Genomic DNA, 57282 nt, shown 5'->3' with positions numbered 1-57282 from the left:
CATCACCTTTGGCGACGACCATTTCGTCCCGTGGTGGGTCACGCTGGCGCGCCATAATCTTGAAAAAGAAGCGCCGAACGGCGTGGCAACTGAGATGCAGGACGAAGGCCTGGCGCGCCGCGATCTTACCGCGCTGGAGTTTGTCACCATCGACAGCGCCAGCACAGAAGATATGGACGATGCGCTCTACGCTGAAGAGAGCGCCGATGGCAAACTGCATTTGACCGTCGCCATTGCCGATCCAACCGCCTGGATTGTGGAAGGCAGCAAGCTGGACGAAACGGCGAAAATCCGCGCGTTCACCAACTACCTGCCGGGCTTTAACATCCCGATGCTGCCGCGCGAACTGTCTGACGATCTCTGCTCGCTGCGCCCAAATGAGGTGCGCCCGGTTCTCGCCTGCCGCATGACCATTGCCGCAGATGGCACGATTGAAGACGATATCGAATTCTTTGCCGCCACCATCGAATCCAAAGCCAAGCTGGCCTATGACAATGTCTCCGACTGGCTGGAAAACACCGGCAGCTGGAAACCTGAATCCGATGCTATCGCAGCACAGATTCGTCTGCTGCACCGCATCTGCCTGAACCGCGGCGAGTGGCGCAAGACTCACGCCCTGGTCTTCAAGGATCGCCCGGATTATCGTTTTGTTCTCGGTGAAAAAGGCGAAGTGCTGGATATCGTGGCCGAGCCGCGACGCATTGCTAACCGCATCGTCGAAGAAGCGATGATTTCCGCCAACATCTGTGCCGCGCGCGTGCTGCGCGACAGGCTGGGCTTCGGTATTTACAACGTTCACACCGGATTCGATCCGGCCAATACCGAAGCGCTCGCGGCCCTGCTGAAGAATCACGATGTGCATGTTGATCCGGAAGAAGTGCTGACACTGCCGGGCTTCTGCAAGCTTCGCCGCGAGCTGGACGCTCAGCCGTCCGGTTTCCTGGATAGCCGTATTCGCCGCTTCCAGTCCTTCGCGGAAATCAGCACCGAGCCAGGCCCGCACTTTGGCCTCGGTCTGGAAGCCTACGCCACCTGGACCTCCCCGATCCGTAAGTATGGCGATATGGTTAACCACCGCCTGCTGAAAGCGATTATTAAGGGCGAAACCATTGCCCGTCCTCAGGACGACACGACCCTACAGATGGCCGAGCGACGCCGTCTGAACCGCATGGCGGAACGTGACGTCGGAGACTGGCTATACGCGCGCTTCCTGCAGGATAAAGCCGGTACCGATACCCGCTTCGCGGCAGAAATTATTGATATCAGCCGCGGGGGAATGCGCGTACGTCTGGTGGATAACGGTGCGGTCGCCTTTATCCCTGCCCCGTTCCTGCACGCCGTTCGTGACGAACTGGTCTGCAGTCAGGAAAGCGGCACCGTGCAAATTAAAGGCGAGACGGTTTACAAAGTCACTGACGTGATTGATGTAACTATCGCTGAAGTTCGCATGGAAACCCGCAGTATTATTGCGCGCCCTGTCGCCTGATAACCTGCTCAATTGTCGGTCATTTCCGTTCAGAAAGGCCGACAATTTTCTCCCTGTCTTTCCCCTCGCAAAAGCATCATTTTTCTTACTTTTTCCGCCCCAGCCCGCCCAAAACAGCCATAATTATCTACAGTTAAAGAGTGCTGCCCTGTTCGGCCACGTGGATTTCATACGCTCAGCATTTTTATATGCCTAATGCGTTTTATTATAAAAAAGCTCAGAAAAACAATACTTTCACTGCGGCTTTGCCGCTATTTTCAACGGAAAAGTCGACGACTAATGAATAATTTGTTCGCTAATGCGTCGCGGCGGGAGAAATCATGATCGACGAACTTGAGCAAAATTTGCTGTTTCGTTACATGGGTACTCACAGCCCGTGGTGGCGATTGTCGGCTGACAGCAACGCTCTGCACCTTGCCGCCAGCGAAAATGCTGACGTGACTCAGGAGATCGTACTGGATGATGAACAGGCCGCACAGATCCGTCAGCTAACGGTAATGACCACCAGCATTTCCCTGAACCTCTCTCTTTACGGCGAGCAAGTTCCCGTCCATCTTGTCGGACGCAAAATCACCCGAAACGAGTGGGCCGGAACGGCTTCCGCCTGGAACGATACGCCCTCCGTGGCACGCGATCTGGCTCAGGGACTCTCCTTTGCGGAACAGGTAGTTTCTGAAGCGAATTCCGTCATTGTCATTCTCGATCAAAACGGCAATATCCAGCGCTTTAACCGCCTGAGCGAAGAGTATACCGGTCTGAAAGAACATGAAGTCATTGGTCAAAACGTGTTTGAACTGTTCATGAGCCGCAGCGAAGCGGCAGCCTCGAAGCGCAACATTGCGGGTTTCTTTCGCAACGGCAGCTCCTACGAAGTCGAACGCTGGATTAAAACGCGAAAAGGGCAACGCTTGTTTCTGTTCAGAAATAAATTCGTTCACAGCGGCAGCGGTAAAAATGAAATTTTCCTTATCTGCTCCGGGACCGACATTACCGAAGAACGGCGGGCACAGGAGCGCCTGCGCGTGCTGGCCAATACCGATACCATCACCGGCCTGCCCAACCGCAATGCGATCCATGAGCTGATTTCAGACGCCATCAATAGCCGCGGCGACACGCAGGTTGGCGTGGTGTACCTCGACCTCGATAACTTCAAAAAGGTTAACGATGCCTACGGGCATATGTTCGGCGATCAGCTCCTGCAGGCGGTTGCACTTGCCCTTCTGAGTTGTCTGGATGAGGGGCAGGTTTTAGCGCGGCTCGGCGGCGATGAGTTTATCGTTATGGCCACCAATACCTCTCAGGGCTCGCTGGAAGCGATGGCGTCGCGTATTCTGACCCGCCTGCGCCAGCCGTTCAGAATCGGTCTCATTGAGGTTTACACCGGTTGCTCCCTGGGGATCGCCCTCGCGCCGCAGCACGGGAACGATCGGGAAAGCGTGATTCGCAATGCCGACATCGCCATGTACACCGCCAAGGAGAATGGCCGTGGCAAATTCTGCGTCTTCTCCCCCGAGATGAACCAGCGCGTGTTTGAGTACCTGTGGCTGGACACCAACCTGCGTAAAGCGCTGGATAACGATCAGCTCCTTATCCACTACCAGCCGAAAATGACCTGGCGCGGCGAAGTCCGAAGCCTTGAAGCGCTGGTCCGCTGGCAGTCGCCCGAGCGCGGGCTGATCCCCCCTCTGGAATTTATCTCTTATGCCGAGGAGTCCGGTTTGATTGTGCCGCTGGGTCGCTGGGTGATGCTTGATGTGGTTCGCCAGGTGGCAAAATGGCGTGACAAGGGAATTAACCTGCGCGTGGCCGTGAACGTCTCTGCACGTCAGTTGGCCGACCAGACGATTTTCAGCGAGCTAAAGCAGGCGCTTAAGGATCTGCATTTTGAGTACTGCCCTATCGACGTTGAGTTAACCGAAAGCTGTCTTATCGAAAACGAAGAGCTGGCGCTCTCGGTGATCCAGCAATTCAGTCGGCTCGGGGCACAAATTCATCTGGACGATTTCGGTACCGGCTACTCTTCCCTTTCCCAGCTGGCGCGTTTTCCTATTGATGCCATTAAACTCGATCAGGCTTTTGTCAGAGATATTCACAAGCACTCTGTCTCCCAGTCTCTGGTACGCGCCATTGTCGCAGTGGCGCAGGCGTTAAACCTGCAGGTGATTGCCGAAGGGGTGGAGAACGCAAAAGAAGATGCCTTTCTGACCAAAAACGGCGTCAACGAACGGCAGGGTTTTCTTTTCGCTAAGCCGATGCCCGCTGCCGCATTCGAGCGCTGGCTAAAACGATATCAAGCGCGACAACAACGTTAACGTCATACAGAGGTTCACTTTCGTATAGGTAATTTCGTTATGGCGTTTTTTCCCTTCTCTTTTGAACCTATTTTCTGCATCATTGAAATTATTAACTTTTCGCTCCTGGGGAGAGATGATGTCTACTATTGATCCACAAGCTGTAGCACAACGTATTGATACCGTGCTGGATATCCTGGTGGCGGGTGATTATCACTCTGCAATCCGTAATCTCGAGATCCTGAAGTCTGAACTTCTCGCTCAGGATGGCGCTGACAATGCCCCCGAAAACCGACAGCCTAAAGCGCCGTGGGAAGTCTAAACCCACTGTCTCAGACCTCGTTTCGCTTTATTAATTGGATGCTATGAATTCCCGACAACAACTCATTTTGCAGATGGTCATCGATCAGGGGCGCGTAAGCGTCGTTGAGCTGGCTAAAACCACCGGCGTTTCAGAAGTGACCATCCGTCAGGATCTTAATCTGCTGGAAAAACAGAGCTACCTGCGCCGTGCGCATGGCTATGCCGTGCCGCTGGACAGCGACGACGTTGAGACGCGCATGATGAATAACTACGCGCTTAAACGAGAACTGGCAGAATTTGCCGCATCGCTGGTAAACCCTGGCGAGACGGTCTTTATTGAAAACGGCAGCAGCAACGCTCTTCTGGCACGTACGCTCGCCGAACAAAAAGACGTTACCATCATCACCGTCAGCAGCTATATCGCCCATTTGCTCAAAGAGACGCGCTGTGAGGTGATTTTGCTGGGCGGCATTTACCAGAAAAAAAGTGAGAGCATGGTAGGCCCGCTAACCCGGCAGTATGTCCAGCAGGTTCATTTCAGTAAGGCGTTTATCGGTATTGACGGCTGGCAGCCGGAGACAGGCTTCACCGGCCGGGATATGATGCGATCTGACGTTGTGAATGCCGTTCTGGAAAAAGAGTGTGAAGCCATTGTGCTGACCGACAGCTCTAAATTTGGCGCCGTCCATCCTTACACCATGGGTCCAGCCTCACGCTTTAGCCGCGTAATTACCGACGACAGGTTAAGCGACGAACATCGTAATAAACTGGAAGATGACGGTCTCATTGTCGATATTATAAAAACGCCCGCCTGAGTCCATTTGCGCCCGTATTCCGGGCGCATATGCCCCCTTCGTCTGAGAGGATTCCTATCCATCCTTTAAGAGTTTTTACCTGTTTAACCTGCCGTAAAGTCGTAAAATTAATGTTAGCGATATAACAGGAAGTGACTATCACCTGCGTGATTACGTAACGCCTGCGCGACCAGCTTTCACGGAAAAAAGAATTGAGTATTCATTTTGACTATACTTAATGTGTACATCTTTCCGTGAATCGATAATTCAGGAGAAAGTATTATGACCTTAACCAGCAAAAAATTAGCCGCCGCTGTTCTGGCAATCACTGTAGCAATGTCCCTGAGCGCGTGCTCTAACTGGTCTAAACGTGACCGTAACACCGCAATTGGCGCCGGTGCTGGTGCGCTCGGTGGTGCAGTATTAACGGATGGTAGTACGCTGGGTACATTAGGCGGCGCTGCTGTCGGTGGTATTATCGGTCACCAGGTTGGCAAATAATTATTCTATCAGCCTTCCCGTTAAGGCGATTTAGCATCGCATTTCAGGTCTGACTAACGCACGTATATAACACGAGCCACGGCATTTGCCGTGGCTTATTTATTTTAGCCGCCTGCCAGTTTAACTTTCATGCCTTTGGCTTCAAGGAGCGATTTAATTAAATCGCGTTTATCACCCTGAATTTCGATAATGCCGTCCTTCACGGCGCCGCCGCAGCCACATTTTTTCTTCAACTCTGCTGCCAGCTTGTTCAGCTCCGCATCATCCAGATCAATCCCGGAGATCAGGCAGACCCCCTTTCCTTTTCGCCCGCTGGTCTGACGCTGGATACGAACAATACCGTCACCTTTCGGACGTTCTGCTTTCGTTTTCGGTTCGTCTATGCGCCCGCTTTCCGTCGAGTAGACCAGCCGACTGTTGGAATCAGTCATTGCGCCCCCTTTTTCAGTGATGCGTTGATAGCCTTAAGCGTCTCTGCCGGGTTCGCAGACTGCGTCACCGGCCGGCCGATAACCATGTAGTCAACGCCTGCTGCCAGCGCCTGCTCAGGCGTCATAATGCGTCGCTGATCGCCCACGTCGCTGCCAGCAGGACGAATGCCTGGCGTGACCAGTTTAAAATCTTTGCCCAACTCTGACTTAAAGCGTACCGCTTCCTGCGCGGAGCAAACGACGCCATCGAGACCACAGCTCTGCGTCAGACGCGCGAGACGCTCGGCGTGCCCGGCAGGTGACAACGTCACGCCAAGGTCGCGCAAGTCGCTGTCGTCCATGCTGGTCAGCACGGTAACCGCAATCAGTAATGGCGCATCGTTGCCGAACGGCAGGAGTGCTTCGCGAGCGGCTGTCATCATTCTCGCCCCGCCCGACGCGTGGACGTTGACCATCCATACACCCAGTTCCGCAGCGGCGGCAACCGCGTGCGCCGTGGTGTTCGGGATATCATGGAATTTGAGATCGAGGAAGACATCGAAACCGCGCTGCTGCAGATCGCGGACGATTTGCGGTCCAAACAGCGTGAACATCTCTTTACCAACTTTCAGACGACAATCGCGAGGATCGATACCGTCGACAAAGGCCAGCGCTGCGTCACGCTTATTGTAATCAAGCGCAACAACAACAGGAGAATCCGTAATAACGCGGGAAGTGGAGGAAGTAACAGACGTCATGACCAGCCCTTTTCGTCTATGGGCGCGCAGCGGCGCGGAACAGATAAACGGCCTGCATTCTACCTGCCGTCGCCGCAAATTGACAGAATCCATTTATGCCCCTGCCAGGCCAGCAAGCCGCACGGTGTTGAGAAAGCAGTAAAAGCCATCAGTATGTTGTAACTAAAATGAAGGCTTTTAAAAAAATTACTGCCCATCCAGGCCGCGAATTGGCTTGATGGTGGACCAGGCCCGGCAGGACGGACAATGCCAGTAGAGCGTGTAGGCGGTAAAACCACACTTCTGGCAACGGTAGCGCGGCTTGCTGCGCACCTGCTCGCCAACCATGTCGCGCAGCACCATCAGGCTCTCTTTCGCGCGCCCTTCTTCCGCATCGTTCAGATGGTAGTCCATCAGCTTGTGGAATACGCGCATCGTGGGATGACGCTGCAGCTGACGGGTAATATAAACCTGTGCGGTGTCGCTCCCCTCATACTGCTCAACCACGTCAGAGAGCATCAGCTCAGCGGTCGCGCCGGTATTCTCTTCCACGCAACGACGCAGAAATGCCACCCACTCTTCCTGCTTGTCCAGCTGTTGATAGCAGGTTTGCAGCATTTCAAGCGTTTCGCTGACCAGCTCTTTGTCCTGGTCAATCACCCGCATCAGGCTTTCAACGGCTTTAGCGTAGTCGCCGCTGGCCATAAAAACGCGCCCCATCATGATAGAGATACGCGCGCTATTGCGGTCCGCGGCGGCGCCTTTCTTGAGTAACGCCATGGCTTTGTCCATGTCGTCGTTGCCCATCTGCTGAAGGGCAAGCTCGCAGTAGAAATGCGCAATTTCAACGCGCTGCTTGTCTTTGCCCAGCTTCACCAGACGCTCGGCCGTATCAATGGCTTTCTGCCAGTCGCTGGTGGCCTGGTAAATCTGCAGTAACTGCTGCAACGCGCCGATACGGAAATCCGTTTCATCCACCAGCTGTGTGAACATATCTTCAGCGCGATCGTATAGCCCCGCGGCCATATAGTCTCGGCCCAGCTGTTGTACCGCCAGGAGACGTTGTTCGTAGGTCAGGGAGGCGCTTTCCATCAGGGTCTGGTGGATACGGATAGCGCGGTCAACCTCGCCACGCGAGCGGAACAGGTTACCGAGAGTGAGGTGGGCTTCGACGGTCCCCGTATCCTCTTTAAGCATATCGAGGAACAGGTCTACCGCTTTGTCCTGCTGATTGCTCAGGAGGAAGTTCACCCCCGCAACGTAGTCGCGGGAGAGTCGGTTAGCCTCATCCTGTTTCGTTTGTTGCGCACTTCTGCGGCCCATATACCAGCCATAGGCTGCGGCTACAGGCAAAAGCAGAAACAACAACTCCAGCATAGTCGATTATTCCTTCACGACCGGCACACCTGAACTTTCCGGCATGTCGGACGCAGGCGCAATGTGCTGTTCAAGTCGTTTAATTTTACGTTCAGCGCGCGCAAGAGAAACACGAACTTTCAACCAGAAAAGACCGCAAACCAGCCAGCCGATGGCAAAGCCTGCAGCAAATAAGACCGCCAGCAGGCTGGAGACCCGATACTCACCCTGCGCCAGCAGATAGTTAAACGTCACCTGTTGATCGTTTTGTGCACCCAATGTGACTGAAATGACAAAAATCGCCAATACCAGTAAGAAAATGAGTAAATATTTCACATTACTTCCCGTTATGTGGTTCAAGCGAATAAAGTGTGTTCAACTCACCGCAATCAGCCTTATAAACTACCATTTTAGCGACGGGCGCGAAACGGAAAAAGTAACGCGCACGTCATGGATTTATGGGCAAAATGCACAATATCAACCGTCAGGCGTCGCTTTGCTCCCTTTCGGCGATCTCTTCTTTCTCTTCAGGTGGTGGCGTGAGCGGGCCGCAGAACCTTTCTGCAAGCCAGGTTGCCAGCGTCACCAGCATCCAGGAGATCAGCGTAGCGACCACCAGATCCCGCGGCCAGTGCATTCCCAGCAGCAAGCGGCTGCCCATCACCCCTGTCGCCCAAACCAGTAAAATCGCGATGGTCATGGTGCGACGTCGAGGCCAAAGCAGCCCAACGCCCAGCAACGCCCAACTGGCTGCAAACATCGTATGGCCGGAAGGAAACGCGAATCCCGTCTCTTTTTGCCAGTGCTTACGCAGGAACTTTGGAATATCTTCCTGTTCCGCAAGCTGTTCTTTCACCAGCGCGCCGCGATCTTTACGCTTTAAATTGTAGAACTCATCCACCGGAACATGGTGCGCTTTTTCCAGCCAGACGACAAAAGGTCTTGGCTCCTGAACATGATCCTTCACCCAGGACTTCACGCCCTGTCCAATAACGATCGCGCCACCGAGGATAGCAAAGAGCATCAACGCCGCGCGCAGTCGAAAGCGCAGGCACCACAAGAACCAGCCGCAGAGGATAACGTGGGTAATAATTCCCCACGGCTGCGTGACCGTCTCCGTTACCCAGTATAACGTTTTCAGCCACGTGGCATTCTGCCCCGGCTGCCACATCCAGCCGGAGACCCACACGGCCAAAGGCATAATCAGTAAAATGGCCGCGCCTGCTGCCGTACGTCTGGCGATTGAAAGCATGTCTTCTCCTTTTTCGCTAAGCCTCACAATCATAACTGAAATTCATTCGATGGGTGGATATGTCGGATCGTGCGTTTAACGTTCATATAGCATGGCGCCCATTAGGCGAACGTGCTGAGCTTGTGGCAAAATGGACAAATACAGAAAGCAAAACAGGCGCAAGGCACGAAACGTGTCAGCCTACTCTGGAGAATCACATGCAGCTTAAACGTGTGGCAGAAGCCAAACTGCCAACCCCCTGGGGCGATTTCCTGATGGTGGGGTTTGAAGAACTGGCAACCGGACAGGATCATGTCGCGCTGGTCTACGGCGACATTTCAGGGCAGACGCCGGTGCTGTCCCGTGTCCATTCGGAGTGTCTGACCGGCGACGCGTTGTTCAGCCTGCGCTGTGATTGCGGTTTCCAGCTCGAAGCTGCCCTTACCCATATTGCCGAAGAAGGCCGCGGCGTGCTGCTCTATCACCGTCAGGAAGGTCGTAACATTGGTCTGCTGAATAAAATCCGCGCTTACGCGCTGCAGGACCAGGGCTACGATACGGTGGAAGCCAACCACCAGCTCGGTTTTGCCGCCGATGAACGTGATTTCACCCTCTGCGCCGATATGTTCAAGCTGCTGGGCGTGGACGAGGTTCGCCTGCTGACCAATAATCCCAAAAAGGTGGAAATCCTCACCGAAGCCGGGATCAACATCGTCGAGCGCGTACCGCTGATTGTCGGCCGCAACCCGAAAAATGCCCACTATCTCGATACCAAGGCGGCTAAAATGGGACATCTTCTGAAAGAGTGAAAGTAAAAAGCCCGGCACAGATGCCGGGCTTTTTTTATCAATCCAGCATTTTACGAATCACATAATGTAAAATGCCGTCGTTCTGGTAGTAGGTCAGTTCGGTTGCCGTATCAATACGACACCGGCATTCCAGTACCTCGCTTTTCCCGTCTGCTCGCGTAAGCTTCACCGGCACCGTTTTGCCCGGCTGCAGGTTTTGCAGGCCGCTAATATCAATCTGCTCTTCCCCCGTCAGGCCCAGCGTTTTGCGCGTGACGCCCTGCGGGAACTCAAGCGGCAGGATCCCCATGCCAATCAGGTTCGAGCGGTGAATACGTTCAAACGACTCGGCGATGACCACGCGAACGCCAAGCAGTCGCGGACCTTTCGCCGCCCAGTCACGACTGGAGCCGGAACCGTACTCTTTCCCGGCGATCACCGCCAGCGGCGTACCTTCCTGCTGATATTTGACGGCTGCGTCATAAATCGACACGACTTCCGTCCCCGGAAGATGGCGCGTCATCCCCCCTTCCACGCCCGGAACCATTTCGTTACGAATGCGGATGTTGGCAAACGTCCCGCGCATCATTACTTCATGGTTACCGCGGCGCGATCCGTAGGAGTTAAAATCGCGGCGCTCCACGCCCCGGCTTTGCAGATAACGGCCCGCCGGGCTGTCGGCTTTGATGCTCCCCGCCGGAGAGATATGGTCAGTGGTGACGGAATCCCCCAGCATCGCCAGTATGCGCGCCCCGTGAATATCCTGAAGCGGTGCAGGCTCGGCCAGCATTTCATCAAAGAACGGCGACAGGCGGATATAGGTGGAATCGTCCTGCCAGTCATAGGTGTCCGAGCCCACAACGTTGATGGCTTTCCATTCCGGCGTGCCTTCAAACACTTCTGCATACTCTTTGCGGAACATCTCGGTGGAGACCTTTTCAACGGCCATCGCAATTTCACGTGAGGACGGCCAGATATCTTTCAGATAGACCGGCTCATTCTTGCGGTCGTGACCAATAGGATCGGTAGCCAGGTTGATATTCATGTTCCCGGCGAGCGCGTAGGCCACCACCAGCGGCGGCGAAGCGAGCCAGTTGGTTTTCACCAGCGGATGAATACGTCCTTCAAAGTTACGGTTACCGGAAAGGACTGCGCCAACCGTCAGATCGCCCTGCTTGATCGCCGTTTCAATAGGTTCAGGCAGCGGGCCAGAGTTACCGATGCAGGTGGTACAGCCATAGCCCACGAGGTTAAAGCCCAGCTCATCAAGATAAGGCGTTAGCCTGGCCTGCGCCAGGTAATCCGAGACCACTTTGGAGCCCGGTGCCAGGGAGGCTTTTACCCAGGGCTGTGGTTTCAGCCCCAGCTCAACCGCTTTTTTAGCCAGCAAGCCGGCAGCCATTAATACGCTGGGGTTTGAGGTGTTGGTGCAGGAGGTAATGGCGGCTATGACAACCGCGCCGTCCGGGAGCTGATACTGATGTCCGTTCAGAACATAGTCGATTGGGCGATGGTCCTTCTTCGCCACGTTAACTTCCAGCTCATTGCTTGCGGCAAACGCTTTTGGCACGTCGCTTAACGCTACGCGATCCTGCGGACGTTTCGGACCGGCGAGGCTCGCCTCAACGCTTCCCATGTCAAGCGCAAGCGTGCTGGTAAATACCGGCTCATCCCCCGGATTGCGCCACATGCCCTGCGCTTTGGTATACGCCTCCACCAGCGCCACCTGCTCTTCGCTGCGTCCGCTCAGGCGCATGTACTCCAGCGTGACGTCATCAATGGGGAAAAATCCGCAGGTTGCGCCATATTCTGGCGCCATGTTGGCGATGGTCGCGCGGTCAGCCAGCGGCAGCGAATCCAGCCCGTCACCGTAAAATTCAACAAATTTTCCCACCACACCATGCTTACGCAGCATCTGGGTAACGGTGAGCACCAGATCGGTGGCGGTAATGCCTTCAGACAGCTTCCCGGTGAGCTTAAAGCCCACAACATCAGGGATAAGCATGGAGACCGGCTGACCGAGCATGGCGGCTTCCGCTTCGATACCGCCGACACCCCAGCCCAGCACGCCGAGGCCGTTAATCATGGTGGTGTGGGAATCTGTACCCACCAGCGTGTCCGGATAAGCCACCCACTCTTTGTCCTGCAATTCACTCCAGACGGCTTTACCGAGATATTCAAGGTTAACCTGGTGACAAATACCGGTGCCGGGTGGAACCACGCTAAAGCGGCTGAACGCCTGCTGACCCCACTTCAGGAAGACGTAACGCTCGTGATTTCGCTCCATCTCGAGACGCACGTTCTCGCCAAAGGCATCGTCATCACCGAAGTGGTCAACGGTTACGGAGTGGTCAATCACGAGGTCGACGGGTGAAAGCGGGTTCACTTTAGCCGTATCGCCGCCGAGGCGTTTAACCGCCTCACGCATGGCGGCGAGATCCACCACGGCAGGAACGCCGGTGAAGTCCTGCATCAGGACCCTTGCCGGGCGGTAGGCAATTTCTCTGTCGGCATGGGCATTCTTAAGCCACCCTGCCAGCGCCTGAATATCGTCGAGGGTCACGGAGTCACCGTCCTGCCAGCGCAAGAGATTTTCCAGCAAAACTTTCAAAGACTTGGGTAAACGCGAAATATCCCCAAGCGTTCTGGCAGCCAGCGGCAGGCTATAGTAGTGCCAGGTTTTATTTTCTGCCTGTAACGTGTCCTTACTGGCTTCGCGTAGGGTTAACGACATAAGCTCCTCCTTAATTACAGAGATGTCCTGACAATCATCAGGGCCGTAATTAAAGATAACACAAAGATGTCGTAACGTTTTGATAACAACCCAAATTGATAAATTTAGGAATGGTCCAGAGGAGGGTAAAACAAAAAACCCCGCCGCAGCGAGGTTTTATGATTTAGTGGACGGCCAGCCAGATGAGCTGACTCCAGAACAGAATCGACAGGGTAAAAACGCCGATCCATGACCAGTATTTTTGAGACATCATGTTATTCTTCATAGGGACACCAGGCATTATTTATTAAACATTCCGAGGCAGGTCCTCGTGCTATATTGCTGATGTGTATTTATTAAAGAGTACAAAGGCGCATAGTCATTATTCAGACTAACTGCATCATTACGCAATAAACTAAATTATTGTTTTTTGGGTTCGTCTTCCGCGAACACATCAATAAAAGCCTGCTGCTGCGGCGTCAGTTTCCAGGATGCTGGCACTGCTGTTGCAGGCGCTTTGCGTCCCTTGTGAACAGTGTCATGATGCTGACACATCCGCTTTGCCGTTTCTGTACGTACCGTCACTGCCATATTCAACCCCAATATTTCCAGGCCAGGAGAGCAACCATCACCCAGAACAGGGCGGAAACGAGAAAGACCGCCAGCCAGGCTTTACGCTTGAGCGCAGGATCCCTTTGCGGTTCTTCACTTCCTGAAGGCATTGCTAACCTCATACAATCGATATCGCTTATCATTTAGGACCAAACAATTGGTACAATTAATCATCTGTTGAGATAAATCCTAAAGAAACTTTAGCCGAAAAGCCAGTGAATTTACGCATCAAGAGGCATGAAATATTCAATCTTTTGACCAGAAATAAATATTTGAAAAGAAAAATTTGCGTAGCCGTTAATTAGTTTCTATTTTTGTCGCCAATTCACGACATTAAAGCCACACAAATTAAAAGGATAATGACAATATATGTCAGGGGAAGTGCAGATGATGATAATTCTAATTTAGCTTTAAGCCGATATTTCGGTATCTTTCCCTCAGGGAAAGATACCGGGTGTGATTATTTTTCGGGGAGTTTGATATCTTTAAACATCTCTTCGATATCTTCATTTGATCGTAATGCCACGGCGGTATCCACCACGTCACGCGTTAAATGCGGTGCAAAGCGCTGAATAAAATCATACATATAGCTTCGCAGGAAGGTACTGCGGCGGAAGCCAATTTTTGTCGTGCTGTGGCTGAAAATATCATGCGCATCAAGACGCACCAGGTCAGGGTCTGACACCGGGTCGACCGCCATGCTGGCGATCACCCCTACCCCCAGGCCAAGCCGTACATAGGTCTTTATGACGTCGGCATCGGTGGCAGTAAAGACAATCCGCGGCGTTAACCCGGCCCGGTTGAAGGCGGTATCAAGCTCAGATCGTCCGGTGAAGCCAAACGTGTAGGTGACCAGAGGATATTGCGCCAGCTCTTCGATTGACACCGACCCTTTGCCCGCCAGCGGATGATCCGGGGTCACCACAATGGAGCGGTTCCAGTGATAGCACGGCAGCATGACCAGATCGTCATAGAGATGGAGCGCTTCCGTCGCGATGGCAAAATCTGCATTGCCCTTCGACACCGCCTCCGCAATTTGCGTCGGCGATCCCTGGTGCATATGCAGGGAGACGCGCGGATAACGCTCGATAAAGCCCTTGATAACGCCCGGTAGCGCATAGCGCGCCTGGGTGTGCGTCGTGGCAATATACAGCGAGCCTTTATCCGGCCAGGTATGTTCCCCCGCCACAGACTTAATCGCATCGACTTTGGAAAGGACTTCCCGCGCAATACGGATGATTTCCTGCCCCGCTGGCGTCACCTGCGTAAGGTGCTTACCACTGCGGGCGAAAATCTGAATACCTAATTCATCCTCCAGCATGCGAACCTGCTTGCTGATGCCCGGTTGCGAGGTATATAGCCCCTCGGCGGTGGAAGAGACATTAAGGTTGTGATTCACCACCTCAACGATATAACGAAGCTGTTGTAATTTCATGCCAGACCATCCGATTTAGCGCACGCGGTCAATCGCTTAAGACGATTTGATAATAAAAAAAGGGTTAACTATAACCACTATATCACTTATAGCCTGACTGTATAGTACGGAACAAAAAATAATAATAAGGTAATAAAAAAGGGCCGGAAGTCCGGCCCTTTCACGGGTAAACTACGGTTAAGAAAGATTATTTCTTGCCTTCAACCCATTTGCCATCGACAAAGAAGGCGGACCATCCGGTCGCTTTACCCTCTTTCTCTGCCGCAACGTACTGCTGCTTCGTTTTACGGCTAAAACGGACCACCGTCTTATTGCCTTCAGGATCCTGCTGTGGCGCATCGGCCAGATAACGCAGCTTCTCAGGCAGACGATCGCGGAAGCGATGCAGCTCTTCCACCAGCGGGGCGCGCGTTTCACGCGATTTCGGGAAGGTGTTGGCGGCCAGGAAGACACCTGCGGCACCATCACGCAGCACGAAGTATGCGTCGGATTTTTCACACGGCAATTCTGGCAGCGGAACCGGATCTTCCTTCGGCGGAGCAACCTCACCATTGCGCAGAATTTTGCGCGTGTTCTTACACTCGTCGTTGGTGCAGGCCATGTACTTACCGAAACGCCCCATTTTCAGGTGCATTTCAGAGCCACACTTCTCGCACTCCACAATCGGACCGTCATAGCCTTTGATGCGGAACTCACCCTCTTCGATCTCATACCCGTCGCACGTTGGGTTGTTACCACACACGTGCAGCTTACGTTTAGGATCGATCAGATAGCTGTCCATCGCCGTGCCGCATTTTTTGCAGCGGCGTTTCGCGCGCAGGGCGTTGGTTTCCGCATCATCACCTTCCAGCACGTTGAGAACTTCGTTCTCCGGCACCAGGTTGATGGTTGTTTTGCAGCGCTCTTTTGGTGGCAGCGCATAGCCTGAACAGCCAAGGAACACGCCCGTTGTCGCAGTACGGATCCCCATCTTGCGGCCGCAGGTCGGGCAGTCGATGCTGGTCAGAACCATCTGGTTAGGCAGCATGCCGCCCTCTTCAGGATCTTTCTCCGCTTTCTCAAGCTGGTTGGTAAAGTCGCTGAAGAAGCTATCGAGAACCTTCTTCCACTCCGCCTTGTGACTGGCCACTTCGTCGAGGCTGTCTTCCATCTGCGCGGTGAAGTCGTAGTTCATCAATTCGCGGAAGTTAGCTTCCAGACGGTCAGTGACAATCTCACCCATTTTTTCGGCATAGAAACGGCGGTTCTCTACGCGAACGTAACCGCGGTCCTGAATGGTCGAGATGATTGACGCGTAGGTTGACGGACGGCCAATCCCGCGTTTTTCCAGCTCTTTAACCAACGACGCTTCACTAAAGCGCGCAGGCGGCTTGGTGAAGTGCTGGGCCGGAACCAGGTCGACAAGCGACAACTCGTCGCCTTTGTTTACCGCAGGCAGCGTACGGTCTTCATCACCTTTACGCAGTGCAGGCATCACTTTCGTCCAGCCGTCGAAGCGCAGGATACGACCGCGTGCTTTCAAACGGAAATCGCCCGCACCGACGGTCAGCGTAGTGGAATCATATTTCGCTGGCGTCATCTGACACGCGACAAACTGACGCCAGATCAGCTGATACAGCTTCTGGGCGTCGGCTTCCATATCCTTCAGCGACTCGGCTAAAACAGAGACATCAGAGGGACGAATCGCTTCGTGCGCTTCCTGAGAATTCTCTTTGCTGGCGAACTGGTTGGCGCTTTCCGGCAGGTATTTTTTACCGAAGTTATCGCTGATGTAGCCGCGCACCATGTTCACCGCGTCCTGGCTCAGGTTCGTTGAGTCAGTACGCATGTAGGTGATGTAACCCGCTTCATACAAGCGCTGGGCCATCATCATGGTTTTCTTCACGCCGTAACCCAGACGGGTGCTCGCCGCCTGTTGCAGTGTGGACGTGATAAACGGCGCGCCAGGCTTGCTGCTGGTCGGCTTATCTTCGCGTTCCAGTACCTGATAGCGCGCTTTTTCCAGCAGCGCCACGGCGGCCATGGTCTGATCGCGGTTTTCAGGACGGAAAGGCTTATCGTTGTGATGGCTTACCTGCAGCGGCAGCGCATCACCGCCCGGGGTGGTGACATTGGCGTCAACTTCCCAGAACTCTTCCGGCACGAAGGCTTTAATTTCGCGTTCACGCTCAACGACAAGACGCACGGCTACAGACTGCACGCGTCCTGCAGACAGGCCGCGGGCAATCTTTTTCCACAGCAGTGGAGAAACCATGTAGCCCACAACGCGGTCCATAAACCGACGCGCCTGCTGGGCGTTCACACGGTCGATATTCAGCTCGCCCGGCTTCTCAAACGCCTGACGAATCGCATTCTTTGTAATTTCGTTAAACACTACGCGGCTGTAGCGTTTGTCATCCCCTCCGATCACTTCCCGCAGGTGCCAAGCAATGGCTTCCCCTTCGCGGTCAAGGTCGGTTGCGAGATAGATGTGGTCTGCTTTTTCAGCCAGCTGCTTCAGCTCGTTAACGACTTTTTCTTTCCCGGGCAGCACTTCATATTGTGCATCCCAGTTGTGCCATGGGTTAACACCCATGCGGTTGACAAGCGCGCTACGTTCATCCTTTTTAGGCTTTTTAGCCCCTTTGGTGGAGGTAGAGTCTGCGCTCTTTTTGCTGGCTGAGCCACTGGTCGGCAAATCGCGGATGTGACCAACGCTGGACTTAACCACGTAGTCATTACCCAGATACTTATTGATCGTTTTGGCTTTTGCCGGGGACTCAACGATGACGAGAGCTTTACCCATATTCACCTTTACCTAATTTAATTCTTCCAGGAATACGCCGCACGTTGATTTCCCTTCCGCTGACGACGAGCCAATGATATTGCGACTGCGTCAGGGGATATCAACCCCTATGTCTTACCGAACGTCAGAATGGCGACATCCAGGTCATTGAGTTTTCGGGTATTTTTCTCACATCTCGTATAATTCGTGACGAATTCCCGGTCGAATGTCAAGCAATTCTGTTGCCAGAATGACGAAAGCGCACACTCTACCTGATAAAATTCGTTACGCAACTTTATTAGCATGCAAAAGCAAATCCCGCCAACCTGCCCTCTGCATCTTATCCCCTCACATTACAGGGAAAATTTGCCCCCAAAGCGCCCCCGGCGTAGACTATTGTCACTGTTTAAGGAGTGGATTATGCAGAATACGACCCAACCCATTGACCGAGCCTCTCTGCTTATCGAAGCAAACAAGCTTATTCGTGACCATGAAGATACGCTGGCAGGCATAGAAGCCACCGGCGTTGAGCAACGTAATGGCGTGCTGGTTTTCAGCGGCGAATACTTCCTTGACGAGCAGGGGTTACCGACCCCGAAAAGCACTGCCGTGTTTAATATGTTTAAATACCTGGCGCATACGCTTTCAGAGAAATATCACCTGGTCGATTAATGCAAAACGCGAGGCATATGCCTCGCGTTTTTGTTTACAGCAGCGGTTTTTGTCCGCGCTGTAGCCAGCGAAGCAGCAGGCGGTCCGCGCTTTCCGCCGCAATGTTGGTAAAGCGGTCCATCAACCGTTTGCGCTGTGTAAAGCGCACGCCTACCAGTTCCCGGCCTTCCATCAGGTTGAGCAGCAGGTCATCACTGGTACCTACTTCATCCACAAGCCCTTTTTCCTGCGCCTGGATGCCGTACCAGTGCTCACCGGTCGCCACCTGTTCAATATCCAGCGTTGGGCGCATGCGATGTACGAAGTCTTTAAAGAGATGGTGAGTTTCATTCAGATCTTCACGGAATTTTTGGCGCCCCTCTTCCGTGTTTTCCCCCAGCAGCGTCAGGGTGCGTTTGTACTGACCCGCCGTGTGAAGTTCGATATCAATCTCTTTATTTTTCAGGAAGCGGTTAAAGTTAGGGATCTGAGCGACCACGCCAATGGAACCTATGATGGAAAACGGCGCCGCAACGATTTTGTCCGCCACGCAGGCCATCATATAGCCGCCGCTCGCCGCGACTTTATCTACCGCCACGGTAAGTGGGATCTGCTTCTCGCGCAGACGCTGCAGCTGTGAAGCGGCCAGCCCGTAACCGTGTACCACCCCGCCCGGGCTCTCAAGACGCACCACCACCTGATCCTGCGGCGTTGCCACGGCCAGAACCGCAGTCACCTCTTCGCGCAGCGAAGCGACTTCATGCGCATCCATGCTGCCTTTAAAATCGAGCACATAGACGCGGGGTTTTGCGTCGCCCTGCGGCGTCGCGAGCTTTGCCTTCGCCTTCGCGGCTTTGGCTTCCTGCTTGTGTTTTTTCTTCTGGGCTTTCAGCCACAGCTTCTGCTGATGGCTATCGAGCAGCGAGAGGGACATCTCTTCCTGCATCTCTTTATACTGCTCGCTCAGGCGGGTGATGCGTAACTCCCCACGCTGACGCTTGCGCTGCGTCAGGTTGACAATCAGAACGGCAACCACGGCAATGGCAATCACCACCGTCGCGATTTTGGCCAAAAACAACCCATATTGAGAAAGTAATTCCACGCGTTCCACCTTGATTTAACCACGAATCTTTTACGGCAGTGTACAACAGCCCTGCCCCTGCGTCTCGCCCGTGACATTACCTCTGCGAGCCGTCTTCAGGAATCCCCGCGCTGCGGTTTAAATATTTGCAAATTGTTAATTTTGCAGCAATGCGTCCTGTAGACTGATTGAATTCTCACGCTAATTCGGGCATAAAGCCGAAAAGTCATTATGAAGGCGTGATTGAGACACCGTGCGCCTGAGGAGTCACCGTGCATTATCAACCGCAAAAAAACCTGCTGCAGAACCGAATCATTCTTGTCACCGGCGCCAGCGATGGTATTGGTCGCGAAGCGGCCCTGACGTACGCTGAATATGGCGCAAGCGTAATTCTGATTGGGCGCAACGAAGAAAAGCTCAAAGGGGTCGCTCAGGAAATTGAGGCCGCAGGCGGGACACCTGCCCCCTGGTACACGCTCGATTTGCTGACCTGCACCCCAGCGCTCTGCCAGGAGCTTGCTCACCGTATCAGTACCCACTACCCACGTCTTGACGGCGTACTACACAACGCTGGTTTGTTAGGTGAAGTGCGTCCAATGGATGAACAGGATCCTGAAATCTGGCAGCAGGTGATGCAGGTTAACGTTAACGGTACTTTTTTCCTCACGCAGGCCTTGCTTCCTTTATTACTCAAATCCGAGTCTGGATCTCTGGTCTTCACCTCTTCCAGCGTAGGCCGCGAGGGACGCGCAAACTGGGGGGCTTATGCTGTCTCAAAATTCGCGACCGAGGGCATGATGCAGGTGCTGGCGGATGAGTATCAGAGCCGCCATCTGCGCGTAAACTGCATTAATCCGGGGGGTACGCGCACCAGCATGCGCGCCAGCGCGTTCCCGACGGAAGATCCGCTGAAGCTGAAAACCCCGGCAGACATTATGCCACTCTATCTCTGGCTGATGGGCGACGACAGCCGCCGCAAAACCGGAATGACCTTTGATGCCCAGCCGGGCCGCAAACCGGGAATTTCGCAATGAGTGAAGAACGTCATCAGCAGCGACAGCAGCGTCTGAAGGAACAGGTTGACGCGCGCGTCGCGGCAGCCCAGGACGAGCGAGGGATCGTCATCGTTTTTACCGGCAATGGTAAAGGCAAAACTACTGCCGCGTTTGGCACCGCTACGCGCGCCGTCGGCCACGGGCAAAAAGTGGGGGTCATCCAGTTTATCAAAGGGGAATGGCCCAACGGTGAGCGTAATTTGCTTGAACCTCACGGCGTTGAGTTTCAGGTGATGGCTACCGGGTTTACGTGGGATACGCAGAACCGGGAAACCGATACCGCAGCCTGCCTTGCCGTGTGGAAGCACGCAAAAAGGATGCTGGCTGACCCGACATTAAATATGGTGCTGCTGGATGAGATCACCTATATGGTCGCCTACGACTACCTGCCGCTGGAGGAGGTGCTGGATGCACTGAAGAACCGCCCTGCGCACCAGACGGTTATCGTTACAGGCCGTGGGTGTCATCGTGAGATTATGGAGCTGGCAGATACCGTCAGCGAGCTGCGTCCGGTCAAGCATGCGTTTGATGCAGGCATCAAAGCACAAATTGGCATTGATTACTAAAGAAAAAGCCCGGTGAGTTCACCGGGCTTTTTCAATTAACCGTTGTTATTCCGGCTGCCAGAGCGACGATTGCTGTTCACCTGGCTGTGGCGTTTCACCGCACGACGGATCTGATTCGCCTTCATACGACGACGATCTTTCTCCACCGCCACTTTAGAGGTGGTTTCCGGCGTCAGGCCAACCAGCTCGCGCAGGTAGTTAGTCTGGGTAAGATCCAGCTCGGTATAACCACCGCGTGGCAGACCTTTCGGCAGCAGAATGTCGCCGTAGCGAACGCGGATCAGGCGGCTAACCTGCACGCCTACCGCTTCCCACAGACGACGCACCTCGCGGTTACGGCCTTCGGTCAGGGTCACGTTGTACCACTGGTTAATCCCTTCACCACCGGTAAATTTGATGGTTTTGAACGCCGCAGGGCCGTCTTCCAGCTGCACGCCACGCGACAGATCGCGCAGTTTATTTTCATCGACCTGGCCGAAGACGCGAACGGCGTATTCACGCTCAACTTCACGGCTTGGGTGCATGAGGCGGTTTGCCAGTTCACCATCGGTGGTGAACAGCAGCAGACCGCAGGTGTTCACGTCCAGACGACCCACCGCAATCCAGCGGGCGCCGCGCAGTTTTGGCAGACGGTCAAACACCGTTGGACGACCTTCCGGGTCGTTGCGCGTACACAGCTCGCCTTCCGGCTTGTAATACGCCAGCACGCGGCAGATCTGTTCCGCGGACTCTTTCACGGAGATAAGATGACCGTCAATGCGGATCTTGAGCCCCGGTACGATTTCTACGCGGTCACCCAGCGTGGCGATTTTACCGTCCACACTCACGCGGCCCGCTTCTATAATGGCTTCGATTTCACGGCGTGAGCCGTGGCCGGCACGCGCCAGCACTTTCTGTAACTTCTCGCTCATTGAGCTTCCTCAGGTGTCGCCTTCACAGGCGTCGAATCAGGTCAAAAGCAGAGCCGAGCCCTGCTTTGATGGCCGCGTAGTATATCTGCTTACACCTTTACAAGAAAGGCTTAACATCGCCCACGCCTTCACGAATGACTTCTGGCGCATCTTCGGTGAGATCTACCACGGTGGTTGGCTGCTGGCCGAGATAGCCGCCGTGAATAATCAGCTCGACCACCTTCTCCAGACGATCCTTGATCTCTTCCGGATCGGACTCGGTAAACTCGCTGCCCGGCAGCATCAGCGAGGTAGAGAGCATCGGTTCGCCGAGAGTTTCCAGCAGCGCCTGGGCAATCGGGTTCGACGGCACGCGCATGCCGATAGTCTTACGCTTTTCCTGCAGCAGGCGACGCGGCACCTCCTTCGTCCCTTTCAGAATGAAGGTGTAGTTACCCGGCGTATTGTTCTTGATCAGGCGAAACGCCACGTTGTCGACATAGGCATAGGTCGAGAGCTCAGAGAGATCGCGGCACATCAGGGTAAAGTTATGGCCGTCCGGCAGCTGACGAATACGGCAAATGCGTTCCATCGCTCCTTTATCTTCAATTTTACAGCCCAGCGCGTAGCCGGAATCGGTCGGGTAGACTATCACGCCGCCTTTGCGGACGATCTCCACGGCCTGGTTAATCAGACGTGGCTGCGGATTGTCCGGATGGATATAGAAAAACTGACTCATACTTCCCTCTCTTCAATTTGCTGCGGCTGCTCCCAGAGCTGCCAGACCGGATCAACGCCAGCGGGTAGCCAGAGCTTGCGTCCCAGTTCGATCCACGCGCAGGGCTGGTGGAAATCAGAGCCCTGTGACCCTAGCAGGCCAAACTGGCGGGCGTAAGTCGCGAGCTGCGCGCGCTCGTTGGGCGCCTGCTGACATTGGGCGACTTCCATCGCCTCGCCACCACATTCGGCAAAGTGCGCCAGCAGCCGTTTCAGCCATTTAGCAGAAAGATTATACCGCCCCGGATGGGCCAGCACGGCCTTACCGCCAGAATGATGAATGACATCAATAGCTTGTTTTATTGTACACCACTGTGGTGGAACGTATCCGGTTTTCCCGCGCGCCAGATACTTTTTAAAGACATCCGCCATGGTCGTCGCTTTGCCCGCTTCAACCAGAAAGCGGGCGAAATGACCGCGGGTGACCGCCCCGCCGTTCGCCAGCTTTTGCGCACCTTCCAGCGCGCCCGGAATATGCGCCTTCTCCAGACGCTCGCCGATCATCTCCGCGCGCTGGTTGCGGCACGTTTTTTGTTCTTGCAAAAAGGCAAGAAGTGCCGGATGTTCTATATCAATGTTCAGGCCAACGATATGAATCTCATGGTTTTCCCAGACGGTAGAGATCTCGACGCCGGGCACCAGATTCAGCGCCAGCCCGCTGCGGGCAATCTCGGCGCGCGCTGCCGGAATGGCGTCGGTGGTATCGTGATCGGTTATCGCCAGCGTGCCGACGCGCATTTCAACCGCGCGATGAACCAGGGCTTCGGGTGTCAGCAGGCCATCAGAGGCCTGAGTATGGCTGTGTAAATCATAAATAATCGCGTAGGTGGTATCGCTCAAAGCACTTCCCATAACAGGTTGGAGACATCCGAAAACGCCATGATACCGACTTAACGTGAAATTCTGAAATCAAGGGTTGACAATACGCCATCGAACTAGTTAACTAGTACGCAAGTTCACACGAGAAAGGTATCTGAAAATGACAGCACATTTCACTCTGCACGGTTGGTGGCGCACTTCCTGATCTTCGGGCAGTGTCACGCATCTGCGAAATGCAAACAGATACCCGCCCGCTACCCAGCGGGCTTTTTTTTGAACAGAATAAATGAGAACCACAACATGCAAACAGCCAAACCTCATCTCGAACTGTTGACCTGCGAGGCGGTCTATCGCCACAACCCGACCGCGCTGTTTCATCAGGTGTGCGGCGCGCGTCCGGCGACGCTGCTGCTGGAGTCTGCGGATATCGACAGCAAGGACGATCTGAAAAGCCTGCTGCTGGTCGACAGCGCGCTGCGCATTACCGCGTTAGGTGACACCGTCACCATTAAGGCGCTCTCTGATAATGGCGCATCGCTGCTGACGCTGCTGGATGCGGCTCTGCCCGCGGGCATCGAAAATGAACGTCACCCGGACCTGCGAATTCTGCATTTCCCGCCGGTAAGCCAGCTGCTGGACGAAGACGCGCGCCTCTGCTCGCTGTCCGTGTTCGATGCCTTCCGCCTGCTGCAAAACCTGGTCACCGTGCCGGAAAATGAGCGCGAAGCAATGTTCTTCGGCGGGCTGTTTGCATACGACCTGGTCGCCGGTTTTGAAGATTTGCCGGAAACCGAGCAGGGCAACCGCTGCCCGGACTACTGTTTCTACCTGGCCGAAACCCTGCTGGTGATCGACCACCAGAAAAAATATACCCGCATCCAGGCAAGCCTGTTCACGCCGTCTGTGTCTGAGAAAAACCGCCTTGAGCATCGCATCGCTCAGCTCCAGCAGCAGATGACGGAAGCGCCGCCTGCGCTGCCGGTACAGCACGTGGAAAAAATGACATGCGACGTTAACCAGACCGACGATCAATACGGGGCCGTGGTTCGCCAGATGCAAAAGGCTATTCGCGCCGGGGAGATTTTCCAGGTTGTGCCGTCCCGCCGTTTCTCGCTGCCCTGCCCGTCACCGCTGGCGGCTTACGACGTGCTGAAGAAAAGCAACCCGAGCCCCTATATGTTCTTTATGCAGGACAATGATTTCACGCTGTTCGGCGCCTCACCGGAAAGCTCGCTGAAGTACGACGCCACCAGCCGTCAGATTGAGATCTACCCGATTGCGGGCACCCGTCCGCGTGGCCGTCGTGCCGATGGCTCGCTGGACCGTGATCTGGACAGCCGCATCGAACTGGAAATGCGAACCGACCACAAGGAGCTCTCCGAACACCTGATGCTGGTTGACCTGGCGCGTAACGACCTGGCGCGCATTTGCACCCCGGGCAGCCGCTACGTGGCAGACCTGACCAAAGTTGACCGTTACTCCTTCGTGATGCACCTGGTCTCCCGCGTGGTGGGTGAACTGCGCAGCGACCTCGACGTGCTGCACGCCTACCGCGCCTGCATGAATATGGGCACCCTGAGCGGCGCGCCGAAGGTGCGCGCCATGCAGCTTATCGCCGAAGCGGAAGGACGTCGGCGCGGGAGCTACGGCGGCGCGGTGGGTTACTTCACCGCCCACGGCGACCTTGATACCTGCATCGTGATCCGCTCCGCCTACGTCGAAGACGGTATAGCTACCGTTCAGGCCGGGGCCGGGATTGTTCTTGACTCTGTTCCGCAGTCTGAAGCTGACGAAACCCGCAGTAAAGCACGCGCGGTATTGCGCGCCATCGCTACCGCACACCACGCACAGGAGATTTTCTGATGGCTGACATTCTGCTGCTCGATAACATCGACTCCTTTACCTACAACCTGGCAGATCAGCTGCGTGCGAATGGTCACAACGTCGTTATCTACCGCAACCACGTTCCGGCTCAGACCCTGATTGACCGTCTGGCGACCATGCAAAACCCGGTGCTGATGCTCTCCCCGGGGCCGGGCGCGCCGAGCGAAGCGGGCTGTATGCCCGAACTGCTGACCCGCATGCGCGGCAAGCTGCCGATTATCGGTATCTGCCTTGGTCACCAGGCAATCGTGGAAGCCTACGGCGGTTACGTCGGCCAGGCGGGCGAGATCCTGCACGGTAAAGCCTCCAGCATTGAACATGACGGCCAGGCAATGTTTGCCGGGCTGCCGAATCCGCTCCCGGTCGCGCGCTATCATTCGCTGGTCGGCAGCAACATTCCGGCCGGGCTGACCATCAACGCCTCGTTTGAAGGGATGGTGATGGCGGTACGCCACGATGCGGATCGCGTCTGCGGGATGCAGTTCCACCCGGAATCTATTTTGACCTCCAATGGCGCCCGCCTGCTGGAGCAGACCCTTGACTGGGCGTTACAGAAGCTGGAGCAGACCAACACCCTGCAGCCGATTCTGGAAAAACTGTATCAGGCCCAGACCCTGAGCCAACAGGAGAGCCACCAACTTTTTTCCGCCGTCGTGCGCGGCGAGCTGAAGCCCGAGCAGCTGGCGGCGGCGCTGGTGAGCATGAAAGTGCGCGGCGAAAGCCCGCAGGAGATCGCCGGTGCGGCAACCGCGCTGCTGGAAAATGCCGCTCCGTTCCCGCGCCCGGACTATCAGTTTGCGGATATCGTCGGGACCGGTGGCGACGGCAGCAACAGCATCAATATTTCGACCGCCAGCGCCTTTGTGGCGGCGGCCTGCGGCCTGAAGGTGGCCAAGCACGGTAACCGCAGCGTCTCCAGCCGTTCAGGCTCGTCCGATCTGCTGGCCGCGTTTGGCATCAATCTGGAGATGAATGCCGAGCGTTCGCGTGAAGCGCTGGACGATTTGGGCGTTTGCTTCCTGTTTGCGCCGAAATATCACACCGGTTTCCGCCACGCGATGCCGGTTCGCCAGCAGCTTAAAACCCGCACGCTGTTTAACGTGCTCGGCCCGCTGATCAACCCGGCCCATCCGCCGCTGGCCTTAATTGGTGTTTACAGTCCTGAGCTGGTCCTGCCGATTGCCGAGACGCTGCGCGTGCTGGGTTACAAACGCGCCGCCGTGGTGCACAGCGGCGGAATGGATGAAGTTTCGCTGCATGCGCCGACGCTGGTGGCCGAGCTTAACGATGGTGAAGTACTCAGCTATCAGCTTGAGGCGTCTGATTTCGGCTTAACGCCGTACCATCAGGAAGCGCTGGCAGGCGGTACGCCGGAAGAAAACCGTGACATTCTGACGCGCTTACTACAAGGTAAAGGTGAGGCCGCTCATGAGGCCGCCGTGGCTGCCAACGTCGCCATGCTGATGCGTTTGCACGGTGAGGAAGACCTGAAGGCCAATGCTCAAAAAGTTCTGGATGTACTGCGCTCCGGTGCAGCTTACGATCGCGTTACCGCACTTGCGGCAAGAGGGTAAAGAATGCAGACCGTTTTAGCGAAAATCGTTGCCGATAAGGCCATCTGGGTGGAAGCACGCAAAGCAGAGCAGCCGCTTGCCAGTTTCCAGAATGACGTCGTCCCAAGCAGCCGTCGTTTCTATGACGCCCTGCAGGGTGCACGTACCGCCTTTATTCTGGAGTGCAAAAAGGCCTCTCCCTCAAAAGGCGTTATTCGTGACGATTTCGACCCGGCGCGTATCGCCGGTATTTATAAGCATCATGCGTCGGCAATCTCCGTGCTGACGGATGAGAAATATTTCCAGGGCAGCTTCGATTTTCTGCCGATCGTCAGCGGCATCGCACCGCAGCCGATCCTGTGCAAAGACTTTATTATCGACCCGTATCAGATCTGGCTGGCGCGTTTCTACCAGGCCGATGCCTGCCTGCTGATGCTCTCGGTACTGGATGACGAACAGTATCGCCAGCTTGCTGCCGTGGCGCACAGCCTGAACATGGGCGTGCTGACCGAAGTGAGTAACGAAGAAGAGCTCGAGCGCGCCATCGCGCTGGAAGCCAAAGTGGTCGGCATCAACAACCGCGATCTTCGCGACTTGTCGATTGACCTGAACCGCACCCGCCAGCTGGCGCCACGTCTGGGTGCGGGCGTCACGGTGATCAGCGAGTCCGGCATTAACAGCTACGCCCAGGTGCGCGAGCTGAGCCACTTCGCCAACGGTTTCCTGATTGGCTCCGCCATGATGGAACATGACGACCTCAATGCGGCGGTGCGTCGCGTGCTGCTGGGTGAAAACAAAGTCTGCGGCCTAACCCGCGAACAGGATGCGCTGGCCGCGTATGAGGCTGGAGCAATCTATGGCGGTTTAATATTCGTCGACACCTCTCCTCGGGCAGTCAATGAGGAACAGGCCCGCAAGGTAATCGCGGCGGCCCCACTGAGCTATGTTGGCGTGTTCCGCAATGCGGATGTCGCGGACGTTGTGGCAAAAGCCGACGCGTTATCCCTGAGTGCCGTTCAGCTCCATGGCGATGAAGATCAGGCGTATATCAATGCCCTGCGCGACGCGCTGGCACCGCAGGTTCAAATCTGGAAAGCACAAAGCGTGGGCACCACCCTGCCCGCACGTAATCTTCACCACGTTGACAAATACGTGCTCGACAACGGCCAGGGCGGCACCGGACAACGTTTTGACTGGTCGCTGCTGAACGGCGAAAAGCTGGACAACGTCCTGCTGGCGGGCGGGCTAAGCCCGGATAACTGTGTGGAAGCCGCGAAAACCGGCTGCGCAGGCCTCGATTTCAATTCAGGCGTAGAGTCGCAACCAGGTATCAAAGATGCCAGCAAGCTGGCCTCGGTGTTTAAAACTCTGCGTGCATATTAAGGAAGAGAAGATGACGACATTACTTAACCCGTATTTTGGTGAATTCGGCGGGATGTACGTTCCGCAAATCCTGATGCCCGCGCTGCGCCAGCTGGAAGAAGCGTTCGTGAGCGCGCAGAAAGATCCGGCGTTTCAGGCGGAGTTTACCGACCTGCTGAAAAACTACGCCGGGCGTCCAACCGCGCTGACCAAATGCCGCAACCTGACCGAAGGCACCAAAACCACGCTGTATCTTAAGCGTGAAGACCTGCTGCACGGCGGCGCGCATAAAACTAACCAGGTGCTGGGCCAGGCGCTGCTCGCGAAGCGTATGGGTAAAACCGAAATCATCGCCGAAACCGGCGCGGGCCAGCACGGCGTGGCTTCTGCGCTCGCCAGCGCCCTGCTCGGCCTGAAGTGCCGCATCTATATGGGTGCTAAAGACGTTGAGCGTCAGTCGCCGAACGTGTTCCGTATGCGCCTGATGGGTGCGGAAGTGATCCCGGTGCACAGCGGTTCTGCGACGCTGAAAGATGCCTGTAACGAAGCGCTGCGCGACTGGTCCGGCAGCTACGAAACCGCGCACTATATGCTCGGCACCGCGGCAGGTCCTCACCCGTTCCCGACCATCGTGCGCGAATTCCAGCGCATGATCGGTGAAGAGACCAAAGCGCAGATCCTTGAAAAAGAGGGTCGCCTGCCGGATGCAGTCATTGCCTGCGTCGGTGGCGGGTCTAACGCCATCGGCATGTTTGCCGATTTTATCGACGAAACCCGCGTAGGGCTGATTGGCGTCGAGCCTGCCGGTCATGGGATTGAAACCGGCGAGCACGGCGCGCCGCTGAAGCATGGCCGTGTGGGGATCTACTTCGGCATGAAAGCCCCGATGATGCAGACCGATGAAGGGCAGATTGAAGAGTCTTACTCAATTTCTGCCGGACTGGACTTCCCGTCCGTTGGGCCACAGCACGCGTTCCTGAACAGCACGGGGCGCGCGGACTATGTCTCCATTACCGATGACGAAGCGCTGGAAGCCTTCAAAACGCTGTGCCGCAGCGAAGGGATCATCCCGGCGCTGGAGTCTTCTCACGCGCTGGCGCACGCGCTGAAAATGATGAAAGAGAACCCGGAAAAAGAGCAACTGCTGGTGGTGAACCTTTCCGGTCGCGGTGACAAAGATATCTTCACCGTTCACGATATTTTGAAAGCACGAGGGGAAATCTGATGGAACGCTACGATAACGTATTTGCTGAACTGAAATCCCGCCAGGAAGGCGCGTTCGTCCCCTTCGTTACGCTGGGCGACCCCGGCCCTGAGCAGTCTCTGAAGATTATCGACGCCCTGATTGAAGCCGGCGCCGACGCGCTGGAGCTGGGTATTCCGTTCTCCGATCCGCTGGCGGATGGCCCGACCATCCAGAACGCCACCCTGCGCGCCTTTGCGGCAGGCGTGACCCCAACCCAATGCTTTGAAATGCTGGCGGCGATCCGCCAGAAGCACCCGACCATTCCGATTGGTCTGCTGATGTACGCCAACCTGGTGTTCAACCGTGGTGTTGACGAGTTCTATGCAGAATGCGCGCGCGTGGGTGTCGACTCGGTCCTGGTAGCAGACGTGCCCGTGGAAGAGTCCGCGCCGTTCCGCCAGGCTGCGATGCGTCACAATGTCGCCCCTATTTTCATCTGTCCGCCAAACGCCGATGATGAACTGCTGCGCCAGATAGCCTCTTACGGACGCGGGTATACCTATCTGCTTTCCCGCGCGGGCGTGACTGGCGCCGAAAATAAAGCTGCACTGCCGCTGCATCATCTGGTGGAAAAGCTGGCCGAGTACCATGCCGCGCCGCCGCTGCAGGGCTTCGGGATCTCCTCTCCGGATCAGGTCACCGCGGCGATTGACGCGAAGGCGGCGGGTGCCATCTCCGGCTCCGCGATTGTGAAGATCATCGAGAAGAACGTGGACAAGCCCGAGCAGATGCTGAGCGAATTGAAAGCGTTCGTGACCGCAATGAAAGCAGCGACGCGTAAAGCATAATCCCTCCACCGTCTGGCAACCCTGCCAGACGGTTACTCCTCCTTCTCCATCCTCTCCAAAGGATTACGTCAAAATTGATCCCGTCGATATTTTCGGTGTGAATAGCTTTTCAAACTTTCGCGTAAGCGTATGATCTGGACTCTTTTTAGCACTAATCCTTCTGAGTTCAGAGGCTTATTCATGTCATGGCAATCCTTCAAACAGACTTACCTGGTTAAGTTCTGGTCACCTGTTCCGGCCGTCATCGCGGCAGGCATTCTCTCTACTTATTATTTCGGCATTACCGGCACCTTCTGGGCCGTCACCGGTGAATTCACCCGCTGGGGTGGGCAACTGCTGCAGCTCGCAGGCGTGCACACCGAAGAGTGGGGATACTTCAAACTTATTCACCTGGACGGCACCCCGCTTACCCGCATCGACGGAATGATGATTATCGGCATGTTCGGCGGCTGTTTCGCTGCGGCGCTGTGGGCAAACAACGTTAAGCTGCGCATGCCCAAAAGCCGCGTTCGCATCATGCAGGCGGTAGTCGGGGGTATGATTGCCGGGTTTGGCGCCCGCCTGGCGATGGGCTGTAATCTGGCCGCGTTCTTTACGGGGATTCCGCAGTTCTCCCTTCATGCCTGGTTTTTTGCCGTAGCCACGGCGATTGGCTCTTACTTCGGAGCAAAATTCACCCTTCTGCCGCTGTTCCGCATTCCGGTGAAAATGACAAAAGTCAGCGCGGCGTCCCCGCTAACCCAAAAACCGGAGCAGGCAAAGCGCCGTTTCCGCCTGGGTATGCTGGTCTTTTTTGCTATGATCGCATGGGCCATTTGCACGGCGATGAATCAGCCGAAGCTTGGCCTGGCGATGTTGTTCGGCGTCGGCTTTGGCCTGCTGATCGAACGCGCGCAGATCTGCTTTACCTCTGCGTTTCGCGATATGTGGATCACCGGAAGGACGATGATGGCGAAGGCAATCATTGCCGGCATGGCGGTGAGCGCTATCGGCATTTTCAGCTATGTTCAGCTCGGTGTTGAACCGAAGATCATGTGGGCTGGCCCGAACGCGGTGATTGGCGGTCTGCTGTTTGGCTTCGGGATTGTGCTGGCGGGCGGGTGTGAAACCGGCTGGATGTACCGCGCGGTTGAAGGACAGGTGCACTACTGGTGGGTCGGGCTTGGGAATGTCCTTGGATCCACACTCCTCGCATACTTCTGGGACGACGTGTCCCCGGTGCTTGCCACAAACTGGGACAAGGTTAACCTGCTGAGCGCTTTCGGCCCTCTCGGCGGCCTGCTGGTGACTTATGCCCTGCTGCTGGTCGCTTTTTTACTGGTTGTCGCGCAGGAGAAACGCTTCTTCCGCCGTGCCGTCGTCAAAACTGAAACGCAGGAGAACGCTGCATGAAAGAGATCGTCCCCGACTATCGTCTGGATATGATCGGTGAACCCTGCCCGTATCCGGCGGTTGCCACGCTTGAGGCACTGCCGCAGCTGGAAAAAGGTGAAATTCTGGAGGTGGTGAGCGATTGTCCGCAATCCATCAACAACATTCCGCTGGATGCAAAAAACCACGGTTATACGGTGCTGGATATCCAGCAGGACGGGCCAACCATTCGCTATCTGATTCAAAAATGATCGCTAAGGGCCTCGCAAGGGGCCTTTATCGTATTGAATTATAAGCCATGTTGATCCACGGCAAAAACGCGATTTTTGACTTAAGTAAAATCTCATTTCCCTTTTGAAGGAGGTTTTCGCGGTTTGATGTATTTACGAGCTTTATTGGTTTTCGCCTTATTGATTCCCTTCCACGCGCTGTCCCTGAATTTTTCTTCGACCTTCCTGCGCCTTAATTGCCCGGAAAGAGGACTTGTCGACGTTATTCTGCACGTCTATGACCATACTCAGGAACGATGGCGCGGTCATTTTGAAACCGGCGCGGGTCATAAACGTGTGGGTGATACCGAAATTATCCCGTTTGCCAACGGTGATATTCTCTTCCATTCCCTGTCCAGCGACGCTTTCAGCTATTTATATGATGGGGAAAAGATCCTGAGGCACTGCGTAAAGCTTGACGAGCGGCCGGTTTATCCGTCGTTTTGAAGCGAGCAAAGCAAACTGGCCACCCTGTGGCCAGTTTGACGGGGATCAGAAACGATAACCCGCAGAGAACATGAACACCCACGGATCCAGACGCGTATTGATGCTTTGCTGCTCGCCGCCCGCCTTGAAGCGTACGTCCGTATCAATATCCATATACCAGACCGAGGCGTTGATCAGCCAGTCGCGGTTAATCAGATAGTCCAGACCAACCTGCCCAGCCATACCCCACGAGTCTTTCAGGCTGAGATCGGAGAGTCCTGCTTCTTTACCGGTATCGTTGAATTTCTCATCGAAGAAGGTGGTGTAGTTCACACCCGCGCCAATATATGGACGCACCTTGCTGCTGGCATCGCCAAAGTACCATTGCGCCATCAGCGTTGGCGGTAAATGGTGAACCGTGGCGATATCACCGGTCGCACCAAGACCGACACGGTGACGGAACGGGGTTGCCGCCAAAAGCTCAACCCCAACGTTATCCGTCGCCATCCAGGTGAATGTTAAACCTAACTGGGTGTTGTTACTGACGTTAAAACCGCCCATCCCCAGCACGTTATCCGATCCTTCAGTTGGGCGAACCGTAGCCGAACCGGCACGAATAAAGAATTCGCCTGCTTCATGCGCATACGCGCCGCCAGAGAGACTGCTTAATACAAGGGCTGCCACCGCTAATTTTTTCATATCCGCTCCATCGTTGTGGTTTTAATCGCGGATGAGAATATACTCACAAAAGAGTAATAAGTGATCTGCCACAGATCACATTAAAACCAGTAAGTTAACATTCATTGATCTGGGTTAATTTTTTGTGGCGCTTTGAAAAGCAATAAGTTGTTTCTATGTCAATTTTTGGCATTTCACAGTTACAAAATTTTCTCTTTTCCCCCTCTTGCTCTTCCTCTGTCGGCTGGATAATTTATCGCTCTCACAAGTTGATTTGATGCGTTCTTTTTTGCAGGTGTGCTATGAGTGAAGTTAACCCGTGCATGACGTGCGGAGCCTGTTGTGCGTATTTTCGAGTCTCTTTCTACTGGGCTGAAGCCAGCGATGGCGGCGGTACCGTTCCGGTTCATCTTACTGAGCCGTTAACCCCCTTTCTGAGCTGCATGAGCGGCACCAATCAAAAGCAGGCCCGCTGCGCGGCCTTACAAGGGGAGCCCGGGGTTTCGACCCGGTGCGCAATCTATGAGGATCGCCCCAGCCCGTGCCGGGAATTTGCCATGTCGGGGGAAGATGGGCAGGTCAACGAAGCCTGTAATCGCGCCCGCGCGCGCTTTGGATTACCGCCGCTTTACAAAGATATGCTTTTCCATACAAGCCTTGATGCTGCCACAGCAGGTTCATCCGGTGTACAATTGCCGGCTAATTAACACCTGCAATACTCAAGGAGAGTGCATGTCTATCACGGCGAAGTCTGTCTACCGTGACACGGGAAATTTTTTCCGCAATCAGTTCATTACCTTTTTACTGATCGCGTTGCTTTGCGCCTTTATCACTGTGGTGCTGGGTCATGCGTTCTCACCGAGTGAAGAACAGATTGCCAGCCTGAGCCAGGGCGACCATCTTGCAGGAAGCGTGGGGCTATTTGAACTGGTGCAAAACATGACGCCAGAGCAGCAACAAATTCTGCTGCGGGCGTCTGCCGCATCCACGTTTTCTGGCCTGATTGGTAACGCCATTCTGGCGGGCGGCGTTTTGCTGATGATCCAACTGGTGTCGGCGGGCCACCGGGTCAGCGCCTTGCGGGCGATAGGCGCCAGCGCGCCGGTCTTACCTAAGCTGTTTATCCTGATCTTTTTAACCACCATGCTGGTGCAGATGGGAATTATGCTGGTTGTGGTGCCGGGCGTGTTACTGGCTATTGTGCTTGCTTTTGCCCCAGTAATGGTCGTGCAGGATAAAATGGGAATTTTTACCGCGATGCGCAGCAGCATCCGACTCGCATGGGCTAATATGCGTCTGGTGGCTCCCGCAGTCATTGCCTGGCTGCTGGCAAAAACGCTCCTGCTTCTGTTTGCTCCGAATTTTGCGGTATTAACCCCGAACGTCGGCGCGGTGGTCGCGAATACACTGAGCAACCTGATTTCAGCGGTGCTGCTTGTCTATCTGTTCCGCCTGTATATGTTAATTCGTCAGTAACCCTGATGCCGGGTGCATGACAGGGCCCGGCTCAACAAAGAAGATGGAATCACAGAATGAAGCAGTTTCTTGATTTTTTACCGCTGGTGGTCTTTTTCGCGTTTTACAAACTGTATGACATTTATGCTGCCACCACGGCGCTGATTATTGCGACAGCGGTTGTGCTGATCTACAGCTGGGTGCGCTACCGTAAAGTTGAAAAAATGGCGCTGGTGACGTTTGTCCTGGTCGCCGTATTCGGTGGGCTAACCCTCTTCTTCCACAATGATGAATTTATCAAGTGGAAAGTGACGGTGATCTACGCGCTGTTTGCGGGTGCGCTGCTCATCAGCCAGTGGGTGATGAAAAAGCCGCTGATCCAGCGCATGCTCGGCAAAGAGTTGACGCTGCCTCAGGAGGTCTGGTCGCGCCTGAATATCGCCTGGGCCGTGTTCTTTATTCTTTGCGGTCTTGCCAATATCTATATCGCTTTCTGGCTGCCACAGAATATCTGGGTCAACTTTAAGGTCTTCGGCCTGACGGCCCTGACGCTGATATTCACCCTGCTAAGCGGCATTTATATCTATCGCCACATGCCGCAGGACGACAAGCACTGATTGCTGACTGACCAGAACGTGTTCGACAGGCGTTCTGGTCTATTCTCTCCGCTGTGAAATCATAGTAGCATCCCGCCTGAAGTCTTCCGTTATGAGTTAAAACAATGACAACAAATAACGCCCCTCAGGGCGAACTAGTTTTACGCACACTGGCAATGCCCGCTGACACCAATGCCAATGGCGATATTTTTGGCGGCTGGCTGATGTCGCAGATGGATATGGGCGGCGCAATTCTGGCAAAAGAGATTGCTCACGGACGCGTGGTGACCGTGCGGGTGGATGGAATGACCTTCCTGCGCCCGGTTGCGGTAGGTGATGTGGTTTGCTGTTACGCCCGCTGCGTAAAGCGCGGCAATACATCCATCTCCATCAACATTGAAGTCTGGGTGAAGAAAGTCTCTTCTGAACCGATTGGACAGCGCTATAAAGCAACTGAAGCGCTGTTTATTTATGTCGCTGTCGATAGCGACGGTAAACCTCGTCAGCTTCCGCCAGCCTGAATGGCAGGCAAAAAAAAGCCTCCTTTCGGAGGCTTTTCTTATTCCATCTGCGCCCCGCCATTCAGGCGGAAAACAATGTTCACGATAAGTCCGCTTCCCGGTTTACCGGGTTCGTAGCGCCATCTGCGCATCGCCGACTTCACTTCGCGCTCAAACATATTTGAAGGTTGCGCAGACAAGATTTCCACGTTATCCACGCGGCCATCCGCAGTGACGTCAAATTTCACCCGTACGCGACCTTCAATACGTAAGGCCTGAGCCCGCGCCGGATATTGAGGCTGATTACGGCTCAACGCACGTGGGCCCGCTGGTGCGGCAACCGTCGGCTTCGCCGCCGGTGCGCTGTTATTCATGACCGGACGCGAAGGCGCTGTATTCTCGACCGGCTGGGTCGCGCGCGGTTCAATCGGGCGTTCTTCACGTTTCGGACGCTCCTCGACCTTCTTCACCGGCTTTGGCTTCGGCTTAGGTTTTGGCTTCGGTTCAGGTTTGTGGATCACCACCGGTGCCTCCTTCGGTGGCTCCGGTACAGGCTCGGGTTCCGGTTCAGGCTCAGCAACCGGCTGTGGCGGTGGTGGCGCAACCTGCGGCGGTTCGAGATCCGCTGGCGAGACCATGGTTACCGAGATCGGCTGGGCGGGTGCGGGCATTTCAATAACCTGATGAACCGAGGTGTAGAGCAAACCCGCCACGACGGCACCGTGAATCACGACGGACAACAGCGTCGGCCAGGGAAAGCGGCGAGGTAAATCAAGGGTCATCGAAGTCATAATCATCAACGTTAAAAAACCGGACCCTGATTTTAAATGCAAATAGCAATCATATTCAATAAGACACTTTGTTCTGGCGCAATTTAAGCGCAGGAGTGGTCAAAAAAAGGACATCCAGATCGGGGTATTAACGTTGTTTTTATCTTTACATTGCAGTCAATTGCCCTTTCACATAACGTAACTGACACTTTATAACGCTTAAGGAGCTTCACCGTGCTTTACGTGATTTACTCTGAAGATGTCGCTGATTCCCTCGAAAAACGTCTCTCTGTTCGCCCAGCCCATCTGGCTCGCCTGCAGCTGCTCCAGGACGAAGGCCGTTTGCTGACCGCGGGTCCAATGCCTGCTGTTGACAGCAATGACCCGGGAGCCGCCGGTTTTTCTGGCTCCACGGTTATTGCTGAGTTTGAGTCTCTTGAAGCGGCGCAGGCCTGGGCTGACGCAGACCCATACGTTGCGGCGGGTGTGTATGCAAAAGTGACGGTGCGACCGTATAAGAAAGTGTTCTGAGGTAAAAAGGCTCCCGCAGGAGCCTTTTTTCACATCAATGTAGTGACGCTAACCGCGCCGCAAACCCGACAAACAGCAGCCCTATCAGCCCGTTCCCCAGCTTTGCCAGTTTCTTTTTGGTTTTCAGATAACGCGTAACAAACGCCCCAGAGAAGATCAGGAAGCTCATGTACATAAAGCTAATCAGCTCAAGCGTGGTAGCGAGGATCAGGAAAGAGGTCCCGGTATTTTGCGCATTCACGTCTATAAACTGTACAAAGAACGAAACGTAGAACAGAATCGCTTTTGGATTGGTCAGGCTCAGGACGAGGGAGCGTTTCATGATCGTGCTGGCAGGCTCGGTTCCGCTCTCTTGAGTATTATTCTGACGTGTGATCACCGACCAGAGCATTTTTCCGCCCAACCACAGCAGATAGAAAGCCCCGAGATAGCGCACGATATTAAAGAGCACGGGGGTCGTCTGGATCAATGCCGCAACACCCGCCCAGGCCAGGAACATCAATACCGCATCACCGATAAACACGCCGGTCGCGGCAAGATACCCTTTTTTCACACCGTGACCGATCCCCGTTTTCAGCACAAACAGGGTGTTTGGCCCGGGAACCAGCACGATAAAAAATGCGCCAACAACATACGTCCAGAAATTCAGTACACCAAACTCCGCAAACACCTCTCCCTCCTTTTGCTAAAAATAACCGGAATATCGCCGCAATAACGATATTCGCAAAATAAGACACAATATAATCAGCGGGCACCTTGCGGTGCCCTCATGGGTTTCAGATATTCTGGACTGCGAACAGCAACGCATTGCGGTGCCGGGTCAATCCACATTTTCTGATGGCGTGGATACGCATATTGCGGCGGGATTGTGCTTCCAGCCAACGAGCCTTGCGACGACTCACCTGTCGCAACATACGCCAGCGCCCTACTTCTGTTCTACTGCGCTTCATGTCTACAACTCTTTCTCAAACAGAGCCGACATTATAAACCCAACCCGGCAGCAAACCAGCGCTTTTACCTGGCGTTTTTATTTGCCAGATGAATCCTGATGCGTACACTCATAACAATACGCTTTCAAAAGGATTTTTTTATCTATGACAACCTTCTACACCGTGGTGAGTTGGCTGGTCATTCTGGGATACTGGCTGTTAATCGCGGGTGTGACGTTACGCATCCTGATGAAGCGCAGAGCCGTACCCTCTGCCATGGCCTGGCTTCTGATCATTTATATCCTCCCACTGGTGGGAATTATTGCCTATCTCTCTTTCGGTGAGCTTCATCTGGGTAAGCGCCGTGCCGAGCGGGCGCGCGCAATGTGGCCTTCCACCGCGAAGTGGCTTAACGATCTCAAAGCCTGTAAGCATATCTTTGCCGAGGAGAACAGCAGCGTCGCCTCCTCGCTGTTTAAGCTCTGCGAGCGCCGCCAGGGGATTGGCGGCGTTAAGGGCAATCAGCTCCAGCTTCTGACGTCGTCCGATGATGTCATGCAGGCGTTAATCCGCGATATTCAGCTGGCTCGCCATAATATTGAGATGGTGTTTTATATCTGGCAGCCCGGCGGCATGGCTGACCAGGTCGCTGAATCCTTGATGGCGGCCGCACGCAGGGGGATCCACTGCCGTCTGATGCTGGACTCCGCGGGCAGCGTGGCATTTTTCCGTAGCCCCTGGGCGGGCATGATGCGTAACGCCGGTATCGAGGTGGTTGAGGCACTGAAGGTGAATCTCCTGCGCGTGTTTCTGCGCCGGATGGACCTTCGCCAGCACCGTAAAATGGTCATGATCGATAACTATATTGCCTACACCGGCAGTATGAACATGGTTGACCCGCGCTTCTTTAAACAGGACTCCGGCGTCGGGCAATGGGTGGATCTGATGGCGCGAATGGAGGGGCCGATTGCCACCTCGATGGGCATCGTTTACTCCTGCGACTGGGAGATAGAGACCGGCAAGCGTATCCTGCCGCCACCGCCGGATGGCAATATTATGCCGTTTGAAGAGGCCAGCGGTCATACAATTCATACTATCGCCTCCGGACCAGGCTTCCCGGAGGACTTGATTCACCAGGCGCTGCTGACGGCAACCTACTCCGCGCGTGAATATCTGATCATGACGACGCCCTACTTTGTCCCCAGCGATGATCTGCTGCACGCGATTTGTACCGCAGCGCAGCGCGGCGTCGATGTCAGTATCATTCTGCCACGTAAAAATGACTCCCTTCTGGTGGGCTGGGCCAGCCGTGCCTTCTTTAGCGAACTGCTTGCCGCCGGGGTGAAAATTTACCAGTTTGAAGGCGGGCTCCTGCACACTAAGAGCGTGCTGGTCGACGGCGAATTAAGCCTGGTGGGCACGGTTAACCTTGATATGCGCAGCCTGTGGCTAAACTTTGAAATCACCCTGGTGATTGATGACGCCGGCTTTGGCGGTGACCTGGCGGCGGTTCAGGATGACTATATCTCCCGCTCGCGGCTGCTGGATGCCAGGCTGTGGGTAAAACGTCCGTTATGGCAGCGAATAGCTGAACGACTGTTTTACTTCTTTAGTCCGTTGCTGTAAAACGTGCCCAACGATGTTAAACAGGTAGTCATCATGGAAATGGATCTGAACAATCGCCTGACCGAAGACGAAACGCTCGAGCAGGCCTATGACATTTTTCTCGAACTGGCGGTTGATAACCTCGATCCCGCAGACGTGATCCTCTTTAATCTGCAGTTCGAAGAGCGCGGCGGTGCCGAATTGTTCGACCCTTCAGAGGACTGGGCCGAACATGTAGATTTCGACCTGAACCCTGACTTCTTTGCCGAAGTGGTTATTGGGCTGGCTGATGAAGACGGCGGTGAAATTAACGACATTTTTGCGCGCGTCCTGCTGTGTCGTGAGAAAGACCACAAGCTGTGCCACATACTCTGGCGCGAATAATAAAAAAGGCTGCGATAGCAGCCTTTTTTATTTAATCCGGTAACGCGCTTCCGCAGCGGTTGCAAAACCGCGCGCTGTGTTCATGATCGGCCTGGTGGCAGTTCGGACATTTGCGCCGCTGTTTATGGTTCTGAAACGCGCTGCTCATGTGCGTGGTAATAAGCCCCGTCGGAATGGCAATTACCGAATACCCAATCAGAATCAGCACGGATGCCACAATCCGTCCCAGCGGCGTATGGGGCGTGATATCGCCATACCCCACGGTCGTAACGGTCACTATCGCCCAGTAGACGGAAGCGTTGAGCGTCGTGAAGCCATATTTCGGCCCTTCGATCAAATACATCAGCGCGCCAAAAACAATCATCACGATGGCAATAAACGAATAGAACAGAATAAGCTGATGGCGTGCGCTGACGATCGCGCTCCAGAATACGCGCAGCGACGGCATAAAGCGCAGTAACTTCAGGATACGCAAGACCCGAATAACGCGCATCGCTCGCCAGGCGAAAACATAGTTGAGGCTGATCTCCGGCCACAGCCACATCACATAGAGCGGCAGGATCGTCGCTAAATCAATAAAGCCCCAGAAGCTAAAGACGTACTTTGCCGGGTTGGGCCAGCAAACAACACGCAGAATATACTCAGCGGTAAAGACCAGGGTAATAATAAGTTCCAGCCAGACAAACGCATGCCATTCCTCAAATGTCAGGTGATATTGCGTCCCCACACCCGATTCAATAAAGATGACCACTACGCTCAGTAGCGCAAACAGCGCACACAGACCTTCAAAACGGCGTCCCGATACCGTTTCAGGATCGAATAAAAGATGATAGAGCCGCCGACGGGCTGAAGTGAATAAACGCGACACGGTAACCTCGCAAAAAAATAAGGGCTGACATCATGTCAGCCCTTGCGATTATAGCGGGTCTACTTTCAGGCAGGAAACCGCATGTCGGAAACTGCCCTCCAGCACCGGTCGCGTTTTCGCGCATTCCGGCCCGGCCATCGGGCATCGCGTGCGGAACACGCAGCCCGACGGCGGATTGATCGGCGACGGCAATTCCCCTTCCAGAAGCTGAATCGTTTTATTCTTTTCCAGATCCGGATCGGGGATCGGCACCGCCGACATCAGCGCTTTGGTATATGGGTGCAGCGGGTTATGGTACACCTCGTCATAGGTTCCCAGTTCCACGGCATGGCCCAAATACATCACCAGCACGCGGTCGGAGATGTGTTTTACCACCGCCAGGTCGTGCGCAATGAAGATCAGCGACAGCCCCATTTCGCGCTGTAGTTTCTGAAGCAGGTTAACCACCTGCGCCTGAATCGACACGTCCAGCGCGGAGACCGGTTCATCACAAATAATCAGTTTCGGCTCAAGGATAAGCGCACGCGCAATGCCAATACGCTGACACTGGCCGCCTGAAAATTCATGCGGGTAACGGTTAATGAGGTTAGGCAACAGCCCGACTTTGAGCATCATCGCCTTCACGCGGTCGCGGACTTCCTGACGCGGCATCTTTGGATGATAGGTGCGCAGCGGTTCGGCGATAATCTCACCGATGGTCATACGCGGGTTTAATGACGCCAGCGGATCCTGGAAAATCATCTGGATATCGCTGCGCACGTCGCGCCACTCGTCAGGCTTCATGCCCAGCAGATCTTTACCCAGCCAGGCCACTTTGCCGCCGGTGGCTTTTACCAGACCGATAATCGCACGCGCAAAGGTGGATTTACCGCAGCCGGATTCACCCACCACGCCCAGGGTTTCCCCCTCATACAGACGCAAGGTGACGCCATCTACCGCTTTCAGGGTCTTCGGCGGCTGCCAGAACCACTGCTTACCGTCTTTGATGTCGAAATGCACCTTGAGGTCGGCGATTTCGAGCAGCACGTTGCGTTTTTCATCTACTGCGTTCATACCAGCTCCTCCTGCGGCTTAAAGCAGGCGCGCAGACGGCCTGGGGCAAATTCTTCCAGCGGCGGCGCGCTGTTACAGATTTCCATCGCGTGCGGGCAGCGCGGCTGGAACGGACAGCCTTTCGGCAGTCGCAGCAGGTTTGGCGGGTTGCCCGGAATGGTGAGCAGGGATTCCCCTTCCGCATCAAGACGCGGTACCGCGTTCAGCAGGCCAATCGAGTACGGATGGGCTGGCTGATAGAACACGTCGCGCGCTTTGCCGTATTCCATGGTGCGCCCGGCGTACATCACCAGCACTTTGTCACAGATACCGGCAACCACGCCCAGATCGTGGGTGATCATGATAATCGCCGTGTTGAACTCACGTTTAAGCTCGTTCAGCAGGGTCATGATTTGCGCCTGCACGGTGACGTCCAGCGCGGTAGTCGGTTCATCGGCAATCAGCAGTTTTGGCCGGCACAGCAGCGCCATGGCAATCATCACGCGCTGACGCATACCGCCAGAGAACTCGTGCGGGAACATGCGCATGCGCTTGCGCGCTTCCGGCATTTTTACCGCATCCAGCATTTTAACGGATTCCTCAAAAGCTTCCGCTTTGCCCAGACCTTTGTGCAGCATCAGGACTTCCATCAGCTGCTCACCGACGCGCATATACGGGTTCAGGGAGGTCATCGGATCCTGGAAAATCATTGAGATCTGTTCGGCGCGAAGCTTGTTCAGCTCGAGCTCCGGCAGGTTAAGAATTTCGCGACCGTTGAATTTCGCCGAACCGCCAATCACGCCGTTAGCGGCCAGCAGGCCCATTAACGCAAATGCCGTCTGGGATTTTCCGGAGCCGGATTCACCCACGATCCCCAGCGTTTCCCCTTTGCTCAGGTTAAAGTTGAGATCGTTGACCGCAGTAACATCGCCGTCCGGGGTTTTAAAGGTCACGCGGAGGTCTTTAACATCCAGCAGAAGATTGCTCTGCTGCTGCGCCTGTGGCGCGGTGGCCGTTTCAATAATTGTCATGACGGCGCTCCTTAACGGTCTTTCGGGTCGAGGGCATCACGCAGGCCATCGCCGATAAAGTTAAAACAAAACAGGGTAACGACCAGGAAACCCGCCGGATAAAGCAGCAGCCACGGTGAAACTTCCATCGAGTTTGCGCCGTCGCTCAGCAGCGCACCCCAGCTGCTCAGTGGCTCCTGCGTGCCCAGCCCCAGGAAGCTGAGGAAGGATTCAAACAGAATCATGCTTGGCACCAGCAGTGAGGCATAGACCACCACCACGCCCAGCACGTTAGGCACGATATGACGAACCACGATATTACTGGTTGATACCCCCCCTACCTGCGCCGCTTCGATAAACTCTTTGCGTTTGAGGCTCAGCGTCTGGCCGCGCACGATACGCGCCATATCCAGCCAGGAAACCATCCCGATGGCCACGAAGATCAACAGGATGTTCTGGCCGAAGAAGGTCACCAGCAAAATCACGAAGAACATAAACGGGAAGGAGTTCAGGATTTCCAGGAGACGCATCATCACCGAGTCTACTTTGCCGCCCAGGTAGCCGGAAAGCGCGCCGTAAAGCGTCCCCACGATCACCGCCACCAGCGCGGCGGCGATACCGACCATCAGAGAAATACGGCCACCAATTGCCACGCGCACCAGCAAATCACGGCCGGATGAATCGGTACCGAAATAGTGGCCGGACTCCATATCAGGCGCGCTGGACATCATGCCCCAGTCCGTATCGAAATAGGTAAATTGCGACAGCATCGGCGCCAGGGTGACAAACAGCGCGATGATCACCAGCACAACCAGGCTGGCGACCGCCGCACGGTTATGCATAAAGCGACGGCGCGCGTCCTGCCAGAGGCTACGACCTTCTACTTCCAGTTTTTCACTGAAGTTTTCCAGCGCCTCGCTGTTTTTCTTACTCAACATCATGGCGTGCTCCAGCGTTAGTAACGAATTTTCGGGTCGATAACGGCATACAGCACATCGACAACGGCGTTAAAGAGAATGGTCAGTGCGCCCACGAGGATCGTGAGGCTCAGAACGAGCGAGTAGTCACGGTTAAGCGCTCCGTTTACGAACAGTTGACCAATACCCGGCAGGCCGTAAATTGTTTCGATAACCATTGAACCCGTAATGATGCCGACGAATGCCGGTCCCATATAGGAGAGCACAGGCAGCAGCGCCGGCTTGAGCGCGTGGCGGAAGATGATCCGGCGCATCGGCAGCCCTTTCGCGCGCGCGGTGCGGATGAAGTTTGAGTGCAGCACTTCGATCATTGAACCACGGGTAATACGCGCGATACTGGCGATGTAGGCCAGCGATAATGCCACCATCGGCAAAATCATGAACTTCAATGCCCCGCCGTTCCAGCCGCCCCCGGGCAGCCATTTCAGCGTGATGGCAAATATCATCACCAGCAATGGCGCGACAACGAAGCTGGGTATGACTACCCCGGTCATTGCCACCCCCATTACGGCATAATCCCATTTGGTATTTTGTCTGAGCGCGGCGATAACGCCTGCGGTGACCCCGAGAACGACGGCCAGAATGAATGCTGCAGCACCCAGTTTTGCCGAGACCGGGAAGCTGGAGGCCACCAGATCGTTAACGGAATAGTCTTTATATTTAAATGACGGTCCAAAATCACCGTGCGCCAGCTGCTTCAGATAGTTGAAGTATTGGGTGGTGATGGGATCGTTTAAGTGATACTTCGCCTCGATGTTGGCCATGACTTCTGGCGGCAACGTACGTTCGCCGGTAAATGGACTTCCCGGCGCGAGACGCATCATAAAGAAGGAAATCGTAATTAGAATAAATAACGTTGGTATCGCTTCTAAACAGCGACGCAGGATAAATTTCAACATTGCCCGTACCTTCTGGCGTGTGCCTGATGAATGTTACAAAGTAGACACAGTGGGGCAAGCCAGGCTCGCCCCACGTATTGCCATTAATGCTTGATAATATAAAGATTCTTAACGGAAATATTATCCAACGGGTCTTTACCGGTATAACCCCCTACCCACGGTTTCACCAGACGGGCGTTAACGTAGTAGTAAACCGGTACAATTGCAGAGTCTTTATCGAGCTGTTCTTCTGATTTCGCGTACAGCTCTGCGCGCTGCGCATCGTCAGACACTTTCAGGGTTTCAGTGATGATCTTGTCAAACGCCGGGCTCTTATAGTGCGCCGTGTTGTTTGAACTGTCGCTGAGCATGGTGTTCAGGAATGATGTCGGTTCGTTATAGTCCGCACACCAGCCCGCACGCGCCACGTCGAAGGTCCCCTGATGACGCGTATCGAGGAAGGTTTTCCACTCTTGGTTTTCCAGCTTAACGTTCACGCCCAGGTTTTTCTTCCAGATAGACGCGACGGCAATCGCCAGTTTTTTATGCAGATCTGATGTGTTATACAGCAGGTTGAACGTCAGCGGCTTGTCTGCGGTGTATCCTGCTTCAGCCAGCAGTTTTTTCGCTTCTTCGTTACGTTTTTCCTGCGACCATTTGAACCACTCAGGCTCAACCAGTTTCATCCCATCGGTATACGGAGGCGTGTAGCTGTACGCCGGCAGATCGCCCTGGTTTTTCACTTTGTTCACGATGATATCGCGATCCAGTGCCAGCTTCAGCGCGGTACGAACGCGCACGTCGGTGAACGGTGCTTTCTGGTTGTTGATTTCGTAATAATAGGTGCACAGATATGGATCGACGTGAACTTCTTTCGGGATCTCTTTCTTCAGCTTCTGGAACAGTTCAATCGGCATGTTGTTATAGGTCATGTCAATTTCACCGCTGCGGTAGCGGTTAACGTCGGTCACTTCGGAAGAGATTGGCAGGTAGGTGACCTGATTAATCACGGTCTTCGCGTTATCCCAGTACTGCGGGTTACGTTCCAGCACCATACGTTCGTTGACCACCCAGTCTTTCAGCTTATAGGCGCCGTTGGTCACGATATTGGCAGGCTGCGTCCATTTTTCACCAAATTTTTCCACGGCGGATTTTGGTACCGGCGAGACGGATGGGTGAACGAGCAGCTTATAGAAGTACGGAACAGGTTCGCTCAACGTCACTTCAAAGGTATTAGCATCGATCGCCTTCACGCCCAGGTCGGTGACCGGCTTTTTACCGGCGATGATGTCATCGATATTGGCAATGTGGCCATACTGCAGATAGCTCGCATACGGAGAGGCGGTATTTGGATTCGCCAGACGCTGCCAGCTATATACGAAATCTTCGGCGGTAACCGGTGTACCGTCGGACCATTTGGCATCTTTACGCAGATGGAAGGTCCAGACTTTGAAATCTTTATTTTCCCACTTTTCTGCCACACCCGGTGCCGGGTGGCCGTCTACGTCAGTCACCAGCAGGCCTTCAAACAGGTCGCGGTTAACGTTTGACTCAGGAACGCCTTCAATTTTATGCGGATCGAGAGACTGCACTTCCGCACCGTTGTTACGCACCAGCGTCTGTTTTTCCGCCAGTTGAACACCTGCAGGAACGTCCGCAGCCATTGCAGCGTTTCCCGCGATTAGCGCAGTTAAAATCCCCGCCGCTACCAGATTTTTTTTTGTGATGATGGACATTGTGTTGGTACTCCACTCATTATAATTACTGGCTTTCGCCAGCTGTCTAATCCCCTGTTGGGGCCTGTACAGCGCAGGAGTTTTTTTTTGCTGCTGTCAGGTTCTTTTTTTACTGCTTGCTATCACCGACTTTTTTATTACTGACCGCTCGTATGGCCGTCTTGCGTCGATTCTTGCCAGGCCTCCCCTGTTTGAGACCTGTGCTGGATATCTGAGAAGAGGATTATATGAAAATAATTCTCATCTACTTGTTTTAGGCTGCAAAATAGTAGGCCGGAAAGTATCAAATGGCGTAAACACGCGCCAATACATTTTGCAAATTTGTTAAGCAATTCTCTTTTACGGCCCAGGTCGTATCGTCCTGCCCAGCCCTTCCATACGTTGAGCCCCCTAAAAAACACTTAAAATTCAAACCAATATGGAAGATTTTCCCTTCTGGCGCGTCGCTGCATTATCATCGGGTAGTTTTGTACGAAAATTTAACAATTGATTATTATTTAGCACATTCATCTAACGAAATGTTGAAATTACTAATATCATTTCGGTTATCCCGCAGCAAGCCCAAGACTATCGTGTGAGTAAAATAACAGTGCGTTCGAAGATTTTCTGTGCAGGCAGGCTTGAGATGAATTCATAACTCTATGAAATATATGAGATGAACATTATTAGTAGAATTTATTATGACAGGTAAGCTTTTCAACTTTATTTATATGATTTGCTGATATTGATACAAAAAAAACGGCGCCGAAGCGCCGTTCTTTCGTATGAAATATCAATGTAACAAGCCGGGGAAAATGCTTTTAATACCCGTGACAATGAATTCGATCCCGAGTGCCATTAACAGCAGCCCCATGATACGCGTAATAACGTTGATGCCGGTCTGCCCCAGCAGGCGTACCAGCAACGGCGCCATACGGAATACGCCCCAGCAACAGAGCGCGAAAACGGCAATCGCGACAGAAAAACCAATCAAATGCATGAGGCTATGGTAACGCGTGCCCCAGACAATGGTTGAACTGATGGCACCCGGCCCGGCCATGAGGGGCAATGCCAACGGAACCACGCCGATACTTTCACGGATGGCGGTTTCTGACTTTTCCTGCTTGTTCTGCTTATCCTCACCCAGCTTACCGCTGATCATGGACATGGCAATGGTCACCACCAGGATCCCGCCCGCAATGCGGAAGGAGTCAATCGAGATGCCAAAGAGCTGGAGAATGGCATCACCCAGGAAAAGCGAGGTGAGCAAAATGATCGCCACAGACAGGTTAGCGGTAAGATTGGTTTTGTTCCGGGCCGCCGCCGTCTGGTAACTGGTCATACTAATGAAGACAGGAATGATCCCCACCGGGTTGACCAGGGCAAACAGACCAATAAAAAATTTGAAATACGTTGGAAAATCAAAGAGCGTTTGGATCACGTTTTGCTCCGCTTTTGCGCATGCCCGGGACAGTTACATTGTTAGGAAAAATCGCGCTGAAGATACGCTTTTTATTAGCATACTTCACCAGAAATCTGTGCCAAAACGTTAGCATTTCAGAATGTTAAACATATGTTGAGACAATGATAGCGTCACTTCCAATAGTTACTTAATTAATTAACAGTGGAAATATATCCATTAAATAACCCTGCTGAAAGGTATCAGCTTGGTGGAAAATTGACGCAGATCATGATTTCCGTACTCAGAAGTGAGTAATCTTGATTACGCCCCCAGGGAGGTCACCTGACAAAAAGGGATGATGCTAAGGTAAGGCTCTTTTAGTAAATTAGTGTACTGGAGCATAAAGTAACCCTTTGTTTTACTTTATGTAACGCAAGTCGTATTGGCACTGTCTATACTGTCTGACGTATCGAGCGCTGGTTTACTAAAAGAGTTTAAACATTATCAGGAGAGCATTATGGCTGTTACTAATATCGCTGAACTGAACGCCCTCGTCGAGCGCGTTAAAAAAGCCCAGCGTGAATATGCCAATTTCACCCAAGAACAGGTTGATAAAATCTTCCGCGCGGCCGCTCTGGCTGCTGCAGATGCTCGAATCCCTCTCGCTAAAATGGCCGTTGCCGAATCTGGCATGGGTATCGTTGAAGATAAAGTGATCAAAAACCACTTTGCTTCTGAGTATATCTACAACGCCTATAAAGATGAGAAAACCTGTGGCGTTCTGTCTGAAGACGACACCTTCGGGACGATCACCATCGCCGAACCTATCGGCATCATTTGCGGTATTGTTCCAACGACTAACCCAACTTCAACGGCTATCTTCAAATCGCTGATCAGCCTGAAGACCCGTAACGCAATCATCTTCTCTCCACATCCACGTGCGAAAGACGCAACAAATAAAGCAGCAGACATCGTTCTGCAGGCAGCAATTGCTGCGGGCGCACCAAAAGATCTGATTGGCTGGATCGACCAACCTTCTGTTGAACTGTCTAACGCGCTGATGCATCACCCGGACATTAACCTGATTCTGGCGACCGGTGGTCCTGGTATGGTTAAAGCAGCATACAGCTCCGGTAAACCAGCAATCGGTGTAGGCGCAGGTAACACCCCCGTTGTTATCGATGAAACCGCTGACATCAAACGTGCTGTTGCGTCTGTGCTGATGTCTAAAACCTTCGATAACGGCGTTATCTGTGCATCTGAACAGTCTGTAGTTGTTGTTGATTCCGTGTACGACGCAGTACGCGAGCGTTTCGCCAGCCACGGCGGCTACCTGCTGCAGGGCAAAGAGCTGAAAGCGGTTCAGGACATTATCCTGAAAAATGGCGCGCTGAACGCTGCTATTGTAGGTCAGCCAGCCTATAAAATCGCTGAACTCGCAGGCTTTACCGTTCCGGCGACCACCAAGATCCTGATCGGTGAAGTTAAAGTTGTCGACGAAAGCGAGCCGTTTGCTCACGAAAAACTGTCTCCTACGCTTGCTATGTACCGTGCGAAAGATTTCGAAGACGCGGTAGAAAAAGCCGAGAAGCTGGTTGCTATGGGCGGTATCGGTCATACCTCATGTCTGTACACCGACCAGGATAACCAGCCAGAGCGTGTTGCCCACTTCGGTCAGATGATGAAAACTGCCCGTATCCTGATTAACACCCCTGCTTCTCAGGGTGGTATCGGTGACCTGTATAACTTCAAACTCGCACCTTCCCTGACTCTGGGTTGTGGTTCCTGGGGTGGTAACTCCATCTCTGAAAACGTTGGTCCAAAACACCTGATCAACAAGAAAACCGTTGCTAAGCGAGCTGAAAACATGTTGTGGCACAAACTTCCGAAATCTATCTACTTCCGCCGTGGCTCTCTGCCAATCGCGCTGGATGAAGTGATTACTGATGGCCACAAACGTGCGCTCATCGTGACTGACCGTTTCCTGTTCAACAACGGCTACGCTGACCAGATCACCTCTGTGCTGAAAGCAGCTGGCGTCGAAACTGAAGTGTTCTTCGAAGTTGAAGCTGACCCAACCCTGAGCGTTGTACGCAAAGGTGCTGAACTGGCGAACTCCTTCAAACCAGATGTGATTATCGCACTGGGTGGTGGTTCCCCAATGGACGCCGCGAAAATCATGTGGGTTATGTACGAACATCCGGAAACCCACTTCGAAGAACTGGCGCTGCGCTTTATGGACATCCGTAAACGTATCTACAAGTTCCCGAAAATGGGCGTGAAAGCGAAAATGATCGCCGTCACCACTACTTCCGGTACCGGCTCAGAAGTGACGCCATTCGCGGTAGTAACAGATGACGCAACAGGTCAGAAATATCCGCTGGCTGACTACGCGCTGACGCCAGATATGGCTATCGTTGATGCCAACCTGGTCATGGAAATGCCGAAGTCTCTGTGTGCGTTCGGTGGTCTGGATGCCGTGACTCACGCGCTGGAAGCCTACGTTTCTGTACTGGCGTCTGAGTTCTCTGACGGTCAGGCTCTGCAGGCTCTGAAACTGCTGAAAGAAAACCTGCCAGCGTCCTACAACGAAGGTTCTAAAAACCCTGTAGCACGTGAACGTGTCCACAGTGCAGCAACCATCGCCGGTATCGCGTTTGCGAACGCCTTCCTGGGTGTTTGCCACTCTATGGCGCACAAGCTGGGTTCACAGTTCCACATTCCTCACGGTCTGGCGAACGCCCTGTTGATCAGCAACGTTATCCGCTATAACGCCAACGACAACCCAACCAAGCAGACTGCGTTCAGCCAGTATGACCGTCCGCAAGCGCGCCGTCGTTATGCTGAAATCGCTGACCACCTTGGTCTGAGCGCACCGGGCGACCGTACTGCTGCGAAGATTGAGAAACTGCTGGCATGGCTGGAAAGCCTGAAAGCTGAACTGGGTATTCCTAAATCTATCCGTGAAGCAGGCGTTCAGGAAGCTGACTTCCTCGCTCACGTAGACAAGCTGTCTGAAGATGCCTTCGATGACCAGTGTACTGGTGCTAACCCGCGCTACCCACTGATCTCCGAGCTGAAACAGATTCTGCTGGATACCTACTACGGTCGTGAGTTCAAAGAAGGTGACGTTGCTGCTGTGAAAACAGAAGCTCCGGTCATTAAAGCTGACAAGAAAGCGAAGAAAAGCGCTTAACTGACAGTCTGATGAAAAAACCCGCCTGTATGGCGGGTTTTTTTATGTCTGAATAACGGCGGATATTATTTTCTGTTGTCGTGCTGGATCGCCGTCAGCGAGCCTACGGACAACGCTTCCTTATAATGCTTACGACAGACCGACACATAGCGTTCATTGCCACCAATCACCACCTGCTCACCGTCCGCATAAGGTTTTCCAGCCTGGTCGAGACGAAGCACCATACTGGCCTTGCGTCCGCAGAAACAGATAGTTTTTAGTTCAACCAGCTTATCTGACCAGGCAAGCAAATACTGGCTTCCGGCAAACAGCTCCCCGCGGAAGTCCGTACGCAGACCGTAGCACAGAACGGGGATATCGAGCTCATCAACCACTTCAGAGAGCGCGTGCACCTGTTCACGCGTCAGGAACTGGCTCTCATCAACCAGCACGCAGTGAATGGGCTCTGACGCATGCGCAGCGCGGATATCCTCCAGCAGGTCAGTTTGCGGGTTAAACAGCCTGGCTGGCGAAGAGAGGCCTATTCTGGAACTCACCTTCCCTGCACCGAAGCGATCGTCGATTTCAGCGGTATAAACAACGGTACGCATTCCTCGTTCCTGGTAATTGTATGAGGATTGCAACAGTGCGGTGGATTTCCCAGCATTCATTGCCGAATAGTAGAAATAAAGTTGTGCCATTGGCCGTAAAACCCTAATCAATGTGTAATATTCCCGATGATTCATTGTACCATATTTTGTCTGGTCATCAGCGACACGCCGCACAAACGATGCCGTGCTGAAAGGTGTAAAACGCCCTCTTTTCGCAAAAATAATCCGCTAAAACAGAGAGTAATGACGGTCATGCTGGTGAATGGATTATATGGTTAGCCAAACATAACACTTCTTTTTATAGTGGAATCTGCGTTCATTAAAATTCACTATTTATTAACTATTCCTGCCTTAACATCGTCGCCTGGAACTAATACAAAAGGCTGATATTTATCCGCCGAAACTATAATTCCTGCGGCAAATGTCACAAAAAAAAGATGCAAGCGGCGGGGTTAAGCAGGTTATCGTGATAACAAGCGAGACTGCCAAAGAGGAAATTTAAGTTAGCGTAATTAATAATAGCGGCTTTATTTAGTATTTTTTGAATTCCTTACATTCCTGGCTATTGCACATCTGAATTTATGGCTCTATTATTAGGTCAACAAACCACCCCCCATTATAAGTTTGAGATTACTACAATGAGCGAAGCACTTAAAATTCTGAACAACATCCGTACTCTTCGTGCGCAGGCAAGAGAATGTACCCTTGAAACGCTCGAAGAAATGCTGGAAAAATTAGAAGTTGTAGTTAATGAACGTCGCGAAGAAGAAAGCGCTGCTGCAGCTGAAATCGAAGAGCGTACGCGTAAACTGCAGCAATATCGTGAAATGCTGATTGCTGATGGTATCGATCCAAATGAATTGCTGAACAGCATTGCTGCTGCAAAAACCGGTACCAAAGCAAAACGCGCTGCCCGTCCTGCTAAATATAGCTATGTAGATGAGAACGGCGAAACTAAAACCTGGACCGGCCAGGGCCGTACTCCTGCTGTAATCAAGAAAGCTATGGATGAGCAAGGTAAACAGCTGGATGACTTCCTGATCAAGGATTAATCAAGCCGAATTCAGAAAAATCCCGCCTCTGGTGGGATTTTTTTTGCCCGCAATTTATCACTAACATCCTCTTACACTCCGTCATAAAGCGTTATTCGGCTATTTAGTTTCGCTTACAAACAGGCTGATCATGGCGTTTTATGGGCATAAAAAAACCGGTGGGCAGCGCCACACCGGTTTCATAGATTTACGCCTGGATTATTTCTTAATACCCATACTCTCTTTGAGCCAGCCTTTAAATTCTTCACCCAGCGTATTATGGCGAATGCCGTATTCAACGAACGCCTGCATATAACCGAGCTTATTACCGCAATCATGGCTCTTACCTTTCATGTGGTAAGCCTCAACGGTCTCTTTCTCGATCAGCATATCAATGGCATCCGTCAGCTGGATTTCATCCCCTGCTCCTGGAGGCGTTTTCGCCAGCAGAGGCCAGATTTCAGCACTCAGGACATAGCGACCCACCACTGCAAGATTAGACGGCGCTACGTCGGCTTTAGGCTTCTCTACGACACCAACCATTGGCACGCTTTCGCCTGGCTCAAGGTTCACGCCCTTGCAGTCAACCACACCGTAAGCGGTCACGTCTTCAACTGGCTCAACCATGATCTGGCTGCAGCCCGTTTCGTCGAAGCGGTGGATCATCTCAGCCAGGTTGTCCTGGGAGAGATCGGATTCGTATTCATCCAGAATCACGTCAGGCAGAATAACCGCGACGGGCTCATCACCCACAACCGGGTGTGCACACATAACCGCGTGGCCCAGACCTTTAGCCAGCCCCTGACGAACCTGCATAATGGTGACGTGCGGAGGGCAAATAGACTGAACTTCTTCTAACAGCTGACGCTTAACGCGTTTTTCCAGCATGGCTTCGAGTTCAAAACTTGTATCGAAGTGGTTTTCGATAGAGTTTTTAGATGAATGCGTAACCAGCACAATTTCAGTAATGCCGGCCGCGATACACTCATTAACGACATACTGGATTAATGGCTTATCAACCAGAGGCAGCATCTCTTTAGGAATCGCCTTAGTTGCTGGTAACATCCTGGTCCCCAATCCCGCTACCGGGATGACGGCCTTTCTGACTTTCGAATTTAGGGCAGCCATTCAAATTCTCCTGAGCTGTTCAAGTTTTGAACTTTTATGCAATAAATAACGCGTTGAGTATATCAGCCTCGCCCCGCAGTCCGGGTCTGAAAAGAACGCGTTGCCGATGAATTAGGACAAATACGCATGAATCTGGGCAGCGATAGTAGCACTCCCGAGAAAACACAGGTAAAGCAATCTTAAAATTAAGATCCAATTGCTTATTCCGTGGACAACATTAAGCGAAGCCTTCCCCCGGCACCCCAAATTTGGCACTGCCAGGAAGAACAGCGATGGCTAATTTGATTTAGATACGCCGTTCCCAGTGTTCCAAGCGGCACCCCGTTGCTCACCTGAATATGGTGTTCCCCGGTATTCAGTGACGCGTTGAGACCTGCAGAAACGAGGATAAGATTCTTTAAACCGCTATGGTAATAACCAACCAGCAGCGGGAACTGTCCGGGTAAATTGGCCTGACGAAAAAGCTGGTTTACCTGTTTGAGTAAACTGCCTAACTCAGGGAGCCGTTGTCCCTGATGTGATAACTGTTCCTGCAATAATCCATTAAAGAGTGCGCGAAGTAACAATGCAGCTAATACGCCATTATCCCCTGCACGGGTTACGTCCAGAGAATAAAATGCGAGGTCGGAATCAGACAGAGGTGCAATATCCAGCACCAGCCCAGGCTGATCGGCCGCCACCAGCTGGCGATAGTTTACGCGGCAGTGGGAAATAGTTTGCTGAACGGGAGGCTGAAGTTCTTGCAACAATTTCGCCGCCGCTGGCGGATTACTCACCAGCGCGTCCCAGTCCTGAAAAAGGCGTTCCTCTTCCTCAACGCGGGAATTAAACATATTTGGATAAAGGCACGCTAATACCGTTTCACGTAACCGGTTCAGATCTTTGACGGGTTTCAGCAAAATATCCTGAACGCCAAGACGTAATGCTTTGGCAATATCCGCCATATTTTCTGTCGCGGAGATCACCAGAATGGGCATCTGGTCACCCTCGTTGCGCAGATGTTCAACCAGTTTCAGCCCATTCATTCGCGGCATTGCGATGTCGCAAATCATCAGATCGGGCGTAATACCGGTCATTTTTTCCAGCGCGTCGACACCATCTTCAGCCAGTAAAGTGTTTGCTCCCAGCGAGGATAACCACGAATCCAGTAGCGATCGGAAAACGGGCTCGTCTTCAACAATCAAAATGTGTTTTCCGGCCAATGGCTGCGTCATGGTTCCTCCCCTGGCTGACAGTTACTAAATAGTGGCATGCTATCGGCACTATCGCCTGTCAGATTTTGCTGAAGTAGTCAAAAAAAGGTGCTTAACGTGCTGTTCGCACAAACGGCAGCAACTCGTCTATTTTCTTTTCGACGGCTAGCGAGCCCGCTGCGATGGCGGCCTCAGCCCGATGGAAATCAAGGGTAGAGATTTGCGGACAGTAAGGCTGAATAAGAATATCCGGAGGATCGCCAGCCATACGATTACGTTTAAGGCGATTCTCAAGAACCTGAATTGAGGTGGTCATGATCTCCATGGCCGTCGGTGCGGCAACCGAGCGTCGTGCGGCCAGGCGACCAATTCTTCCGCGCAGGCGTTCATGCCAGGCAAGCTTTTCGACGTCGGCATCTTCGCTCTGCAGATTGACCGGCATAAGGTCTTGCTGCATCAGATGAGCGTCGTGCTGCAAATCAACGGCGATGACGATGTCCGCCCCCATGGCGCGCGTCAGAGAGATGGGAACCGGGTTCACGACACCACCATCGACAAGCCAGTAACCGTTATGGGGCACGGGCGCCATAAGCCCAGGAATACTGCATGAAGCACGCACCGCAAGGTGAATATCCCCTTCGGTCAGCCAGAGTTCACGGCCTGTGCTGAGATTGGTTGCGACGGCACCGAAAGGCATCCGGCAGTCAGTAAAGTCTTCAAGAGGCATCACCCGGCGGAACTGGTTAAAGACGCGTTCACCGCGCAACAGCCCACCGCGCTGCCAGGAGAGATCCATCAGACGCAGCACGTCCCAATAGCTGAAGGAGCGCACCCAGGTTTCGAGATCCGGAAGCTTGCCGCACGCGTAGGCGGAGCCGACAAGCGATCCGATTGAACATCCTGCTACGATATCAACGTCAACGCCCATCTTGTTTAAGGCATTAATCACGCCGATATGAGACCATCCCCGGGCTGCACCTGATCCCAGCGCCAGTCCAATTTTAACCTTTCTCATTAGCCCTGTTTTACTTCCCCTGGATTCCTGACATAGCGTCAACGCAACTGCTCAGTTAACATAGTGCTACCCGAGGCGTTTTACGCCCTTATTTTTTGTTCCAGGAAGAGAATCGTGTCTCAACTCTGCCCCTGTGGTAGCGCTCTGGAGTATAGCCTATGTTGCCAGCGATATCTTTCTGGCAATCAGGTTGCACCGGATCCGTCACACCTCATGCGTTCACGGTATACTGCTTTTGTGATCAAAGACGCAGACTACCTGATAAAAACCTGGCACCCGTCCTGCCACGCCGCCGATTTCCGACAGGAGATCGAAGCCGGGTTCGCCAACACCCACTGGCTTGGGCTTACCGTGTTTGAATCTTCACCCGGTAGCCACCACGACGAAGGGTTTGTCAGCTTTGTTGCCCGTTTTACCGAGAACGCCAGGCCTGGCGCCATTATCGAGCGTTCCCGGTTCTTAAAGGAAAGCGGGCAGTGGTATTATATTGACGGTACGCGTCCACAGTTTGGTCGTAACGATACCTGCCCTTGTGGTTCAGGAAAAAAATTCAAAAAGTGTTGCGGGCAGTAACGCCTGACAACCCAGACTTCGCAAATACAAACAGGATTTCCCGGCGATGCAATCATTACAACGTAAAGTTCTGCGCACTATCTGTCCCGATCAAAAAGGGCTGATCGCACGAATCACCAATATTTGCTACAAGCATGAACTGAATATCGTGCAGAACAACGAGTTCGTTGACCACCGTACCGGTCGCTTCTTCATGCGTACCGAACTGGAAGGCATTTTCAACGACACCACCCTGCTGGCCGATCTGGACAGCGCGCTGCCGGACGGTTCCGTGCGTGAGCTGAATCCTGCGGGCCGTCGTCGCATTGTGATTCTGGTGACGAAAGAAGCTCACTGCCTGGGCGATCTGTTGATGAAGGCCAATTACGGCGGCCTGGACGTAGAAATTGCCGCTGTTATTGGCAACCACGAAACCCTGCGCACGCTGGTTGAGCGTTTTGATATTCCGTTTGAACTGGTAAGCCATGAAGGCCATACCCGTGAAGAGCACGACAACCTGATGGCTGCTGCCATTGAAGCGCATAACCCGGACTACGTGGTGCTGGCGAAATATATGCGCGTGCTGACGCCTTCCTTCGTCGCCCGCTTCCCGAACAAGATTATCAACATTCACCACTCGTTCCTGCCGGCCTTTATTGGCGCGCGGCCTTATCACCAGGCGTACGAGCGCGGCGTGAAGATCATCGGCGCAACCGCGCACTACGTGAATGACAATCTGGACGAAGGTCCCATCATCATGCAGGACGTGATTCACGTGGATCACACCTACACCGCAGAAGATATGATGCGCGCCGGACGTGACGTTGAGAAGAACGTGTTGAGTCGTGCCCTGTATCAGGTGCTGGCGCAGCGTGTCTTTGTCTACGGTAACAGAACCATCATTCTTTAATCTTTCGGAAAATGAATTGATTAGCTTTGCGCCTTTACGGATAAAAAGCAGGCAAACAGCTTCTTTTCCCTAAAGGAATGCTTTACAGGGGCGTCTCATTTGATATGATGCGCCCCGCTTCCAGCAGGAAGCAGGCCAGTAAAAAAGCATTACCCCGTGGTGGGGTTCCCGAGCGGCC

At 53.7% G+C, this 57282-nt stretch carries 59 protein-coding genes and 1 other annotated feature (1 of these 60 only partly in view); of the genes, 28 read left to right on the top strand and 31 right to left on the bottom strand.

Annotated elements, in window-relative coordinates:
* From INF77_RS13365 to osmB, 5 genes are all read left to right on the top strand, one after another.
* Positions 1–1486, top strand: the 3' portion of a protein-coding gene (locus INF77_RS13365) for an exoribonuclease II (RefSeq protein ID WP_045260657.1). Its footprint begins 449 nt before the window's first position; 1486 of the gene's 1935 nt are visible here — the last part of the coding sequence; its start codon lies off the left edge, out of view; its stop codon occupies positions 1484–1486.
* Positions 1487–1806: 320 nt separating this feature from the next.
* Positions 1807–3798 carry a cyclic di-GMP phosphodiesterase gene (gene pdeR, locus INF77_RS13360; protein ID WP_028013393.1) on the top strand — a complete coding sequence of 664 codons (1992 nt, stop codon included), beginning with the start codon at positions 1807–1809 and terminating at the stop codon, positions 3796–3798.
* 118 nt (positions 3799–3916) lie between these two features.
* Complete coding sequence (locus tag INF77_RS13355) at positions 3917–4099, top strand: hypothetical protein (protein WP_041909652.1); 183 nt, start codon at positions 3917–3919, stop codon at positions 4097–4099.
* 43 nt (positions 4100–4142) lie between these two features.
* Positions 4143–4895 carry a DNA-binding transcriptional regulator YciT gene (locus tag INF77_RS13350; protein WP_048959155.1) on the top strand — a complete coding sequence of 251 codons (753 nt, stop codon included), beginning with the start codon at positions 4143–4145 and terminating at the stop codon, positions 4893–4895.
* Between the two features lie 261 nt (positions 4896–5156).
* Positions 5157–5375, top strand: coding sequence for an osmotically-inducible lipoprotein OsmB (osmB, locus tag INF77_RS13345; protein ID WP_008501216.1), 219 nt, complete (start codon positions 5157–5159; stop codon positions 5373–5375).
* Positions 5376–5479: 104 nt separating this feature from the next.
* On the opposite strand, the gene yciH is transcribed toward osmB, so the two are convergent.
* From yciH to pgpB, 5 genes are all read right to left on the bottom strand, one after another.
* On the bottom strand, positions 5480–5806 hold the full coding sequence (gene yciH / locus INF77_RS13340) for a stress response translation initiation inhibitor YciH (protein ID WP_045630534.1): 327 nt from the start codon (positions 5804–5806) through the stop codon (positions 5480–5482).
* Positions 5803–6543, bottom strand: coding sequence for an orotidine-5'-phosphate decarboxylase (gene pyrF, locus INF77_RS13335; RefSeq protein ID WP_045260660.1), 741 nt, complete (start codon positions 6541–6543; stop codon positions 5803–5805). Before pyrF ends, yciH begins: the two co-directional genes overlap by 4 nt.
* 186 nt (positions 6544–6729) lie before the next feature.
* A complete protein-coding gene (gene lapB / locus INF77_RS13330; protein WP_041909646.1) occupies positions 6730–7899 on the bottom strand; it encodes a lipopolysaccharide assembly protein LapB in 1170 nt (389 codons plus the stop codon).
* A gap of 6 nt (positions 7900–7905) precedes the next feature.
* Positions 7906–8214 carry a LapA family protein gene (locus tag INF77_RS13325; protein ID WP_028013399.1) on the bottom strand — a complete coding sequence of 103 codons (309 nt, stop codon included), beginning with the start codon at positions 8212–8214 and terminating at the stop codon, positions 7906–7908.
* A gap of 148 nt (positions 8215–8362) precedes the next feature.
* Positions 8363–9130, bottom strand: a complete 768-nt coding sequence (pgpB, locus tag INF77_RS13320; RefSeq protein WP_116339495.1) for a phosphatidylglycerophosphatase B — start codon at positions 9128–9130, stop codon at positions 8363–8365.
* 197 nt (positions 9131–9327) lie between these two features.
* On the opposite strand from pgpB, the gene ribA reads away from it, so the two are divergent.
* Positions 9328–9918 (top strand): GTP cyclohydrolase II, encoded by a 591-nt coding sequence (gene ribA, locus INF77_RS13315; protein ID WP_028013401.1) that lies wholly within the window; start codon positions 9328–9330, stop codon positions 9916–9918.
* Positions 9919–9955: 37 nt separating this feature from the next.
* On the opposite strand, the gene acnA is transcribed toward ribA, so the two are convergent.
* The 6 genes from acnA to topA form a co-directional block, all read right to left on the bottom strand.
* Positions 9956–12631, bottom strand: coding sequence for an aconitate hydratase AcnA (gene acnA / locus INF77_RS13310; protein WP_028013402.1), 2676 nt, complete (start codon positions 12629–12631; stop codon positions 9956–9958).
* A gap of 163 nt (positions 12632–12794) precedes the next feature.
* Positions 12795–12896 (bottom strand): small membrane protein YmiC, encoded by a 102-nt coding sequence (gene ymiC, locus INF77_RS23245; RefSeq protein WP_227413997.1) that lies wholly within the window; start codon positions 12894–12896, stop codon positions 12795–12797.
* Between the two features lie 134 nt (positions 12897–13030).
* On the bottom strand, positions 13031–13201 hold the full coding sequence (locus tag INF77_RS13305) for a hypothetical protein (RefSeq protein WP_032644881.1): 171 nt from the start codon (positions 13199–13201) through the stop codon (positions 13031–13033).
* A 2-nt stretch (positions 13202–13203) separates the two neighbouring features.
* Positions 13204–13344: a YmiA family putative membrane protein gene (locus INF77_RS13300; RefSeq protein WP_213743510.1), complete on the bottom strand. Its 141-nt coding sequence runs from the start codon at positions 13342–13344 to the stop codon at positions 13204–13206.
* A gap of 338 nt (positions 13345–13682) precedes the next feature.
* Positions 13683–14657 (bottom strand): HTH-type transcriptional regulator CysB, encoded by a 975-nt coding sequence (gene cysB, locus INF77_RS13295; protein WP_028013403.1) that lies wholly within the window; start codon positions 14655–14657, stop codon positions 13683–13685.
* Between the two features lie 187 nt (positions 14658–14844).
* Entirely contained in the window at positions 14845–17442 is a 2598-nt protein-coding gene (topA, locus tag INF77_RS13290; RefSeq protein ID WP_041909639.1) for a type I DNA topoisomerase, read from the bottom strand.
* Positions 17443–17841: 399 nt separating this feature from the next.
* Here topA and INF77_RS13285 point away from each other — a divergent pair, with 399 nt between their 5' ends.
* Entirely contained in the window at positions 17842–18093 is a 252-nt protein-coding gene (locus INF77_RS13285) for a YciN family protein (protein WP_003856804.1), read from the top strand.
* A 34-nt stretch (positions 18094–18127) separates the two neighbouring features.
* Here the strand turns inward: INF77_RS13285 and sohB are convergent, their stop codons facing one another.
* A complete protein-coding gene (sohB, locus tag INF77_RS13280; RefSeq protein ID WP_193532753.1) occupies positions 18128–19174 on the bottom strand; it encodes a protease SohB in 1047 nt (348 codons plus the stop codon).
* Positions 19175–19425: 251 nt separating this feature from the next.
* Here sohB and INF77_RS13275 point away from each other — a divergent pair, with 251 nt between their 5' ends.
* Together INF77_RS13275 and cobO are read left to right on the top strand one after the other, a co-directional pair.
* The gene (locus INF77_RS13275) at positions 19426–20187 is read left to right on the top strand and encodes a YciK family oxidoreductase (protein ID WP_028013406.1); all 762 of its coding nucleotides are present in this window, start codon (positions 19426–19428) and stop codon (positions 20185–20187) included.
* Positions 20184–20774: a cob(I)yrinic acid a,c-diamide adenosyltransferase gene (cobO, locus tag INF77_RS13270; protein WP_193532754.1), complete on the top strand. Its 591-nt coding sequence runs from the start codon at positions 20184–20186 to the stop codon at positions 20772–20774. Before INF77_RS13275 ends, cobO begins: the two co-directional genes overlap by 4 nt.
* Before the next feature lie 35 nt (positions 20775–20809).
* Here cobO and rluB read toward each other — a convergent pair whose 3' ends face one another.
* The 3 genes from rluB to rnm form a co-directional block, all read right to left on the bottom strand.
* Positions 20810–21685 carry a 23S rRNA pseudouridine(2605) synthase RluB gene (gene rluB / locus INF77_RS13265; RefSeq protein ID WP_028013408.1) on the bottom strand — a complete coding sequence of 292 codons (876 nt, stop codon included), beginning with the start codon at positions 21683–21685 and terminating at the stop codon, positions 20810–20812.
* Positions 21686–21782: 97 nt separating this feature from the next.
* Positions 21783–22403, bottom strand: a complete 621-nt coding sequence (locus tag INF77_RS13260) for an L-threonylcarbamoyladenylate synthase (protein ID WP_003856793.1) — start codon at positions 22401–22403, stop codon at positions 21783–21785.
* Positions 22400–23281, bottom strand: a complete 882-nt coding sequence (gene rnm, locus INF77_RS13255; RefSeq protein WP_193532755.1) for an RNase AM — start codon at positions 23279–23281, stop codon at positions 22400–22402. The genes INF77_RS13260 and rnm overlap by 4 nt, the downstream gene beginning before the upstream one ends.
* A gap of 139 nt (positions 23282–23420) precedes the next feature.
* On the opposite strand from rnm, the gene trpL reads away from it, so the two are divergent.
* The 8 genes from trpL to yedF all read left to right on the top strand — a co-directional run bounded on the left by trpL (position 23421) and on the right by yedF (position 31715).
* Positions 23421–23465 carry a trp operon leader peptide gene (gene trpL / locus INF77_RS23475; RefSeq protein ID WP_106993556.1) on the top strand — a complete coding sequence of 15 codons (45 nt, stop codon included), beginning with the start codon at positions 23421–23423 and terminating at the stop codon, positions 23463–23465.
* Positions 23442–23535: a sequence feature (Trp leader region), on the top strand. (Overlaps the previous gene by 24 nt.)
* A 25-nt stretch (positions 23536–23560) precedes the next feature.
* Entirely contained in the window at positions 23561–25123 is a 1563-nt protein-coding gene (locus INF77_RS13245) for an anthranilate synthase component 1 (protein WP_193532756.1), read from the top strand.
* A complete protein-coding gene (trpD, locus tag INF77_RS13240) occupies positions 25123–26718 on the top strand; it encodes a bifunctional anthranilate synthase glutamate amidotransferase component TrpG/anthranilate phosphoribosyltransferase TrpD (RefSeq protein ID WP_028013411.1) in 1596 nt (531 codons plus the stop codon). The genes INF77_RS13245 and trpD overlap by 1 nt, the downstream gene beginning before the upstream one ends.
* A 3-nt stretch (positions 26719–26721) precedes the next feature.
* Positions 26722–28080, top strand: coding sequence for a bifunctional indole-3-glycerol-phosphate synthase TrpC/phosphoribosylanthranilate isomerase TrpF (gene trpCF / locus INF77_RS13235; protein ID WP_048956175.1), 1359 nt, complete (start codon positions 26722–26724; stop codon positions 28078–28080).
* A 10-nt stretch (positions 28081–28090) separates the two neighbouring features.
* The gene (trpB, locus tag INF77_RS13230) at positions 28091–29284 is read left to right on the top strand and encodes a tryptophan synthase subunit beta (protein WP_028013413.1); all 1194 of its coding nucleotides are present in this window, start codon (positions 28091–28093) and stop codon (positions 29282–29284) included.
* Complete coding sequence (trpA, locus tag INF77_RS13225; RefSeq protein ID WP_063437440.1) at positions 29284–30093, top strand: tryptophan synthase subunit alpha; 810 nt, start codon at positions 29284–29286, stop codon at positions 30091–30093. Before trpB ends, trpA begins: the two co-directional genes overlap by 1 nt.
* Before the next feature lie 180 nt (positions 30094–30273).
* Positions 30274–31485: a selenium metabolism membrane protein YedE/FdhT gene (yedE, locus tag INF77_RS13220; RefSeq protein ID WP_048960531.1), complete on the top strand. Its 1212-nt coding sequence runs from the start codon at positions 30274–30276 to the stop codon at positions 31483–31485.
* On the top strand, positions 31482–31715 hold the full coding sequence (yedF, locus tag INF77_RS13215) for a sulfurtransferase-like selenium metabolism protein YedF (RefSeq protein ID WP_088205590.1): 234 nt from the start codon (positions 31482–31484) through the stop codon (positions 31713–31715). The genes yedE and yedF overlap by 4 nt, the downstream gene beginning before the upstream one ends.
* Before the next feature lie 156 nt (positions 31716–31871).
* On the opposite strand, the gene INF77_RS13210 is transcribed toward yedF, so the two are convergent.
* Positions 31872–32081, bottom strand: a complete 210-nt coding sequence (locus INF77_RS13210) for a hypothetical protein (RefSeq protein ID WP_028013416.1) — start codon at positions 32079–32081, stop codon at positions 31872–31874.
* Positions 32082–32225: 144 nt separating this feature from the next.
* On the bottom strand, positions 32226–32858 hold the full coding sequence (gene ompW / locus INF77_RS13205; RefSeq protein ID WP_045260668.1) for an outer membrane protein OmpW: 633 nt from the start codon (positions 32856–32858) through the stop codon (positions 32226–32228).
* Between the two features lie 281 nt (positions 32859–33139).
* Here ompW and INF77_RS13200 point away from each other — a divergent pair, with 281 nt between their 5' ends.
* The 4 genes from INF77_RS13200 (at position 33140) to yciA (ending at position 35409) form a co-directional block, all read left to right on the top strand.
* Positions 33140–33544, top strand: coding sequence for a YkgJ family cysteine cluster protein (locus tag INF77_RS13200; RefSeq protein WP_193532757.1), 405 nt, complete (start codon positions 33140–33142; stop codon positions 33542–33544).
* 25 nt (positions 33545–33569) lie between these two features.
* Positions 33570–34313 (top strand): YciC family protein, encoded by a 744-nt coding sequence (locus tag INF77_RS13195; RefSeq protein WP_045630546.1) that lies wholly within the window; start codon positions 33570–33572, stop codon positions 34311–34313.
* Between the two features lie 56 nt (positions 34314–34369).
* A complete protein-coding gene (locus tag INF77_RS13190) occupies positions 34370–34909 on the top strand; it encodes a septation protein A (protein WP_028013419.1) in 540 nt (179 codons plus the stop codon).
* Positions 34910–35013: 104 nt separating this feature from the next.
* Complete coding sequence (gene yciA, locus INF77_RS13185) at positions 35014–35409, top strand: acyl-CoA thioester hydrolase YciA (RefSeq protein WP_041909616.1); 396 nt, start codon at positions 35014–35016, stop codon at positions 35407–35409.
* 38 nt (positions 35410–35447) lie between these two features.
* Here yciA and tonB read toward each other — a convergent pair whose 3' ends face one another.
* Positions 35448–36170: a TonB system transport protein TonB gene (tonB, locus tag INF77_RS13180; RefSeq protein ID WP_193532760.1), complete on the bottom strand. Its 723-nt coding sequence runs from the start codon at positions 36168–36170 to the stop codon at positions 35448–35450.
* Positions 36171–36392: 222 nt separating this feature from the next.
* On the opposite strand from tonB, the gene INF77_RS13175 reads away from it, so the two are divergent.
* Positions 36393–36689: a YciI family protein gene (locus tag INF77_RS13175; protein WP_045260670.1), complete on the top strand. Its 297-nt coding sequence runs from the start codon at positions 36393–36395 to the stop codon at positions 36687–36689.
* A 34-nt stretch (positions 36690–36723) separates the two neighbouring features.
* Here INF77_RS13175 and leuE read toward each other — a convergent pair whose 3' ends face one another.
* Positions 36724–37359, bottom strand: coding sequence for a leucine efflux protein LeuE (gene leuE, locus INF77_RS13170; RefSeq protein ID WP_048999271.1), 636 nt, complete (start codon positions 37357–37359; stop codon positions 36724–36726).
* A 106-nt stretch (positions 37360–37465) separates the two neighbouring features.
* The gene (locus INF77_RS13165) at positions 37466–37639 is read right to left on the bottom strand and encodes a YciY family protein (protein ID WP_193532758.1); all 174 of its coding nucleotides are present in this window, start codon (positions 37637–37639) and stop codon (positions 37466–37468) included.
* A 144-nt stretch (positions 37640–37783) separates the two neighbouring features.
* Here INF77_RS13165 and cls point away from each other — a divergent pair, with 144 nt between their 5' ends.
* Both cls and INF77_RS13155 read left to right on the top strand, forming a co-directional pair.
* Positions 37784–39244 carry a cardiolipin synthase gene (gene cls, locus INF77_RS13160; protein ID WP_028013424.1) on the top strand — a complete coding sequence of 487 codons (1461 nt, stop codon included), beginning with the start codon at positions 37784–37786 and terminating at the stop codon, positions 39242–39244.
* Between the two features lie 33 nt (positions 39245–39277).
* Positions 39278–39607, top strand: coding sequence for an HI1450 family dsDNA-mimic protein (locus tag INF77_RS13155; RefSeq protein ID WP_006810881.1), 330 nt, complete (start codon positions 39278–39280; stop codon positions 39605–39607).
* A gap of 31 nt (positions 39608–39638) precedes the next feature.
* Here INF77_RS13155 and INF77_RS13150 read toward each other — a convergent pair whose 3' ends face one another.
* The 7 genes from INF77_RS13150 to INF77_RS13120 form a co-directional block, all read right to left on the bottom strand.
* Positions 39639–40475: an ion transporter gene (locus tag INF77_RS13150; RefSeq protein ID WP_045260682.1), complete on the bottom strand. Its 837-nt coding sequence runs from the start codon at positions 40473–40475 to the stop codon at positions 39639–39641.
* A gap of 48 nt (positions 40476–40523) precedes the next feature.
* Positions 40524–41528, bottom strand: a complete 1005-nt coding sequence (gene oppF / locus INF77_RS13145) for a murein tripeptide/oligopeptide ABC transporter ATP-binding protein OppF (RefSeq protein ID WP_041909608.1) — start codon at positions 41526–41528, stop codon at positions 40524–40526.
* A complete protein-coding gene (locus INF77_RS13140; RefSeq protein ID WP_028013427.1) occupies positions 41525–42538 on the bottom strand; it encodes an ABC transporter ATP-binding protein in 1014 nt (337 codons plus the stop codon). Before INF77_RS13140 ends, oppF begins: the two co-directional genes overlap by 4 nt.
* 11 nt (positions 42539–42549) lie before the next feature.
* Entirely contained in the window at positions 42550–43458 is a 909-nt protein-coding gene (oppC, locus tag INF77_RS13135) for an oligopeptide ABC transporter permease OppC (protein WP_028013428.1), read from the bottom strand.
* Between the two features lie 14 nt (positions 43459–43472).
* On the bottom strand, positions 43473–44393 hold the full coding sequence (oppB, locus tag INF77_RS13130) for an oligopeptide ABC transporter permease OppB (protein WP_028013429.1): 921 nt from the start codon (positions 44391–44393) through the stop codon (positions 43473–43475).
* An 83-nt stretch (positions 44394–44476) separates the two neighbouring features.
* Positions 44477–46108, bottom strand: coding sequence for an oligopeptide ABC transporter substrate-binding protein OppA (gene oppA / locus INF77_RS13125; protein WP_193532759.1), 1632 nt, complete (start codon positions 46106–46108; stop codon positions 44477–44479).
* Between the two features lie 772 nt (positions 46109–46880).
* Positions 46881–47528: a YchE family NAAT transporter gene (locus INF77_RS13120; protein WP_041909604.1), complete on the bottom strand. Its 648-nt coding sequence runs from the start codon at positions 47526–47528 to the stop codon at positions 46881–46883.
* A gap of 478 nt (positions 47529–48006) precedes the next feature.
* Here INF77_RS13120 and adhE point away from each other — a divergent pair, with 478 nt between their 5' ends.
* Complete coding sequence (gene adhE, locus INF77_RS13115; RefSeq protein WP_028013432.1) at positions 48007–50685, top strand: bifunctional acetaldehyde-CoA/alcohol dehydrogenase; 2679 nt, start codon at positions 48007–48009, stop codon at positions 50683–50685.
* A gap of 65 nt (positions 50686–50750) precedes the next feature.
* Here the strand turns inward: adhE and tdk are convergent, their stop codons facing one another.
* On the bottom strand, positions 50751–51365 hold the full coding sequence (tdk, locus tag INF77_RS13110) for a thymidine kinase (RefSeq protein ID WP_028013433.1): 615 nt from the start codon (positions 51363–51365) through the stop codon (positions 50751–50753).
* A gap of 548 nt (positions 51366–51913) precedes the next feature.
* Here tdk and hns point away from each other — a divergent pair.
* On the top strand, positions 51914–52327 hold the full coding sequence (gene hns / locus INF77_RS13105; protein WP_028013434.1) for a histone-like nucleoid-structuring protein H-NS: 414 nt from the start codon (positions 51914–51916) through the stop codon (positions 52325–52327).
* A 198-nt stretch (positions 52328–52525) separates the two neighbouring features.
* Here hns and galU read toward each other — a convergent pair whose 3' ends face one another.
* From galU to rssA, 3 genes are all read right to left on the bottom strand, one after another.
* Positions 52526–53434, bottom strand: a complete 909-nt coding sequence (gene galU / locus INF77_RS13100; RefSeq protein ID WP_028013435.1) for a UTP--glucose-1-phosphate uridylyltransferase GalU — start codon at positions 53432–53434, stop codon at positions 52526–52528.
* Positions 53435–53634: 200 nt separating this feature from the next.
* On the bottom strand, positions 53635–54648 hold the full coding sequence (gene rssB / locus INF77_RS13095) for a two-component system response regulator RssB (protein WP_028013436.1): 1014 nt from the start codon (positions 54646–54648) through the stop codon (positions 53635–53637).
* Between the two features lie 91 nt (positions 54649–54739).
* Positions 54740–55642: a patatin-like phospholipase RssA gene (gene rssA / locus INF77_RS13090; RefSeq protein WP_028013437.1), complete on the bottom strand. Its 903-nt coding sequence runs from the start codon at positions 55640–55642 to the stop codon at positions 54740–54742.
* 114 nt (positions 55643–55756) lie between these two features.
* On the opposite strand from rssA, the gene INF77_RS13085 reads away from it, so the two are divergent.
* Together INF77_RS13085 and purU are read left to right on the top strand one after the other, a co-directional pair.
* Complete coding sequence (locus tag INF77_RS13085) at positions 55757–56215, top strand: YchJ family protein (RefSeq protein WP_041909602.1); 459 nt, start codon at positions 55757–55759, stop codon at positions 56213–56215.
* Between the two features lie 46 nt (positions 56216–56261).
* The gene (gene purU, locus INF77_RS13080; protein WP_028013439.1) at positions 56262–57104 is read left to right on the top strand and encodes a formyltetrahydrofolate deformylase; all 843 of its coding nucleotides are present in this window, start codon (positions 56262–56264) and stop codon (positions 57102–57104) included.
* Positions 57105–57282 lie beyond the last annotated feature (178 nt).

The organism is Enterobacter cloacae complex sp. P1B (assembly GCF_014982345.1).
Lineage (GTDB): Bacteria > Pseudomonadota > Gammaproteobacteria > Enterobacterales > Enterobacteriaceae > Enterobacter > Enterobacter bugandensis.
This window is presented reverse-complemented; position numbering and strand designations above follow the sequence as displayed.

Bases quoted from the DNA above. Each gene is read 5' to 3' on its own strand.
- galU (WP_028013435.1), bottom strand. From the start codon at position 53,434: ATGGCTGCCCTAAATTCGAAAGTCAGAAAGGCCGTCATCCCGGTAGCG.
- adhE (WP_028013432.1), top strand. From the start codon at position 48,007: ATGGCTGTTACTAATATCGCTGAACTGAACGCCCTCGTCGAGCGCGTT.
- tdk (WP_028013433.1), bottom strand. From the start codon at position 51,365: ATGGCACAACTTTATTTCTACTATTCGGCAATGAATGCTGGGAAATCC.
- trpCF (WP_048956175.1), top strand. From the start codon at position 26,722: ATGCAGACCGTTTTAGCGAAAATCGTTGCCGATAAGGCCATCTGGGTG.
- trpA (WP_063437440.1), top strand. From the start codon at position 29,284: ATGGAACGCTACGATAACGTATTTGCTGAACTGAAATCCCGCCAGGAA.
- oppA (WP_193532759.1), bottom strand. From the start codon at position 46,108: ATGTCCATCATCACAAAAAAAAATCTGGTAGCGGCGGGGATTTTAACT.
- INF77_RS13305 (WP_032644881.1), bottom strand. From the start codon at position 13,201: ATGGCAGTGACGGTACGTACAGAAACGGCAAAGCGGATGTGTCAGCAT.
- oppF (WP_041909608.1), bottom strand. From the start codon at position 41,528: ATGAACGCAGTAGATGAAAAACGCAACGTGCTGCTCGAAATCGCCGAC.
- pyrF (WP_045260660.1), bottom strand. From the start codon at position 6,543: ATGACGTCTGTTACTTCCTCCACTTCCCGCGTTATTACGGATTCTCCT.
- pgpB (WP_116339495.1), bottom strand. From the start codon at position 9,130: ATGCTTTCAATCGCCAGACGTACGGCAGCAGGCGCGGCCATTTTACTG.
- ompW (WP_045260668.1), bottom strand. From the start codon at position 32,858: ATGAAAAAATTAGCGGTGGCAGCCCTTGTATTAAGCAGTCTCTCTGGC.
- rluB (WP_028013408.1), bottom strand. From the start codon at position 21,685: ATGAGCGAGAAGTTACAGAAAGTGCTGGCGCGTGCCGGCCACGGCTCA.
- INF77_RS13200 (WP_193532757.1), top strand. From the start codon at position 33,140: ATGAGTGAAGTTAACCCGTGCATGACGTGCGGAGCCTGTTGTGCGTAT.
- rssA (WP_028013437.1), bottom strand. From the start codon at position 55,642: ATGAGAAAGGTTAAAATTGGACTGGCGCTGGGATCAGGTGCAGCCCGG.
- INF77_RS13300 (WP_213743510.1), bottom strand. From the start codon at position 13,344: ATGAGGTTAGCAATGCCTTCAGGAAGTGAAGAACCGCAAAGGGATCCT.
- INF77_RS13190 (WP_028013419.1), top strand. From the start codon at position 34,370: ATGAAGCAGTTTCTTGATTTTTTACCGCTGGTGGTCTTTTTCGCGTTT.
- yciH (WP_045630534.1), bottom strand. From the start codon at position 5,806: ATGACTGATTCCAACAGTCGGCTGGTCTACTCGACGGAAAGCGGGCGC.
- topA (WP_041909639.1), bottom strand. From the start codon at position 17,442: ATGGGTAAAGCTCTCGTCATCGTTGAGTCCCCGGCAAAAGCCAAAACG.
- INF77_RS13140 (WP_028013427.1), bottom strand. From the start codon at position 42,538: ATGACAATTATTGAAACGGCCACCGCGCCACAGGCGCAGCAGCAGAGC.
- osmB (WP_008501216.1), top strand. From the start codon at position 5,157: ATGACCTTAACCAGCAAAAAATTAGCCGCCGCTGTTCTGGCAATCACT.
- trpD (WP_028013411.1), top strand. From the start codon at position 25,123: ATGGCTGACATTCTGCTGCTCGATAACATCGACTCCTTTACCTACAAC.
- yedF (WP_088205590.1), top strand. From the start codon at position 31,482: ATGAAAGAGATCGTCCCCGACTATCGTCTGGATATGATCGGTGAACCC.
- oppC (WP_028013428.1), bottom strand. From the start codon at position 43,458: ATGATGTTGAGTAAGAAAAACAGCGAGGCGCTGGAAAACTTCAGTGAA.
- purU (WP_028013439.1), top strand. From the start codon at position 56,262: ATGCAATCATTACAACGTAAAGTTCTGCGCACTATCTGTCCCGATCAA.
- yciA (WP_041909616.1), top strand. From the start codon at position 35,014: ATGACAACAAATAACGCCCCTCAGGGCGAACTAGTTTTACGCACACTG.
- cysB (WP_028013403.1), bottom strand. From the start codon at position 14,657: ATGAAATTACAACAGCTTCGTTATATCGTTGAGGTGGTGAATCACAAC.
- cls (WP_028013424.1), top strand. From the start codon at position 37,784: ATGACAACCTTCTACACCGTGGTGAGTTGGCTGGTCATTCTGGGATAC.
- INF77_RS13210 (WP_028013416.1), bottom strand. From the start codon at position 32,081: ATGGAAGAGAATATCACCGTTGGCAAACGGGATAATTTCGGTATCACC.
- pdeR (WP_028013393.1), top strand. From the start codon at position 1,807: ATGATCGACGAACTTGAGCAAAATTTGCTGTTTCGTTACATGGGTACT.
- yedE (WP_048960531.1), top strand. From the start codon at position 30,274: ATGTCATGGCAATCCTTCAAACAGACTTACCTGGTTAAGTTCTGGTCA.
- INF77_RS13260 (WP_003856793.1), bottom strand. From the start codon at position 22,403: ATGAGTCAGTTTTTCTATATCCATCCGGACAATCCGCAGCCACGTCTG.
- INF77_RS13355 (WP_041909652.1), top strand. From the start codon at position 3,917: ATGTCTACTATTGATCCACAAGCTGTAGCACAACGTATTGATACCGTG.
- INF77_RS13165 (WP_193532758.1), bottom strand. From the start codon at position 37,639: ATGAAGCGCAGTAGAACAGAAGTAGGGCGCTGGCGTATGTTGCGACAG.
- INF77_RS13195 (WP_045630546.1), top strand. From the start codon at position 33,570: ATGTCTATCACGGCGAAGTCTGTCTACCGTGACACGGGAAATTTTTTC.
- INF77_RS13245 (WP_193532756.1), top strand. From the start codon at position 23,561: ATGCAAACAGCCAAACCTCATCTCGAACTGTTGACCTGCGAGGCGGTC.
- ribA (WP_028013401.1), top strand. From the start codon at position 9,328: ATGCAGCTTAAACGTGTGGCAGAAGCCAAACTGCCAACCCCCTGGGGC.
- cobO (WP_193532754.1), top strand. From the start codon at position 20,184: ATGAGTGAAGAACGTCATCAGCAGCGACAGCAGCGTCTGAAGGAACAG.
- ymiC (WP_227413997.1), bottom strand. From the start codon at position 12,896: ATGAAGAATAACATGATGTCTCAAAAATACTGGTCATGGATCGGCGTT.
- hns (WP_028013434.1), top strand. From the start codon at position 51,914: ATGAGCGAAGCACTTAAAATTCTGAACAACATCCGTACTCTTCGTGCG.
- tonB (WP_193532760.1), bottom strand. From the start codon at position 36,170: ATGACCCTTGATTTACCTCGCCGCTTTCCCTGGCCGACGCTGTTGTCC.
- INF77_RS13285 (WP_003856804.1), top strand. From the start codon at position 17,842: ATGCAGAATACGACCCAACCCATTGACCGAGCCTCTCTGCTTATCGAA.
- acnA (WP_028013402.1), bottom strand. From the start codon at position 12,631: ATGTCGTTAACCCTACGCGAAGCCAGTAAGGACACGTTACAGGCAGAA.
- rssB (WP_028013436.1), bottom strand. From the start codon at position 54,648: ATGACGCAGCCATTGGCCGGAAAACACATTTTGATTGTTGAAGACGAG.
- oppB (WP_028013429.1), bottom strand. From the start codon at position 44,393: ATGTTGAAATTTATCCTGCGTCGCTGTTTAGAAGCGATACCAACGTTA.
- INF77_RS13155 (WP_006810881.1), top strand. From the start codon at position 39,278: ATGGAAATGGATCTGAACAATCGCCTGACCGAAGACGAAACGCTCGAG.
- trpB (WP_028013413.1), top strand. From the start codon at position 28,091: ATGACGACATTACTTAACCCGTATTTTGGTGAATTCGGCGGGATGTAC.
- INF77_RS13350 (WP_048959155.1), top strand. From the start codon at position 4,143: ATGAATTCCCGACAACAACTCATTTTGCAGATGGTCATCGATCAGGGG.
- lapB (WP_041909646.1), bottom strand. From the start codon at position 7,899: ATGCTGGAGTTGTTGTTTCTGCTTTTGCCTGTAGCCGCAGCCTATGGC.